Origin of the sequence: Agrobacterium sp. Ap1 (assembly GCF_017313375.1) — a bacterium.
In the GTDB taxonomy this organism is placed as follows: domain Bacteria; phylum Pseudomonadota; class Alphaproteobacteria; order Rhizobiales; family Rhizobiaceae; genus Neorhizobium; species Neorhizobium cellulosilyticum.
In genome coordinates this window covers 1-57,671 of sequence record NZ_JAFLMY010000018.1, presented here as the reverse complement: position 1 = coordinate 57,671, position 57,671 = coordinate 1, and the positions used below count along the sequence as shown (strand labels likewise).

Annotated in this window: 49 protein-coding genes (1 of these 49 running past the window's edge); 22 read left to right on the top strand and 27 right to left on the bottom strand. The window is 60.8% G+C overall.

The window, feature by feature from the left end; genetic code table 11:
• The 4 genes from JZX87_RS24615 to JZX87_RS24600 all read left to right on the top strand — a co-directional run.
• Positions 1 to 1,044: the 3' portion of a dipeptide ABC transporter ATP-binding protein gene (locus JZX87_RS24615; RefSeq protein WP_286195031.1), read on the top strand. It extends 639 nt beyond the left edge of the window; the window shows 1,044 of its 1,683 coding nt (coding positions 640-1,683); its start codon lies off the left edge, out of view; its stop codon occupies positions 1,042 to 1,044.
• Positions 1,041 to 2,255 carry a M24 family metallopeptidase gene (locus JZX87_RS24610; RefSeq protein WP_148146709.1) on the top strand — a complete coding sequence of 405 codons (1,215 nt, stop codon included), beginning with the start codon at positions 1,041 to 1,043 and terminating at the stop codon, positions 2,253 to 2,255. The genes JZX87_RS24615 and JZX87_RS24610 overlap by 4 nt, the downstream gene beginning before the upstream one ends.
• Before the next feature lie 97 nt (positions 2,256 to 2,352).
• A complete protein-coding gene (locus JZX87_RS24605) occupies positions 2,353 to 3,138 on the top strand; it encodes an SDR family oxidoreductase (RefSeq protein WP_148146708.1) in 786 nt (261 codons plus the stop codon).
• Positions 3,139 to 3,195: 57 nt separating this feature from the next.
• Positions 3,196 to 4,122 carry a dihydrodipicolinate synthase family protein gene (locus JZX87_RS24600; protein WP_148146706.1) on the top strand — a complete coding sequence of 309 codons (927 nt, stop codon included), beginning with the start codon at positions 3,196 to 3,198 and terminating at the stop codon, positions 4,120 to 4,122.
• Between the two features lie 242 nt (positions 4,123 to 4,364).
• On the opposite strand, the gene JZX87_RS24595 is transcribed toward JZX87_RS24600, so the two are convergent.
• The 7 genes from JZX87_RS24595 to JZX87_RS24565 all read right to left on the bottom strand — a co-directional run bounded on the left by JZX87_RS24595 (position 4,365) and on the right by JZX87_RS24565 (position 13,206).
• A complete protein-coding gene (locus JZX87_RS24595) occupies positions 4,365 to 4,760 on the bottom strand; it encodes a RidA family protein (RefSeq protein ID WP_112456178.1) in 396 nt (131 codons plus the stop codon).
• A gap of 90 nt (positions 4,761 to 4,850) precedes the next feature.
• Positions 4,851 to 6,656 carry an ABC transporter ATP-binding protein gene (locus JZX87_RS24590; protein ID WP_206828568.1) on the bottom strand — a complete coding sequence of 602 codons (1,806 nt, stop codon included), beginning with the start codon at positions 6,654 to 6,656 and terminating at the stop codon, positions 4,851 to 4,853.
• 2 nt (positions 6,657 to 6,658) lie between these two features.
• The gene (locus tag JZX87_RS24585) at positions 6,659 to 7,522 is read right to left on the bottom strand and encodes an ABC transporter permease (RefSeq protein ID WP_148146703.1); all 864 of its coding nucleotides are present in this window, start codon (positions 7,520 to 7,522) and stop codon (positions 6,659 to 6,661) included.
• Positions 7,519 to 8,460, bottom strand: a complete 942-nt coding sequence (locus tag JZX87_RS24580; protein ID WP_183685812.1) for an ABC transporter permease — start codon at positions 8,458 to 8,460, stop codon at positions 7,519 to 7,521. Before JZX87_RS24580 ends, JZX87_RS24585 begins: the two co-directional genes overlap by 4 nt.
• Positions 8,461 to 8,538: 78 nt before the next feature.
• Complete coding sequence (locus JZX87_RS24575; protein WP_148146699.1) at positions 8,539 to 10,056, bottom strand: ABC transporter substrate-binding protein; 1,518 nt, start codon at positions 10,054 to 10,056, stop codon at positions 8,539 to 8,541.
• Between the two features lie 56 nt (positions 10,057 to 10,112).
• On the bottom strand, positions 10,113 to 11,594 hold the full coding sequence (locus JZX87_RS24570) for a M81 family metallopeptidase (protein ID WP_148146697.1): 1,482 nt from the start codon (positions 11,592 to 11,594) through the stop codon (positions 10,113 to 10,115).
• Positions 11,595 to 12,117: 523 nt separating this feature from the next.
• A complete protein-coding gene (locus tag JZX87_RS24565; RefSeq protein ID WP_206828566.1) occupies positions 12,118 to 13,206 on the bottom strand; it encodes a D-TA family PLP-dependent enzyme in 1,089 nt (362 codons plus the stop codon).
• 192 nt (positions 13,207 to 13,398) lie between these two features.
• On the opposite strand from JZX87_RS24565, the gene JZX87_RS24560 reads away from it, so the two are divergent.
• The gene (locus JZX87_RS24560) at positions 13,399 to 14,262 is read left to right on the top strand and encodes a MurR/RpiR family transcriptional regulator (protein WP_206828564.1); all 864 of its coding nucleotides are present in this window, start codon (positions 13,399 to 13,401) and stop codon (positions 14,260 to 14,262) included.
• Between the two features lie 307 nt (positions 14,263 to 14,569).
• A complete protein-coding gene (locus JZX87_RS24555) occupies positions 14,570 to 15,862 on the top strand; it encodes an MFS transporter (protein WP_286195030.1) in 1,293 nt (430 codons plus the stop codon).
• 14 nt (positions 15,863 to 15,876) lie between these two features.
• On the opposite strand, the gene JZX87_RS24550 is transcribed toward JZX87_RS24555, so the two are convergent.
• The 10 genes from JZX87_RS24550 to JZX87_RS24505 all read right to left on the bottom strand — a co-directional run bounded on the left by JZX87_RS24550 (position 15,877) and on the right by JZX87_RS24505 (position 25,329).
• The gene (locus JZX87_RS24550) at positions 15,877 to 17,205 is read right to left on the bottom strand and encodes an MATE family efflux transporter (protein WP_353654253.1); all 1,329 of its coding nucleotides are present in this window, start codon (positions 17,203 to 17,205) and stop codon (positions 15,877 to 15,879) included.
• Entirely contained in the window at positions 17,206 to 17,784 is a 579-nt protein-coding gene (locus JZX87_RS24545; protein WP_148146691.1) for a peroxidase-related enzyme, read from the bottom strand. It abuts the gene before it with no gap.
• A 1-nt stretch (position 17,785) separates the two neighbouring features.
• Positions 17,786 to 18,292, bottom strand: coding sequence for a CMD domain protein (locus JZX87_RS24540; protein ID WP_148146689.1), 507 nt, complete (start codon positions 18,290 to 18,292; stop codon positions 17,786 to 17,788).
• 13 nt (positions 18,293 to 18,305) lie between these two features.
• Entirely contained in the window at positions 18,306 to 18,896 is a 591-nt protein-coding gene (locus tag JZX87_RS24535) for a 2-hydroxychromene-2-carboxylate isomerase (RefSeq protein WP_286195029.1), read from the bottom strand.
• Between the two features lie 8 nt (positions 18,897 to 18,904).
• Positions 18,905 to 20,386, bottom strand: coding sequence for a flavin-containing monooxygenase (locus JZX87_RS24530; protein ID WP_206828560.1), 1,482 nt, complete (start codon positions 20,384 to 20,386; stop codon positions 18,905 to 18,907).
• 87 nt (positions 20,387 to 20,473) lie between these two features.
• Positions 20,474 to 21,544 (bottom strand): ABC transporter ATP-binding protein, encoded by a 1,071-nt coding sequence (locus tag JZX87_RS24525; protein ID WP_183685533.1) that lies wholly within the window; start codon positions 21,542 to 21,544, stop codon positions 20,474 to 20,476.
• Positions 21,545 to 21,546: 2 nt separating this feature from the next.
• Complete coding sequence (locus tag JZX87_RS24520; protein ID WP_206828557.1) at positions 21,547 to 22,341, bottom strand: ABC transporter permease; 795 nt, start codon at positions 22,339 to 22,341, stop codon at positions 21,547 to 21,549.
• Between the two features lie 11 nt (positions 22,342 to 22,352).
• Positions 22,353 to 23,333 carry an ABC transporter permease gene (locus JZX87_RS24515; protein WP_183685529.1) on the bottom strand — a complete coding sequence of 327 codons (981 nt, stop codon included), beginning with the start codon at positions 23,331 to 23,333 and terminating at the stop codon, positions 22,353 to 22,355.
• Positions 23,334 to 23,427: 94 nt separating this feature from the next.
• Positions 23,428 to 24,528 carry an extracellular solute-binding protein gene (locus tag JZX87_RS24510; protein ID WP_183685528.1) on the bottom strand — a complete coding sequence of 367 codons (1,101 nt, stop codon included), beginning with the start codon at positions 24,526 to 24,528 and terminating at the stop codon, positions 23,428 to 23,430.
• Positions 24,529 to 24,588: 60 nt separating this feature from the next.
• Positions 24,589 to 25,329, bottom strand: a complete 741-nt coding sequence (locus JZX87_RS24505; protein ID WP_183685526.1) for an aspartate/glutamate racemase family protein — start codon at positions 25,327 to 25,329, stop codon at positions 24,589 to 24,591.
• A gap of 335 nt (positions 25,330 to 25,664) precedes the next feature.
• Between JZX87_RS24505 and JZX87_RS24500 the strand changes: the two genes are divergently transcribed.
• Entirely contained in the window at positions 25,665 to 26,126 is a 462-nt protein-coding gene (locus JZX87_RS24500) for an Lrp/AsnC family transcriptional regulator (protein WP_148146678.1), read from the top strand.
• Positions 26,127 to 26,173: 47 nt separating this feature from the next.
• A complete protein-coding gene (locus tag JZX87_RS24495; RefSeq protein WP_206828555.1) occupies positions 26,174 to 27,247 on the top strand; it encodes an NAD/NADP-dependent octopine/nopaline dehydrogenase family protein in 1,074 nt (357 codons plus the stop codon).
• A 45-nt stretch (positions 27,248 to 27,292) separates the two neighbouring features.
• On the opposite strand, the gene JZX87_RS24490 is transcribed toward JZX87_RS24495, so the two are convergent.
• Positions 27,293 to 28,057 carry a GntR family transcriptional regulator gene (locus JZX87_RS24490; RefSeq protein WP_183685522.1) on the bottom strand — a complete coding sequence of 255 codons (765 nt, stop codon included), beginning with the start codon at positions 28,055 to 28,057 and terminating at the stop codon, positions 27,293 to 27,295.
• A 114-nt stretch (positions 28,058 to 28,171) separates the two neighbouring features.
• Here JZX87_RS24490 and JZX87_RS24485 point away from each other — a divergent pair, with 114 nt between their 5' ends.
• From JZX87_RS24485 to JZX87_RS24425, 13 genes are all read left to right on the top strand, one after another.
• Complete coding sequence (locus JZX87_RS24485; protein WP_206828553.1) at positions 28,172 to 29,488, top strand: M20 family metallopeptidase; 1,317 nt, start codon at positions 28,172 to 28,174, stop codon at positions 29,486 to 29,488.
• 32 nt (positions 29,489 to 29,520) lie between these two features.
• Positions 29,521 to 31,068: an ABC transporter substrate-binding protein gene (locus tag JZX87_RS24480; RefSeq protein WP_206828551.1), complete on the top strand. Its 1,548-nt coding sequence runs from the start codon at positions 29,521 to 29,523 to the stop codon at positions 31,066 to 31,068.
• A gap of 68 nt (positions 31,069 to 31,136) precedes the next feature.
• Positions 31,137 to 32,084, top strand: a complete 948-nt coding sequence (locus JZX87_RS24475) for an ABC transporter permease (protein ID WP_148146671.1) — start codon at positions 31,137 to 31,139, stop codon at positions 32,082 to 32,084.
• Positions 32,077 to 32,901: an ABC transporter permease gene (locus tag JZX87_RS24470; protein ID WP_206828549.1), complete on the top strand. Its 825-nt coding sequence runs from the start codon at positions 32,077 to 32,079 to the stop codon at positions 32,899 to 32,901. The genes JZX87_RS24475 and JZX87_RS24470 overlap by 8 nt, the downstream gene beginning before the upstream one ends.
• 10 nt (positions 32,902 to 32,911) lie before the next feature.
• Positions 32,912 to 34,543, top strand: a complete 1,632-nt coding sequence (locus JZX87_RS24465; protein ID WP_206828547.1) for a dipeptide ABC transporter ATP-binding protein — start codon at positions 32,912 to 32,914, stop codon at positions 34,541 to 34,543.
• 35 nt (positions 34,544 to 34,578) lie between these two features.
• Positions 34,579 to 35,799 (top strand): M20 family metallopeptidase, encoded by a 1,221-nt coding sequence (locus JZX87_RS24460; protein ID WP_183685514.1) that lies wholly within the window; start codon positions 34,579 to 34,581, stop codon positions 35,797 to 35,799.
• A 1-nt stretch (position 35,800) separates the two neighbouring features.
• A complete protein-coding gene (locus JZX87_RS24455) occupies positions 35,801 to 36,925 on the top strand; it encodes a M24 family metallopeptidase (RefSeq protein ID WP_206828545.1) in 1,125 nt (374 codons plus the stop codon).
• Positions 36,926 to 37,157: 232 nt separating this feature from the next.
• Positions 37,158 to 37,931: a FadR/GntR family transcriptional regulator gene (locus tag JZX87_RS24450; protein ID WP_183685512.1), complete on the top strand. Its 774-nt coding sequence runs from the start codon at positions 37,158 to 37,160 to the stop codon at positions 37,929 to 37,931.
• An 83-nt stretch (positions 37,932 to 38,014) separates the two neighbouring features.
• Positions 38,015 to 39,523 carry an ABC transporter substrate-binding protein gene (locus JZX87_RS24445; protein WP_148146661.1) on the top strand — a complete coding sequence of 503 codons (1,509 nt, stop codon included), beginning with the start codon at positions 38,015 to 38,017 and terminating at the stop codon, positions 39,521 to 39,523.
• 93 nt (positions 39,524 to 39,616) lie between these two features.
• The gene (locus tag JZX87_RS24440) at positions 39,617 to 40,564 is read left to right on the top strand and encodes an ABC transporter permease (RefSeq protein WP_206828544.1); all 948 of its coding nucleotides are present in this window, start codon (positions 39,617 to 39,619) and stop codon (positions 40,562 to 40,564) included.
• 10 nt (positions 40,565 to 40,574) lie between these two features.
• On the top strand, positions 40,575 to 41,447 hold the full coding sequence (locus JZX87_RS24435; protein ID WP_183826700.1) for an ABC transporter permease: 873 nt from the start codon (positions 40,575 to 40,577) through the stop codon (positions 41,445 to 41,447).
• Positions 41,448 to 41,486: 39 nt separating this feature from the next.
• A complete protein-coding gene (locus JZX87_RS24430) occupies positions 41,487 to 43,271 on the top strand; it encodes a gamma-glutamyltransferase family protein (RefSeq protein WP_206828541.1) in 1,785 nt (594 codons plus the stop codon).
• 4 nt (positions 43,272 to 43,275) lie between these two features.
• Positions 43,276 to 45,090: an ABC transporter ATP-binding protein gene (locus JZX87_RS24425; RefSeq protein WP_206828539.1), complete on the top strand. Its 1,815-nt coding sequence runs from the start codon at positions 43,276 to 43,278 to the stop codon at positions 45,088 to 45,090.
• 76 nt (positions 45,091 to 45,166) lie between these two features.
• Here JZX87_RS24425 and JZX87_RS24420 read toward each other — a convergent pair whose 3' ends face one another.
• The 8 genes from JZX87_RS24420 to JZX87_RS24385 form a co-directional block, all read right to left on the bottom strand.
• Positions 45,167 to 46,900 carry a M14 family metallopeptidase gene (locus JZX87_RS24420; RefSeq protein WP_206828537.1) on the bottom strand — a complete coding sequence of 578 codons (1,734 nt, stop codon included), beginning with the start codon at positions 46,898 to 46,900 and terminating at the stop codon, positions 45,167 to 45,169.
• A 30-nt stretch (positions 46,901 to 46,930) separates the two neighbouring features.
• Positions 46,931 to 47,779: an ABC transporter permease gene (locus JZX87_RS24415; RefSeq protein ID WP_206828535.1), complete on the bottom strand. Its 849-nt coding sequence runs from the start codon at positions 47,777 to 47,779 to the stop codon at positions 46,931 to 46,933.
• A gap of 6 nt (positions 47,780 to 47,785) precedes the next feature.
• Positions 47,786 to 48,709, bottom strand: a complete 924-nt coding sequence (locus tag JZX87_RS24410) for an ABC transporter permease (RefSeq protein ID WP_206828533.1) — start codon at positions 48,707 to 48,709, stop codon at positions 47,786 to 47,788.
• A 78-nt stretch (positions 48,710 to 48,787) separates the two neighbouring features.
• Positions 48,788 to 50,323 (bottom strand): ABC transporter substrate-binding protein, encoded by a 1,536-nt coding sequence (locus tag JZX87_RS24405; protein WP_206828531.1) that lies wholly within the window; start codon positions 50,321 to 50,323, stop codon positions 48,788 to 48,790.
• 56 nt (positions 50,324 to 50,379) lie between these two features.
• Positions 50,380 to 52,203, bottom strand: a complete 1,824-nt coding sequence (locus tag JZX87_RS24400) for an ABC transporter ATP-binding protein (protein ID WP_206828529.1) — start codon at positions 52,201 to 52,203, stop codon at positions 50,380 to 50,382.
• On the bottom strand, positions 52,200 to 53,966 hold the full coding sequence (locus tag JZX87_RS24395; RefSeq protein ID WP_206828527.1) for an acetyl/propionyl/methylcrotonyl-CoA carboxylase subunit alpha: 1,767 nt from the start codon (positions 53,964 to 53,966) through the stop codon (positions 52,200 to 52,202). Before JZX87_RS24395 ends, JZX87_RS24400 begins: the two co-directional genes overlap by 4 nt.
• Positions 53,963 to 55,564 carry a 5-oxoprolinase subunit PxpB gene (pxpB, locus tag JZX87_RS24390; protein WP_206828592.1) on the bottom strand — a complete coding sequence of 534 codons (1,602 nt, stop codon included), beginning with the start codon at positions 55,562 to 55,564 and terminating at the stop codon, positions 53,963 to 53,965. Before pxpB ends, JZX87_RS24395 begins: the two co-directional genes overlap by 4 nt.
• Before the next feature lie 45 nt (positions 55,565 to 55,609).
• A complete protein-coding gene (locus JZX87_RS24385; RefSeq protein WP_206828525.1) occupies positions 55,610 to 56,377 on the bottom strand; it encodes a LamB/YcsF family protein in 768 nt (255 codons plus the stop codon).
• 338 nt (positions 56,378 to 56,715) lie between these two features.
• Between JZX87_RS24385 and JZX87_RS24380 the strand changes: the two genes are divergently transcribed.
• Positions 56,716 to 57,351 carry a GntR family transcriptional regulator gene (locus JZX87_RS24380; protein ID WP_246436277.1) on the top strand — a complete coding sequence of 212 codons (636 nt, stop codon included), beginning with the start codon at positions 56,716 to 56,718 and terminating at the stop codon, positions 57,349 to 57,351.
• Between the two features lie 45 nt (positions 57,352 to 57,396).
• Here JZX87_RS24380 and JZX87_RS24375 read toward each other — a convergent pair.
• Positions 57,397 to 57,671, bottom strand: a 275-nt coding sequence (locus tag JZX87_RS24375; protein WP_502711338.1) for a gluconokinase, incomplete at its 5' end; no start/stop codon positions are given.

Sequence of the window (57,671 nt, the reverse complement as noted above, 5' to 3'; positions counted from 1 at the left end):
CTGCGCGACGAGACGAATGTTTCCGCACTCTACATCTCGCACGATCTCGGGCTGGTTTCCCGCGTGGTGGACGAGGTGTCGGTGCTGCACAAGGGTGTGATCGTCGAGCGTGGGCTTGTCGGCGAGGTGTTCGCCAGGCCTTCCGCGCCCTATACGAAACAGCTGATCGGTGCGGTTCCGAACCCGGATCGCTGGATCGGTGTCGATGCGCCGGCCGAGCCGAAGACGCTGATCAAGCTCGACGGGATCGGCGTGCATTACGGAGCGCCATCGAAGATCCAGAAAATGTTCTGGCCGGAAGATGCCGAAAAGGTCGGCTTCTGGGGGGCGAAGGACGTCAATTTCGAGGTTCGCAAGGGTGAGCTTCTCGGCGTCGTCGGCGAAAGCGGATCGGGTAAGTCGACCATCGCCAAGGTCTTGGCCGGCCTGCAGGATTTTCAGGGCAATCTGGAAATCGAGGGTAAGACGGTGGGCAGCCGCAAGGCGATCGACCGGGCCTATCGTCGCCGGGTGCAGATCGTTTTCCAGCATCCGGACGCCTCGCTCAACCCGCGCCAGAAGATCGGCACGATCATCGCCCGGCCGCTGAAACTCTACGGCGTTGTCCCGCGTGAAAAAATCAAGGCGCGGATTGCCGAACTGCTGGAGATGGTGCGGCTGCCGGCCGAGTATGCCGACCGTTATCCGCACCAGCTTTCCGGCGGTGAAAAGCAGCGCGTGGCGATTGCCCGCGCTTTTGCCGCTGAGCCTGAACTGGTGATCTGCGACGAGGTGACGGCGGCGCTCGACGTGTCGGTTCAAGCGGCGGTGGCCGAACTGCTGGTCAAGCTGCAGAAGGATACCGGTGCGGCCTGCTTGTTCATTACCCACGACCTGAACCTGATCCGCCAGCTCGCCCATCGCATCGCGGTGATGCATCACGGCAAGCTGGTCGATTTCTTCGACAGGCCGGATGCGCGCTCGGAAGACCGCGATCCCTATACCAAGGCGCTGCTCGATGCGGTGCCGGTTCATACGCCCGTGGAGGCTTTTGAAATCGCATGAGCATGTATGTTCCCCAGGAGTTTGCCGGTTCCACGCGCGGTGGCCGGCAAGTCTTGTTGAAGTTCAAGCAGGCCGAGTTCGAAACCCGTCTGGCCGCAACCCGTCGCCGGATGCGGGAGCGCGGACTCGATGCGCTGATCGTGTTTTCGCAGGAAAGCCATTACTGGCTGACGAGCTATGACACGGCCGGTTACGTCTTCTTCCAGGCCGGTCTGGTGCTGGCCGATGATGGCAGCGACACGGTGCTTCTGACCCGAACGCCGGATCTCAGACAGGCGAATGTCGCGTCGCTTTATGACGACGTTCTGGTCTGGCTGAATGCCGAGGATGCCAACCCGGCCAACGATCTGCGCGCGATCATGGCCGAGAAGGGGCTTTCCGGCAAAAAAGTCGGCGTCGAATATGCGACCTATGGCCTGACCGGGGCCAATGCCCGGATGGTCGATACGGCGCTCGATGGTTTCTGCGTGACCGAGGATGCGTCCGACATCATCCGCACCGGGCGACTGGTGAAATCCGCAGCCGAGCTAGAGCATGTGCGCATGGCGGGCAAGCTGGCGGATGCCGCCGTGCGTGCGGCGATCGGTGTGACGAAGCCCGGCATTCCCGACACCGTGCTCTCGGGTGCGGCGCTTACCTCGATGCTTTCCGGCGGTGGTGACATTCCCTCCGGCGGGCCGCTGGTCAATTCCGGGCCGCGCGCGCTTTACGGCCGCGGCATCGGCGGGCCGCGACTGATCGAGGAACAGGACCAGATTCTCGTTGAACTCGCCGGCTCGCATTGCCGCTATCATGTCGTGGTCGAGCATACGCTGGTGACCGGCAAGCCGGATCCGCGGCAGTTCGACATGCTGAAGGTGGCGAAGGAAGCGCTCGACGGCATCAAGGATGCGGCAAGGGCAGGGGCGGCGCTCGGCACGCTCGACGATATCCATCGCCGCGTGCTCGACAATGCCGGTTTTGCCAAGGCGCGGTACGCCGCCTGCGGTTATGCGCTGGGCTGCACCTTCAAGCCGACCTGGATGGACGTGCCGCCGATGATCTATTCCGGCAATCCGTTGATCATGACGCCGGGCATGGTGTTCTTCGTCCACATCATGATCCCCGACGCGGAAACCGGGCTGGTTGCCGGTGTCGGCCAGACCTTCGCGATCACCGAGGGCGCGCCTGAAGTGTTCAGCGACCTTCCGGTGGAACTCTACTGCTGCTGAGCGCGGCAGACACCAAAATCAAGAGCAATTCCAGCAGAAGTGGCAACCGGTTTTGCGTCCGGAATTGCATCGAAACAAAAGACAAGAGCAGGCATTCATGGATCTTCAATTAAGCGGAAAGACCGCGCTGGTATTCGGCGCAGGCGGTGGACTTGGTGGTGCGATTGCCCGGTCGCTGGCAGCGGAAAAGGCCAATGTCATCGTTGCCGATATCGATCTCGCCGCTGCCGAAAAGACGGCGCAGGCAATCGAGGCTGAAGGCCACAAGGCTTTCGCGTTGCAATGGGATATTGGTGATCTCTCGGTGATCGGGGAGCGGCTGGCGCTGATCGCTTCGACCTTCGGGCCGGTGGACGTGCTGGTCAACAACACAGGTGGTCCGCCGCCGACGCCAGCTACTGGTCAGGCGCCGGAAATCTGGTCGAAATATTTCGACAGCATGGTGCGCTCGGTGATCGCGGTAACCGACGCGATCCTGCCGTCGATGCGCGAGCGCGGCTTTGGCCGTATCATCAGCTCGACCTCTTCAGGTGTGGTTGCGCCGATCGCCAATCTGGGCATTTCCAACAGCCTGCGGCTGGCGCTGGTCGGCTGGTCGAAGACGCTGGCGCGCGAAGTCGGACGTGACGGGATCACCGCCAATGTCGTGCTGCCGGGCCGCATCGCCACGGGTCGTATCGTCTTTCTCGACGAGCAGAAGGCCAAGCGAGAGGACCGGCCGGTGGCGGATGTGACGAAGGAAAGCACCAATTCCATTCCGGTCGGCCGTTATGGCGATCCGCAGGAATATGGCGATGCCGTCACCTTCCTGGCCAGCCCGCGCGCATCCTACATCACCGGTTCGGTGATCCGCATCGACGGTGGCCTTCTCGCCAACATCTGATTAGAAATTAGGATCAAAAGCTGCGGCTTTGATCGATATCGCATCCGGGAGAAAGACATGACATTCAGCACTCAGTCCAAGGGCGTCTATGCGATTGCCGCCACGCCGTTTCACGACGATGGCGCGATCGACTTCAACTCGGTCGACCGCCTGACGGATTTTTACGAGGAAAGCGGCTGCACCGGCATCACCATCCTCGGTATCATGGGCGAGGCGCCGAAGCTGGAAGCGGATGAAAGCCGGGCGATCATCAAGCGCGTCGTCGAGCGCGCCAAGGTGCCGGTCATCGTCGGCGTTTCGGCGCCGGGTTTTGCCGCGATGCGTTCGCTGGCCCGCAGCTCGATGGACATGGGTGCTGCCGGCGTGATGATCGCGCCGGGGCAGGGTGCAAAGACCGACGAGCAGACCATCAACTATTTCGCCGGTGCCGTGGAAGCGGTCGGTGAAGACGTGCCGTGGGTGCTGCAGGACTATCCGCTGACGCTCAACACGGTGATCGCCACCAGCGTGGTTGCCAAGATCATCACCAACCACCCGTCATGCCTGATGCTGAAGCATGAGGACTGGCCGGGTCTGGAAAAGATCTCAAAACTGCGAGCCATGCAGAAATCCGGCGAGTTGCGCGAATTCTCCATCCTCTGCGGCAATGGCGGCATGTTCCTCGATTTCGAACCGGAACGCGGCGCAGACGGCGCGATGACCGGTTACGGTTTCCCCGACATGCTGAGCGAGCTTGTGTCGCTGTTTGAGCAGGGCAAGCGCGACGAGGCGCATGACCTGTTCGACGCACATCTGCCGCTGATCCGCTACGAGCAGCAGCTCGGCGTGGGCCTGGCGGTGCGCAAGCACATCCTCAAACGCCGCGGCGTGATTGCATCGGACGCACAGCGCAAGCCGGGCCAGATGCTGACGGCGACGGCGAAGGCCGAGGTGGATTACCTGCTGGCGCGGGTGGCAAGGCACGACAAGCGGGCGGCGCTGTAAGCGCTCGCATTAGGGAGGACGCCTTCCTCTCAGCTGTCATCCTCGGGCTTGACCCGAGGATCCAGACGCAGGCCGCTTTTCGTTGTGTTGCTTTCAAGACGACAACGATCGGCTTTGGTCGGTCGTTGTCAGCTCGTACTTGGATCCTCGGGTCAAGCCCGAGGATGACGGCCGTGGTGGGGATGCACTTGAGGTAACCGGCGAACTTTCGAAACAGAATGTCTCCCGCCGGTCTTTCCCGATCAATCCAGCGGCTTATACGCGATCACGTCCATCTCGACCTTGACGTCGACCATCATCGGGGATTCGACGGTGGAGCGGGCCGGGGGGTGGTCGATGAAGTGCTTCTGGAAGACGGCGTTGAAGCTGGAGAAATCGCGGGCGTCGTCGAGCCAGACATTGACCTTGACGACATGTTCCAGCGTGCAATCGGCAAGCGCCAGAACCGACTTGATGTTGGCGATCACCTGTTCGGTCTGGGCGACGATATTGCCGACGATGACTTCGCCATCGACGGTCGGCACCTGGCCCGAAACATAGACGAAATCACCGGCGCGGACGGCCTTGGCGAAGGGGCGGCGCTGGCCGCCGGCCTGGGCGTCGGCGACATCGTAACGGATGAGTTTCTTGCTGGTCATGGGGTGGTCTTTCTATTCCAGTGGGGTAGGGGCCGGGCTTGCCTGTTTTCGCAATGCCGGCAACTGCTTTACGCTTCTGCCGGCATTGTTTCAGTGGGCATCCTGCACGAAATGGCCGGGGGAAACCTCGCGATAGGTCCGCTTCGGCACGACGTAATCGAAGGGGCGCAGGGGGCTCTTGATCTCTTCGGAAAGCGGTGCTGGGGTCTGGCCGCGGCGTGACGGATCAGGGATCGGCACGGCCGAGATCAGGCGCTGCGTATAGGCATGCTGCGGGTTGTCGAAGATCGCCACCCGCGGGCCGATTTCGACGATTTCGCCTAGGAACATCACCGCCACGCGGTGGCTCATCCGCTCCACGACCGCCATGTCGTGGCTGATGAACAGATAGGCGAGGCCTCTCTTTTCCTGCAGGTCGAGCAGAAGGTTGGAGACCTGCGCCTTGACCGACACATCGAGTGCGGAGACCGCTTCGTCGGCGACGATGAATTTCGGGTCGAGGGCGAGCGCGCGGGCAATCGAGATTCGCTGGCGCTGGCCGCCGGAGAATTCGTGCGGGTGGCGATCGGCCATGGCGGCGGAAAGGCCGACCTGTTCCAACAGTTCGGAGACGCGGGCCTTGGCATCTTTCCGACCCATCAGGCCGTGGGCGAGGATGGGTTCGGCGATCGCGGAGCCGACGGTGATGCGCGGGTTGAGTGAGGCGAACGGGTCCTGAAAGATCATCTGCGAGGTGCGGCGCATGGTCCGCAATTCCCGCGTGCCGGCCTTGGTGACATCCTGACCGCCGATGACGATCGAACCGGCGGAGGGATTGAGCAGGCGGATGATGGCGCGGCCGGTCGTGGATTTGCCGCAGCCGCTCTCTCCGACCAGCGACAGGGTTTCGCCTGGACGCAGGTCGAAGGAGACATCTTCCACCGCATGGACGCGCCCATTGGGCAGGTCGAAACGGACGGCGAGATTATCGACCTTGAGGATCGGCTCGACGCTCAAGGCGACCGGGTTCATCTCGCGGCCATCGACGGCAATACCGGTCGAGGCATCGACCTCGGGGAAACGTTTTGGTGCGGCGGCGGCACCCATCGTGCCGAGACGCGGGATCGAGGCGAGCAGGGATTTTGTGTAGATCGCTTTCGGCGTGGCGAAAATTTCGTCGGTCTTACCGGTTTCGATCATGTCGCCGCGGAACATCACAACGGTGCGGTCTGCGATTTCTGCGACCACGCCCATGTCGTGGGTGATGAACAGAACGCCCATGTTTTCCTCCCGCTGCAACTCGCGCAGCAGGTGGAGGATTTCGGCCTGGATCGTCACGTCGAGGGCGGTGGTCGGCTCGTCGGCGATCAGCAGTTTTGGACGGCAGGCGAGCGCCATGGCGATCATCACGCGCTGGCGCATGCCGCCGGAGAATTTGTGCGGATATTCGTGAAGACGGGCTTTGGCCGCGGGAATACGGACGCGCTCCATCAGGCGCACAGTCTCAGTCTCGGCTTCGCTCCATGACAGGCCGCGATGCAGAACGAGAGCTTCCGCAATCTGGTTGCCGATGGTGAAGACCGGGTTGAGCGAGGTCATCGGCTCCTGAAAGATCATGCCGATCGAGCCGCCGCGCACCTTGCGCATCTCGGCTTCGCTGGCGGCAAGCAGGTCCTTGCCGTCGAGCAGGATCCGGCCTTCGGTGCGCGCGCGGCCGGCCGGCAGAAGCCGCATGGTCGACAGAGCGGTGACGCTCTTGCCCGAGCCGGATTCTCCGACGATCGCAACCGTTTCGCCGGCATCGACATGCAGGCTGATATTGCGGATGACGGCTTTCCAGCCACCTTCAGTCTTGAACGAGGTGGTCAGGTTCTCGACCGCAAGCACCGGCCGTTTGGTGGTCGTTATATCGGTCATGATCAGCTTTCCTTGGCGAGACGCGGATCGACGAGATCGCGCAGGCCGTCGCCCAGCAATTGCAGGGAGAGAACCGAGAAGACGATGGCAAGGCCCGGAAACACCATCAGCCACGGAGCGTTGTTCATGTATTCGCGGCCGGATGCCAGCATCGTGCCCCAGGTCGGCATATCGGTGGAAACGCCGACGCCGAGGAAGGAGAGGCTCGCCTCCGCCAGCATCGCCGAGGCGAAGACGAATGTGGCCTGCACGAGGATGGGAGATGCGAGGTTGAGCAGCACGTGGCGGGCAAGGATCTGCCAGGTCGGCAAGCCCATGGCGACGGCCGCCTCGATATAGGGCAGTTCGCGCAGGACCAGCGTCGAGCCGCGGACGATACGGGCAAGCCGCGGGGCGTAGGTGATGCCGAGGGCCAGGATGACCGTCGTCAGCGATGGGCCGAGGGCCGCAACCAGTGCGATGGCGAGCAGGATGTCGGGGAAGGACATCATCGCATCGAGCAGGCGTGAGATCGGCGCATCGAGGCTGCGGAAGAAGCCGGCGGCGACGCCGAGGATGACGCCGAGCACCGTCGAGATGACGACGACACCGAGGCTGACGAGCAGCGAGATACGGCCGGCGAAAATGGCGCGGGAGAAGATATCGCGGCCGAATTCATCGGTGCCGAAGAAATTCGTCATCGACGGCGGCTTCAGCTTGTTGATGATCGACAGCTTGTTCGGCGCGTAAGGCGCGACCCAGGGAGCGAGCAGCGCAGCCAGAATGACGATCGCCAGGATGATGGCGCCGAACAGCATGGCACGGTTGCCGAACAGGCGACGCAGGCCGGCTGCGAAAGGCATGGAGAGGGAGGCCATCGTGTTCATAGGCGCACCCGCGGATCAACGAGAATATAAAGCATGTCGACGATGAAGTTGATGAGGACATAGATGGCGGCCACGACGAGCAGCGCGCCCTGAATGACCGGATAATCGCGGCGCAGGACGGCCGAGACGACGAGATTGCCGACGCCCGGAAGACCGAAGACGGTTTCGGTGACGACGGCACCGGCGACCAACATGGCGACCGACAGGCCGATGACGGTGATGATCGGGATCATCGCGTTCTTCAGGGCGTGCTTGAGGATGACGCGGCCCTCGCCGGCACCCTTGGCGCGGGCAGTGCGGACGTAATCATCGCCCAGGACATCAAGCATGGCGGCGCGGGTGAAGCGGGTGATGAGAGCCGAATTGACGACGCCGAGTGCGACTGCCGGCAGCACGAGATGGTGCAGGCGTTCGAAGAAAGGCGTTTCGGGCCCGCCGTAACCGGAGGCCGGGAACCAGCCCTGGCCGACGGCAAAAACCTGGATCAGGATCAGGCCGAGCCAGAAGCTCGGGACACTGGCGGCGACCATGGTGAGCGTCACGACGATCTGGTCGAAGATCGTGCCGCGTTTGACGGCAGACAGGATGCCGACCGGCAACGCAATACCGACTGCGATCAGGATCGAGAAGAGGGTGAGGAAGAAGGTCGGCTCGGCACGGGCGGCAAGTGCTGTCGTGACCGGCTGATTGAGGAAGATCGACTGGCCGAGATCGCCCTGCAATATGCCCAGAACGAACTGGCCGTATTGCAGGAGAAGCGGCGCATCGAGCCCCATCTTCTCGCGCAATTGCGCGATATCGGCCGGGGTCGCATCCGACCCCAGCATGACGGCGGCAGGATCGCCGGGCGTGACGCGAACGATGATGAAGACCACCGTCACGACGAGGGCAAGCACGATTGCCATGCCCCCCAGCCGTTTCAGCAGCGCTTGTGCGATCCTTGCCATTGTCAGTCCTCAGTTTCTACGCAATTCCAGCAAAACCGGTTGCCGCTTCTGCTGGAATTGCTTTCAGCCTTACTTCTTCGGGGCTACGTTCCAGAAATGCGGCCAGTAGGTTGGCTCGTAACCGGAAACGCCGTTGGCGACGCCGGAAACGGCATTGAAGTTGCCGACCTTGTAGAGCGGTGCATCATCATAGATGACCGTCTGGATGCCGTCCCATGCCGCCTTCTTGGCATCGTCGGTGGTGGCGTCCATGTAGGTGGCGACAGCCTTTGCCTTCTGATCGGACACATACCAGCCCGGATAGGTGTCGGTGATCGTGTTGATCGTCGTCGGGTCACCCGGGAAGTTGGAATGGGTGATGAAGATATCCCATGCCTTCGAATCCGCGCGGCGGGTCGTCAGCGTTGCCCAGTCGACCACCTGCAGATCGACCTTGAAGCCCGCGGCTTCGAGATAGGCCTTGGCGACTTCGCCGATCTTGTAGTGGAATTCGTACTGGCGGCTGGTCAGAAGGCGGATCGGGGTTCCGTCGTAACCACCATCCTTCAAGAGCTTGGCGGCTTCTTCCGGATTGCCATCGCCATAACGGGCGACACCGGCTTCGGTGTGCCAGAATGAACCTTCCGGGAAAATCGAGGCATCGACGCTGAAGAAGCGGTCGTCAGAGAAGGCGGCCATCATCATGTCGTTCGGGTTGAGCGCAACCTGAACCGCCTGACGCAGCTCTTTCTTAACGAGAAGACCTTCCTTCATGTTCATGTTCATCGACGCCCAGCCGGCATCGCGGAAGATGACGGGCTTGGCATTGCCGCTCTTTTCGACGCGCTCGAATGCGCTGACCGGAAGGGAGTCCGCATAATCGAACTGGCCAGAGATCAGGCCTTCAACGCGGGTGTTGGCATCCGGCACCGGAACGAAACGGATTTCCTTGGCGATCGCCTCGCGCTTACCGGCATAGTTGCTCGGCGCACCTTCAGGCGACTTGTAGCCGTCGAAACGGACGAGCTGGGTGTACTGGTCTGGCTTGCGCTCCTTCAGGGCGTAAGGGCCGGTGCCGACGAATTCGGTCAGCGTGTCGGCGATCTTTTCCGACGGCAGGATGACGGAAGCCTGCGACAGGGTGGCGAGCAGCGGCGCATAACGCGACTTCAGCTTGAAGACGACCGCATGATCGCCATCTTCCGTCAGGCTTTCGACGATCGCTGCGACCTGCTTGCCCTTGGAATTGACCGCCATCCAGCGCTTCAGCGAGGCGGTAACGTCCTTGGCATCGAAGGTGCTGCCGTCATGGAAGGTGACGCCTTCGCGCAGCGGGATCGTGTAGGTGAGGCCGTCCTCGGAAATCTTCGGCATGCCGGCTGCGAGCAGCGGTACGGACTTCCATTCGGCGTCATAGGTGTAGAGCGTTTCGAAAATGTGCTGGTCGATGGTCAGCACGATATCGGTCGCCGTCTGCATGACGTCGAGCGTCGGCGGCTCGCCGATCGTGGCAACGGTCAATACGCCGTCGCTCGCCTGCGCCATTGCGAGGCTGCTGGTGCCGGCCAAGGCCGCCAGCGTCATCAGAACAAGTGCACTCTTTTTCATGGTCATCCCCTTGTTGCGTTTAATATAGCGGCCGGCTTTCCTGTCCGGCCGGGATTTCAGGCATCCAGTCCCAGCGGATCGGCCACGCGCGGCCAGAGCTTCAGGCTCGCCTTGCGATAGGGCGTTGTCGCCGGGTTGGTCGGATAGGAGGTCGGCGCGGCGATATAGACGATCTCTGACGAGACCGGCTGGAAGCCTGCGTAGAAATGGTTGGTCGACTTGATCAGCATGTAGGACTTGCGCGCGAAATCGATGCCCTGATTGGCGAAGATATCCGGCTCATAAGTCTGGGTGCGGCTGGTGATCAGCACGATATCGATATTGGTGCCGACCGGGCGAATGACGGCGGCGCTTCCGAGCGTGACACGCGAATTGCGAAAGCTCTGCCAGCCGGCATCGAAAACTTGTCTGACGGTGACGCGCAGATCCAGCGGATCGCCGCCTTCCGGGCTCGACTTGCCGCCGACGCGCAGTGCCAGTTCCGCGCCTTCACCCGCCGCATGGCAGAAGGTGACGGCGATCGGGTCCCAGATGGTGGCCACGGCGAAATCGTCCATACCGCGTTCCATCATCCGGCGCAGGATATAGGTGGCGTCGCCCGCCACGCCGCCGCCGGGATTGTCCCAGACATCGGCGATGGTGACCGGTTTTTCCGGATGCGCGGCGCGAATGGCGATGGCCTTGTCGAGGCCGGCCTCCGTATCGAACATCGGCATCGCGGTCGTCTTGCGCAGGCTGTAGAGTTCGCGGCCGAGTTTTGCGGCCAGTGCGTCGCCCTTCTCCTTGTCATTGTCGGTGACGACGACGATGCGGGTGCCCATGTCGGGCAGGTCACCAGCCATGAAGCCGTGGATGACGGAGGCGGACAGGATGCCGTCCTTGCCTTCCATCGCCTGCATGCGATCGACGAAAGAGCGCATCGGCTCGCGGCTGGTGGGGAAGATGGTGATCATCCGGCAGTCGAAGGTGGAAATGACCGGCTTGATCTTTCCACGCAGCGCCTGGAGCGCGAGTTCCACCACATGCTCGCCACGCTGTTCGAAATCCGTATGGGGGAATTCGAGGAAGGCGGCCATGATGTCGAGGTTGGCAACGCGCAGGGCGGTGAGGTGGCTGTGCGGATCGAATTCGGCGGCGATCAGCACATCGGGGCCGACGATTTCGCGGACGCGTGAAAGAAGATCGCCCTCGGGATCGTCATAGCCTTGGGCTGCCATCGCACCGTGCAGGCCGAGAACGACGCCCTCGACGGGCAGGGCGGCTTGCAACTCTGCCAAAATCAGGTCGCGCAGCGTCTCGTAGGTCTGGCGCTGGATGAGGCCGGCGGGTTCGGCCCAGCAGGATGTGCCCTCGATGACGGTGAAACCCTCGGCCTTGCCGCGGCGGCGCAAGATCGGGACGACGGAGGAGCACAGGGTCGGCGTATCGGGATGTTCGCCCGGTCCGGCATAAAACGCCGCCTTGAAGGCGTTCATATCCGTCGGCACGGGAGAAAAAGTGTTCGTTTCGGTCGCCAGCGAGGCGGTGAAGATGCGCATGTCTTGTTATCCGAATACACTTCGGCCTCAGGGCGACGCTGCCGTGCCCGAATGCCGTTGCCATGTTGTGCTGATTTGAAGTCTGCCGGAGCTACCGCCTGGATGTCGCTTAGCGACAGTCGTGATGCTCTCGGATCATTCGATTTCCCGTTTTCCTCAAGTTCGCCCGCTCACCGTTTCGGTGTAATTTATTTTCTTCATAATGCGCCAAATCAAAGCCAAGTCAATGGATTTTCAGATTTCGCACTATTTTGTGTAATTTATTTTCTTGAACGGGAATTTCGCGGAAAATTTTCATGCCGGCTGGAGATGCCGGACTCCGCTGCGTGCGTTGTCGCAACCGCAATCCGTTTTGAATCAATGATTTCCCTAGCCGTGAACATGGGGCACTAGCTGCGGAGAGAAAATCCGCCATGAAAAAGGGCGCCCTCGACAGGCGCCCGATTTTCATCATGTCGCTTGAACCGTGGCAGCGGGGTCGCTGCCTATCGGGTCGGCGCGAGAAAAATTTTCAAGACGGGCCTTACCAGACCGTTCCGCGGGCATCGATATTTTCAACCCGCGTGACCAAGCCGTCCTTGTGGAAGACCATGCGGTCGAAGAGATTGGTGACGACGCAGGTATGGTTCGGCACGACCTTCACCTGGGCGCCGATCTCCGGGAAGGGCGTGGTGCAGCCGGAAATATCGACCACGGCGTGTTCTTCCGAAAGCGAAACGATTTTTGCACCTTCGTAGCCGGCGATCGAACCGTAATCCGAAAAGCCGAGAAGATCGGATGTCAGCGCCTTGGAACCGCTGTCGAGAACCGCGCGGTCCGGGGCCGGGCGGGAAACGACGGTGGCGAGGATGTGCATGGCGAGATCGTCATCGGTGCAATGGCCGGCGCGGACCATGCTGCGATCGTTATAGACATAGGTGCCGGCGCGATGTTCGGTGGCAGACGGCACGAGATGGGCGAAGAACAGGTCCGGCGAACCGCCGCTGGAGCGGACAGGGCAATCGATGCCTTTTTCGGCAAGCAGCGCCATGGTCTTCGACATGAAAGCCTCGACCTGCTCGGCACCACCGGTGGCCGGGTAGGTCATGATGCCGCCGAAACGGAGGCCCGGTGCAGCCGCGATATTTTCGGCGAGTGCCACGGCTGCTTCCGGTGTCTGCACGCCGCAGCGTTTTGCGCCGGTGTCGCATTCGATCAGCACGGTCAGCGGCTTGTCGGCATCGAACGTTGCCGTAAGGCCTGTGACCGTCGTCTCGCTATCGGCAACGACGGCGAGTTTCGCGACGCGGGCATTGAGCGCTTTGAGGCGGGCGAGCTTTGCTGCGCCGAGAATGTTATAGGTGATCAGGATGTCGTTAAAACCGGCATCGGCAAACACTTCCGCCTCGGTTACCTTCTGGCAGTTGAGGCCGACGGCCCCGGCTTCCACCTGCTGGCGGGCGACGGCTGCGATCTTGTGGGTTTTGATATGCGGGCGGAACGCCTTGCCATGGCTTTCGCAATAGGCCTGAACGCGGGCGATGTTGGCGGCAAGCCGCGCCTCGTCGATGACCGGCATCGGGGTTGCAACCTCATTGAGCGGCGTGCCGGGTTCGGGCCAGGGATAGTTCATGGAGAGACCTCATCGGGATGAAGCGACCGTGCCTGAAGCGGCATCGGCGCGGGAAGGTTGTTTTTATTTTCTTGAAACAGCCGAGTTTCGTTGATGCTGGCGGGCATTATGCTATCAAATTACCAGACAGTGAAATTCATTTTCACAGGCGCATGCATTTTTCTAGTGCTGCCAATCTGAAGGGAAGACCGAATGGATCTGTTTCATGCCCTTTCCGATCAGGATGGCCGGCTTTCCGGGCTGGAGGCGAAGCTTGCCCAGTTCGCGCTGGAAAATGTCGATTTCGTCGTCAATGCGTCGATCATCGAGGTGGCGGAAAAGGCCGGCGTTTCGCCGCCGACGGTGACGCGTTTCTGCCGGCGGCTGGGTTGCCAGGGATATTCCGATTTCAAGGTGCAGCTTGCAAAACTCGCCTATGTCGGCCTGCGTTACCTGACGCCGGAAGCACCCACCGCGACGGCCGAGGAAGTAGCGCAGGATATCGTGTCGAAGGCGCAGAACGCGCTGTTCGAGGTCCACCGCCAGCTCGATTTGGAAGTGATCGAAAAGGCGGCACAGTTGCTCAGGGCTGCCGAGTTCATCCAGGCTTTCGGTGCCAGCGGCAATTCGGCAATGATCGTCAACGAGCTGCATAACCGGCTGTTTCGTCTCAGCTGCCGGGTCAATGCATCCAGCGACCATGGGATGAACCTGATGATTTCGGCAGCGGCTCAGCCGGGCACTGTCGTTTTCGGCTCGTCCTTTACCGGCCGCGACATGGGGCTTGTCCATTGCCTCAACCTACTGCGCGAGCGCTCGATCCCGACTATCGTGATGACGCAGGGCGGTTCGCCGGTCGCCAGCGCTGCGGATCTGGTGATCGCCATTGAGATGCCCGAGGGCAAGAACATCTTTCGGCCGACCTCGACACGTTATGCCTATCTGGCGGCGGTCGACATTCTCGCCAACATGGTCGCCTATGCCGATCGCACCAGAGCGCTGAAATCGCTGCGCGCGATCAAGGAAGAACTGGTGCGCAACCGCGATGGCGATGACCGCCAGCTTCTCGGCGACTGATCCGACCTCAAATTCAAGCAATTGCGGATTGATGCATTTGCGACATGATGATGCCGTTTTCAGGCAAGAAGTATTGTCGCAATCAGACGACACAGACGTCGAATTTTGAACATTCGGGACGGGCACCACCATTCGCCGTCTCAAGCATCCATGGGTTGATTTCCGTGTAAGAAGCCAGGCACCAAGGCGCTGACGATCTCGTGTCGATCACGCTGCACAATATTCGCGGTCGTAGTTACCGCCACGGCGAGGCGAGATGCCGGGATCAGGCATCGCCATTTTTAAAAATCATAAAAACGAGACCTTCATGTCGAGGCAAACCCTGACGACGGTGATGGCGCCGCTTCTCGGCCTTTTCATCCTGAGCGTTGGCAACAGTTTTCTGTCGTCGCTGACCACTCTGCGACTCGATGCTGCGGGCGCCTCGCCGGCAATGATCGGTGTGGTGTCCTCGGCGTATTTTGTCGGGCTGACGCTCGGGGCGATGTTTCATGACCGGCTGATCGTGCGGATCGGGCACATTCGCGCCTATGCCAGTTTTGCCTCGCTCGGCGTCGTCAGCATTCTCATGCAGGTTCTGTCTGCCGACTGGATGCTGTGGATCCTCGTCAGGCTGATCTATGGCTGGACGACGGTCGGCGTTTTTCTCGTGATCGAAAGCTGGCTGCTGCTGGTTGCGGACCAGACCGTGCGCGGCCGGTTTCTGGCCCTCTACATGATCGCGTTCTACGGCGCGGGTGCAGTCGGGCAGGCGCTGCTGGGAACGGTCGACGGGCTGGGCGAGTTCGCACCCTTCATCGCGGCCGCGATGCTGGCCTCGCTGTCGGTTCTGCCGATCGTGATCCTGCCGCGCGAAATGCCGCTGATGGAACGGGTGGAGGCGCTGAAACCCCTGCAGCTGTTTCAGATGTCGCCGAGCGGCGTGATCGGCTGCTTCGGATCGGGTGTAGCGATCGCGGCCGTCTATACGCTCTTTCCGCTCTATCTGCAGACGAATGGCATGCCGGTGGATGAGGTCGGGATGATGATGGCTTGTGTCATTCTCGGCGCGATGGTGCTGCAATATCCCGTCGGGCGCTGGTCGGACAACCAGGACCGGCGCGTGGTGCTGATCACGCTCGCCTTTGCCTGCCTGCTGCTCTGCGCCGCGATCCTGTTTCTGCCGCATAGCCCAACGACCCTGATGATTACCCTTTTCCTGTTGGGTGGCGGCATCTTTGCGATCTATCCCGTATCGATCAGCTTTTCGGCGGACAGGGCCTCGGCGGCATCGCTGGTGCCGATGATACAGGGCATGTTGCTGGTCAATTCGCTTGGTTCGGCGATCAGCCCGATTTCGATCTCCGCTGTGATGAGCGCGTTTGGGGCATCGGGTTTGTTCTGGTCGCTGGCGGTGCTGAACATCCTGATGGTGGTGTTCTTCATCTGGCGGCGTGGCGCGCGGCCGGATGCCACGCAGGTTGCGCCTTTCGCGCCGGCTACGGCGATGTCGCCGATCGGAGCAGAGATCCGCGTGACCGACGAGATGATACAGGGCGTGAAGGAGCACGACGCCGAGGGGGAGGAGCCTCCCTTCAGGCACGCATCATCGCTGGGGTGAGGATGAGATAGGCCCTATCCGAGCGTTCTCGCCGTCAGTTTCGGCAGCATCAGGCGGAAGGCGATGCTGCGGGCGCTCTGGAAGAGAAGCAGCGCGATCCACAGGCCGTGATTGCCGAAGAGCGGCTGCAGAACGGCCCAGGCGGCAAAATAGGTGGCGAGCGACAAGAGCATGAGATTGCGCATCTCGCGTGACCATGTCGCGCCAATATAAACCCCGTCCATCTGGAAGGCGATGGCGCCGACCAAGGGCATGATCGCGGCATAGGGCAGAAAACCTTGGGCCAGCTGTTCGACCGTCGCATTGGGGGATGCCAGATCGATGACCCACCAGCCGCCGGCGAGGAAGGACAGCGCAACAAGCGCACCGAAAACCAGCGCCCAGAGAGTGGTGAGTTTTATCATCCGGTCGAAGGCGGCTCGGTTTCTGGCTCCGACGGCACGGCCGGCCAATTGTTCGGCCGCAGTCGCGATGCCGTCGAGGAAGGCGACGCCGAAAAAGTAGAAGCGCAGGAGGATCGTATTGGCGGCGAGGATATCGATGCCGAGTTCGCCGCTCTGGCGGGTGAAGAAGGAAAGCCCGATCAGCAGCGCAAACGAGCGGATCATCATGTCGCCATTGACCGAGAAGAGTCGTCGCAGGCTTTTCAGATCCGGCCAGTTCCAGCTGGCCCTGTCGGTGCGACAGAGGATGATGATTGCACCGGCAAGTGCTGTGACGATTTCCGAGACGAGGCTGGCGATGGCAAGGCCGGCAACGCCGCCATCGAGACCGAGTACCCACCAGATGCTCAAGCCCAGATTGAGGCCGTTAAGCAGGCCCTGCAGCAGCATGGCCGTGAGCGCATCACCCCGGCCGATGATCCAGCCGAAGGCGACGAAATTGAACAGCACGAAAGGGGCCGACCAGACGCGCCAGGAGAAATAGACTTTTGCGGCGTCTGCGACCGCACCATCGGCGCCGAGCACGGTGAGGCCGAGATTGCCGATCGGGACGTGGAGGAGGAGGATGGCGAGGCCGGCGACCATGGAAATGGTCAGGCCGCCGAGAAGCATGCGCTGCTCATAACGGCGGTCGCCGGCGCCAAAAGCCTGGGCGGTAAAGCCGGTCGTCGCGCCGCGTAAGAAGTTAAAAGTGACGAACAGCACGTCGAAAATGACGGCGGCGAGCGCCACGCCGCCGATCAGCGCCTCCTGCCCTAATTGCCCGATCACGCCCGTCGCCACGAGGCTGACGAGCGGGGTCGAGAAATGGGCGATCATCATCGGGATCGCGATGCGCAGCACTTCGCGATGGGTAACCTCGAAGGAGGGTGCGGTGTCTGCGCTCGTCGCGGTTGCCACTTAGTCTTTCCGATGCGGTTCTCCGAGCGTGTGCATCAGCCGGTTGGCCCAGCCGAAGATCGCCACGGAATGGATAAGGTCGAGGATTTCAAGATCACTCAGGCCGGTCTCGCGCAAGTGGTAGAACTGGTAGACCCCGACATTATCCGGATGGGCGGTCAGATCGACGCCGAAATTGAACAGCGCCTGATCGTATTCGCCGAGATCGGCTTCGAGACCGTTCTGGTAGATTTCCTCCACCACTTCCGGCCGCTTTTCCAGCTGGATGAAACGGTTGGCGTGAACCTGGGCGCAATAGATGCAGTGGTTGACGAAGGAGGCGGCAAGCGCGCCGAGTTCGCGGCCGCCGCGCGACAGGCCGCCATCGCTATACATGATATCGTTGAAAAGCGGCGAGCGCTCGGCCAGCATCTCGGTTTCCTGCGCCAGCACCAGCACATAGGCGGACACCTTGGTATTGGACGGCGTGACCTTCAGCGCATCCAGCTGTTCGGGCGTCGCCGTCTGCAGGTCGACCGGCTTGACGTAAGGCTGCCATTCGAGCGCATCGAGGGTGAATTCATGAACCGCGTCAGACATGTCAGTTGTCCCTCAGCATCTTCAGGCCGGCGACGACCAGGACCTGGTAATTGACGAAAGCGATGATGCCGGCGAGCGTGACGATATCGCGATCGTCGAGGCCTGCGGCATAGAGCTTTTCGATGTTTTCGCGGGTGGCAGCCTTCGGGTTCTTCGTCACCAGATCGACATGGCGCAGGATGACGGCGAGGCGGCTTGCCTCGTCTTCCGGCTTCCATGCGGGATCAGCAATCGAGAGGACATCGCCGCTCGCGCCTTCCGTCGCGGCGAGGTCGCGGTAATGGGCCTGAAGTTCCTGCGAGGTCCAGAGTGCGGCCATGCGGGCGGCAAAAGCTGCACGCTCCGCATAGGAGAAATTGCGCGGATCGGTGGGGTGGAGTGCCGCGACATAGCTCGTCTGGGTGAGGTGCCTCAGCTTGGCGCGCTGTTCACGCAGGGCAAGCAGCGGCGAGGCGGGGGCAAGGCCCAGCACCTTATCGATCACATCGACAGTCGTTTCGGTGGTCATATGATTTTATTCCTCAATCTTGCGAAAGGGCTTCGTCGAGAAAGTCCAGGCGGTCCTGCCCCCAATAGAGCACGTCCTTGTAGATCCAGGTCGGGGTGCCGAAGACACCGCGCTTGCCGGCTTCTTCGTGGCTGTCGAGCCAGGCCTGCATGATTTCCGGCTGGTCTTCCATCGCCTGCAGCTTGACGCCGTCAAGGCCGAGCCGGTTGGCGACGTCGATACGGACATCCGGCTGGGTCACGTCCAGCTCTTCGCTCCAGAGAGCGTGAAGAAGGGCGTGGCTGAGTTCCAGCGACGGCAGGCCGAGCCTGTCGGCGGCGATTACCATGCGCGCGGAAAATTCGTTATTGGTCGGGTAATATTTGGGCTTGAGCACCAGTGGCATGTTGAGACGCTTGCGCCAGCGATCGAGTTCGACCGCGTGATAATCCTGACGCGGCTGCGGGCGGGAGCGCAAGGGTACGCCACCGTTTTCCGTGACGATGCGCGTCGGGCGCACCACAACGTCGAGATCGTGTTTTTCGATCAGCGCCTTGAACTGCGGCCAGCCGAGATAGGCCCACGGAGAACTGAGGGCGTGGTAATAATAGACTGTCTTGCGCATGATTATCCTCAAGCTGTCTTCTGTTCGGGGAGATCGGCGTCGGCATCGACCCATTCGGAACCGTCGAGTTCCGGCTTTTCGTAAGCCAGCAGGGCTTCCCAGTGGTAGTCGATATCGTCGATGAACAGGCCGGCAGCCACACCGCGGGCAAGCCATTGCGCACCTTCGCTGATTGCCGGGATATCGCCGCTGACCTTGCCGAGGCTCATCGTCGCACCGTAGTTGAAGCAGTGGATGTTTTTCAGCCAGGGCGCCTTGCCCGGCGTCTTTTCGGTGAAGGAGAAATCGTCCTCCAGCCAGGGGAAACGGCCAAGGCTCGGGTGTTTCTCGTCAGCCGGCGGCGTGATGCGGTCTTCCCAGCAGGCGATCTGATCCTTGTAGGGTTCGAGTTCGCTGCGGGCCAGCGGATCGACGGTGAAGCCGGTGCCGAGGATGACGAAATCGGTGCGGAAGATGCGGCCGTTCGTCGTGGTGATGACCACTTCGCTGCCTTCCTCCTTCATCGAAGCAATGCCGCAATCGAAATGGAAGAAGGCATTGGCGTGACGGCTGACGCGCAGCGTCGAACCGTGCGGGGCGGGGGTCTGCTGCCGTGTCGAATAATCCATCAGGCGCCATCGCCATTTCGGATCGATCTTCGGGAACCCGGCGGTGACGCCGTAGGAGCCGATGCCCATCAGCTTGTTGACCGTCGGCATCTTCTTGCGGCGGGCGAGAAGGCGGACCTCGCCGGCACCGGCTTCGAGTGCTTCCGCTGCGTTATCGACGGCGGATGCGCCGACGCCGATGACGACGACGCGCTTGCCCTTGAGGGTGGTGAAATCAACCTCGTCGGCCGAATGCGCCCAGCTTTTGCCGCGCTGCATGCCTTCGACGAAGCCGGGGATTTCAGCGGCACCGAGGCCATCGCGTCCGGTCGCCAGAACGAGCTTGCGGGTAAGGATCGGCTTCTCAGCGCCGCCGGCGATTTCAAGCTCCAGAAGCCCGTCTTCACGCGGGACGATGCGGGTGACGTTGATGCCGTTTTCGACCGGAATGGAGAGGACGTCGCGGTACCAGTCGAGGTAATCCATCCACATTGGGCGGGGGATCCGGTACAGTTCTTCCCACTTGGCGATGCCGAAAAGCGCCGTATACCAGGCGCGGAAAGTCAATGACGCCATGCCGGCTGCCGGGCCGAGCAGCGTTTTCGGCGAGCGCAGGGTTTCCATGCGGGCGAAGGTTTTCCACGGACCTTCGCGACCCTTCGGCGCCTTGTCGATGATCCTGATATTGCGGATGCCGACGCGGGAAAGCGCGAACCAGCCGACGAGACCGCACATGCCGCCACCGATGATGACAACGTCGCTGACCGGTCTGCCATCAACCTTGGCCGAAGCAGGCGACCAGTTGGCGGGCGGATAGTTCAGATATTCGAGGTCCTGCGCAACGCGGGCGTTCAGTTCGGCAAGCTTTGGATCGTTGAAACTGCGGATCGGTTCGGGACTCATTTGTCAGGTCCTGTTCGGTTCAAATATTCGGTGTTGCCGGCCGCGTGACACGGCCGGGCAAGATGCCGGGGATGCCGGCTGTCATGGTCAGTCGGCCAGCACCACGGCGTCGTTCTCGCGCCATGTCAGCCAGACATCGTCGCCGGTTATGGCCGAAAGCGCCACCGGATCGAGCTGGGCGACAACCGACTGGCCATTCGCCAGGCTGACGGTCAGCGATGTATGATCGCCCTTGAAGATGCTCTGCGTGATGCGGCCGGAAACGGCAATCGTGTTGGCCGGCTTTTGCGACAGGATGGAAATTGCTTCCGGGCGCAGCGCTGCTGCAACCGTGTTGCCGACCGCCGGGCTTTGACCGTTGAGGTTCGCATGGACAACGCTGCCGTTCCATTCGATGGCGGCCAGACCGCCATCGATGGCCTTCAGCCTGCCTTCGATGAAGTTCGTCTCGCCGATGAAGTTGGCGACGAAGCGGCTGCGCGGCTTGGCGTAAAGCGTATGGGGGTCGCCCATCTGCTCGATGCGGCCGGCATTCATGACGACGACGACATCCGACATGGTGAGCGCTTCTTCCTGGTCGTGGGTGACGAAGATGAAGGTCTTGCCGGTGGTTTTCTGGATCGACTTGAGTTCGATCTGCATCTGCTGGCGCAGTTTTGCATCGAGCGCGGACAGCGGCTCGTCGAGCAGCAGGACATTCGGGTTGGGTGCAAGTGCGCGCATCAGCGCGACACGCTGGCGCTGGCCGCCGGAAAGCTGACCCGGCATGCGCTCGGCGAAATCGGTGAGCTTGACCAGCGACAGAAGCTCCATCGTGCGTTTGTGGATGGCGTCGGATGCCATGCCCTTCAGTTCCAGACCGAAGGCGACGTTGCGGCGGACGTTGAGATGCGGAAAGAGCGCATAGTCCTGGAAGACGATGTTGACGTTGCGCTTGTTGGGCGGGAGCTTGCTGATCTCCTGGCCGTCGAGAAAGATCTCGCCGGACGTCGGCGTCTCGAAGCCGCCGAGCATGCGCAGCGTCGTCGACTTGCCGCAGCCGGAGGGGCCGAGCAGGGTGACGAACTGGCCGGGTTCGATGGCGAGATCGAGATTGTCGACCGCGAGCGAGGAGCCGTAAGATTTGTTGACGTTACGGAAATGAACGACTGGCTGCATGGCTATCGGGTCCTCGAACGGCGGGTGAGATGTTCGGCATAAAGCCCGACGGCTGCGGTTACGATCAGCACGAGGGTCGCTATGGCGTTGATTTCAGGTGACATGCCGCCCTGCACCTTGGCGAAGATCAGCATGGGAAGGGTGGTCTGGTAACCGCCCAGGAAGAAGGTACGAACGAAATCGTCGATACTGGTAAGCACGCAGAAGACCATGCCGCCGGCGAGCGCCGGTGCCAGATAAGGCAGCGTGACGCGCATGAAGGCAACAAAACTGTCGGCACCGAGATCACGGGCCGCATCGAGGAGATTGTTCGGCATCGAACGCAGCCGGGTCAGCACCATGATGACGACGAAGGGCACGGCGTGAACGGTATGCCCGAGAATGATCGCCCCGGTGCCGGTCGGGATGTCCAGAACGCGTATGAAGATACGCATCGAGATGGCATTGATCAGGCCCGGCACAACCGCCGGAAGACAGGCGAGTGCGAAGATCACGGAGCGGGCGATCATGCCCTCGGTGGTGATCAGCAGCGCAATCCACACACCGACGATCGTCGCAAACAGCGTCGTCATCAGGGCGATGAAGATCGAATAGGCACAGGCTTCGAGGAACTGCTTGTCCTGCAGCACCTGCGCATACCATTTGAGCGTCCACTTATCGATCGGGAAGGCGACGAAATTGGCATCCTTGAAGGAGATCGCCATCATCAGCGCCAGCGGCAGGAGCAGGTAGATGACGAACAGCCAGTAGGAGGCCTGAAGCGCGGTTTTGGGGAAGTCGGAAAAATACGTGCGCATCGGTCAGATCCTCACATCAGCTTGACGGTACGGCCGCCGACGACACGCATGAACAGACCGACGGTCGATAGCGAGACGGCAAGCATCAGGATGGAGAAGGCGGCACCTTCCGGCCATTTGTCGCTGGAGCCATGGAACAGGCTGGCGATGATTTCCGGGAAGATCGTCGAGTTCGGCCCGCCGAGAAGGAGTGGGGCGGCGAAGACGCCGATCGAGGTGAGATAGACGAGGCTGCAGCCCGAGATGATGCCGTCCCTCGACAAGGGCAGGATAACCCGGCGGAAACGCTGCCATGGTCCCGCGCCGAGATCCGCTGCTGCGTCGACCAGCGAGGTGGGGATCTTTTCGATCGCGGAATAGAGCGGCAGGAGCATGAACAGCGAGATCAGGTAGATGACGCCGAAGCTCAACGAGAAATAGTTGTAGAGCAGGATGATCGGGCGATCGATGAAGCCGATCTCGCGCAGGAAGACGTTCACGGCGCCACGGTTTGCCAGAAACATGATGACCGAGAAAGTGCGGATCAGCTCACCGGCCCAGAAGGGCGTCAGGAGCAGCAGCAGGGCACGGGTGCGGTTTTCCGGCTTGACCACTTTGGCAACGTAATAGGCGACGGGATAGACAACGACCAGCGTCGTGGCGGTGACGCAGACGGCAAATACGATGCTGCGCAGGAACGGCATGAAATAGAGCGGTTCCTGGAAGAACAGTCGGTAGTTGTCGAGCGTGTAGATCGCGCCGCCCGGTGCCGGCGGATAGTTGTCCATTATGCTGATACGGGCCATCTGGTAGATCGGGCCGATATGGAGCGTGATGATCCAGACCAGCGGGATTACCAGAAGCAGCGCGAGGCGGGCCATGCGACTGTTGGCGATGAGGCCGATCGTTGCGGCGTAAATCGGCGAATTCGCCAGCTTGCCGATCCATCCGGCATAGGAGGGGCCGGCCCTTGGAGACACTTTCGCGGTGTCGCTCATACTACTGTCGACCATCATTACGTTCCCATTCGTCTTTTTGCTTTTGACTGCAGTTCCGAGCGGCCGGTCCCTGTTGTGGGACCGGCCGTCGGTGTCACGGATGGGCGGCTCAGCCGGCCTTAACTTCGGCCGAAGCCTTGTCGATCATGTCGTTCTTCATCTTGCGGTTCTTCGAGCTGAAGAACTGGATGCGCTGCATCTGTTCGTCCGGCAGTGTCATGGCAGCGCGTTCCTTGTCGGTCAGGACCGTGTCGACACCGGCAAAGGCCGACGCGAAACCGGACTGGCGGGTCATCGCCGCACCGATTTCCGGCGAGGCCAGCATGGCGTTGAGGAACTGATAGGCCGCTTCCGCATTCGGCGCGTTGTTGACGACGTTGAACGAGTACAGGAAGCCGTAGGTACCTTCCTTCGGGATGGAAAGTTCGATCGGGTGGCCGTCCATGATCAGCTTGGCGGCCGGGCCGGACCATGCCTGCGCGACATAGATGTCCTCGTTGACGAACATCTGCTGCACTTCGGAACCGGCATCGTAATATTTGCGGACCTGCCCCTTGTTCTTGATCAGGTAGTCGCGGGCCTTGTTGGTGGCTGCAAGCGCTTCGGCTTCCTTGCCCTCATAGGTGACGTAATCGCCGTCGGTGCCCTGATACTTCATGGTGATCGAAAGGAAGTCGGAGACGATGTAGGACGTCAGTTCCTTGTACTGCTCGTCGAACATGATGTCCCAGCTGTCGGAAGCCTTGGTGTAATCGGTGTTGCGCACGAGACCTTCGAACCCGGCGAGAAGCGGCACGCCATAGGTCTTGCCGTCGATGGTCAGCTGCGGCGCGCCGGCATAGGCAGGCGCGAGCTTGTTCCAGTTTCCGATCCGGCCGGTGTCGAGCGGGGACAGGAGGTTGGAGGTGATGAACTGCGACAGGCGATGGCCGGTGACGGTGACGATATCGGTGGACGGCGCGTTGCCTTCAGCAGCAAGCAGATTGTACTGCTTGCCCTGGTCGTCGGTCAGGCGGATGCGGACTTCGATGCCGGTATCTTTCTGGAACTGGTCGATGAAGGATTGGGGAACGAATTTGTCATAGGTGGTGATGTTGACCACCTTGCTCTGCGCCATGGCAGGGCGGATGATCGACGGTGCAGCCAGGATGCCGGTCCCAGCGGCCAGCATCTTGAGCGTCGAACGGCGTGTCTGTGTGAAGTCTCGCATGTCAGTCTCCTTACTTTCCTGTCCGGGTTCCCCTAGGCATTGCAGACTTCACACCCCCAGTTAGTGTATCGGCGCTGCCAGCCCTGTTTCCGCCTTGGCCGCTCGGGCCGCCGCAAGAGATATGTCGACCGCGGCATCGGCATGCAGCAGGGTCGAATCGAATGTCGGAATGTCGAAATCGTCGGCGCTCACCAGAAGGCCGATCTCGGTGCAGCCCAGGATGACGCTGTCGGCACCGGCCGCCTTGCCCTTGGCGACGATATCCAGATAGCGCTGATGCGAGGCGCTCTTGACGACGCCGCAGCACAATTCGCCGAAAATGATGTCGTGGACGTCCTGCCGGTCTTCCGCATCGGGGATCAGAACGTCCAGGCCGAACTTGTCTTCCACCCGGCGACGGTAGAAATCCTGTTCCATCGTGTAGCGTGTGGCGAGAAGCAGCGGCCGTTTGCAGCCGGCGGCCGTCACGGCCTCGCCGGTCACGTCGGCAATATGCAGCAGCGGCACGTCGACGGAGTTCTGCACGTCGTCCGCCAGAAGATGCATCGTGTTGGTGCAGATCAGGATCATGTCCGCGCCAGCCTGTTCCAGATCTCTCGCCACCTTGCTCAATTCGCCTGCCGCCTGTTCCCAGGCCCCCAGTTTTTGAAGGGTTACGATATCCTGAAAATTGACAGAACGCATTACCACGTCCGCAGAATTTAACCCTCCGAGCCGCTCGCGCACCTGCTCGTTGACGCGACGGTAATAGACAGCAGTGCTTTCCCAGCTCATGCCACCGATCAGACCAATCCTTTTCATCTTTCCACCCATCAGGTTGTTGTGTTTGGAAAGAGGGTAGACAAACAGGCATGGAGACGGATTGCTTTTTTTGACAATGATCAGATTGATATTGCAATGTCATCCTAGCAAATCACGAATTTGATAGGATGATTTGACAGAATTGTTGGATCGTTTAAATTTTGATCATCGCTGCATGGATTTTGGGCGGATGTCCGTCCGCCGGGAGGGTGGAGTGCGCGCAAAATATCGCTCGATACGCTCCTGTGCGAACAATCATCCCCTATTGCTGCGGCGACGAATGGAAAAAATTCCCACGCAAACTTGTCAAAGCGCAATTTTATCCCGGAGCTGTCATGTTTGACCAAATCGACCGGAAGATCATCGAAATCCTTCAACAGAATGCCGAAAAATCGGTTGTCGAGATCGCTGAAGAGGTGGGCCTGTCGCATACGCCCTGCTGGCGCCGGATCAAGCGGATGGAGGATATTGGGCTGATCCGCTCCAAGGTGGCACTGATCGACCGACGCATGGCAAATGTGCCGATGACGATCTTCATCTCGGTGAAGGTGCCGCGACACACCACGACCTGGCTCGACGATTTCCGCAAGGAGATCAAGGAAATCCCCGAAATTCTCGAGGCCTATCGGCTGACCGGCGATGCCGACTATCTGCTGCGCGTCGTGGTGCCAGATATCGATGTCTACGACCAGGTTTACAAGAACCTGATCAGCCGGCTGGAATTCTCCGACCTGAGTTCTTCCATCGCCATGGAGGAAATGAAGTTTACAACGGCGCTGCCGACCAAATACATGTAGCGCCCACCCCTACGTTTATAAATCGTCTCAATCATCAAGGAGAAACCATGCGCGTCAGTATCCTCGGAGCCGGATCGATCGCATTCGGAATGGCCGCCTATCTTGCAAAGGAAGGCCATGACCCCATGCTGTGGTCACCATCCGGAAAGAGCGCGCAGGCGCTGGCCGACGGTGCCGAACTGACCGCGAATGGTGCCTTCGACTTCTCCGGCCGGGTGCGCATTGCCAAGGATTGCGAAGAGGCGGTGACCTCTGCCGATGTCATCGTCGTCGCGTTGCCGGGTTACGGCCACAAGGCCGCGTTCGATGCCGCAATTCCGTATCTCAAATCCGGTCAGCCGGTGATCATCTCCTCGCATTGCTCTTTTGGCGCGCTTTATCTCTCGAAGGGACTTGCCGCGCGTGGCGTAAAACTGCCGATCAGCGTCTGGGGTACGACGCTTCTGACCGGCCGGGTGCAGCCGGATATGACGACGGTGAAGGTCAATACGGTTCGCCAGAAGGTGGATATCGCCACCCTGCCGAAATCCGACATCGATGCAGGGCATGCGCTTTGCACCGAGCTTTTCGGCGATCGTTTCGTCAAGCGCGATGGCGTGATGGCGATTTCGCTCAGCAACCTCAACCCGCAGAACCACCTTGGCATTGCGCTGCTCAACCTTACCCGCATGGAAAAGGGCGAGACCTGGGGACAGGGCGACAACATTACCTCGACCGTCGGTCGCGTCATCGAGACACTCGACGAGGAGCGGCTTGCGATTGCCGGGACGCTCGGCCTGTCTGTGCGCACCGTGCGCGAGCACTTCTCGCTGTCCTTCCATGTGCCGATGGGCAGCGTGTCGGAGATGAACCAGCAGATGCATGCGGAAGGTCGCGGCGGCTTTGGCCCGACGACGGTCGACAGTCGCTACATCTACGAGGACGTGCCCTTCGGCCTCGTGCCGACCTCGTTGCTCGGTCGTCTCGCCGGCAAGCCGACGATGCTGCATGATGCGGGAATTGCGATGATGTCGGCCGCGACCGGCCACGACCTGCCGGGACAGAATGATCTTCTGCCGGCGCTCGGTATCGATGCGCTGACGATCGATGAGGTCGCAAGGCTTTGTGACGAGGGTTATTGAACAGGGTGGTATCAGCCGGACCGAGATATCGGTCCGGCGTCGAGATCATTGGACTTCGTTGACATAACGATGGTTGGCGGTCGTTGCCCGGTGCGCCGAAATCAGCACGGGCACTGCCATCTGGTCATAGGCTATTTCATCGATGGTGAGCACGGCTGCCGGCAGTTTCAGATCCAGCCAGCGGGCATCATCCTCGTTGGCAAGATCAGCGCCGATCTGTTCGCGCACCGCAGATATGCGAAGGCCGTGATGTTCCAGAAGATGCAGGTAAAACAGCGACGGAATATCCTCTTTCCTCTCCGGAAAATTCGGCACCTTTTCGCGTGAGAGGGTGAGTGTCTCGTGCATGATCGGTCGGTCATCGATGCTTCTGAAACGATGGAAACGGACGATTGGCGCGTCTTTTTCGATCTGCAGCTTTCCAGCCTCATCTGCGGATGCCGTCGCATGATCAAGTGAGGTCACCGTTGTTACCGACTTGCTCAGCGAGCCATCGAGACCGTGAAGGCGAAAATACTGGAAAAACAAGCGAAGGCTGTGCTGCGGCTTGCGGCCGGTGACGACCGTGCCGGTCTTGCGGCGGCGGCTGAGGATGCCGTCATTGGTGAGATCCATGAGGGCACGACGGATGGTGCCGACGGCGACCCCGTAGGTTTGCGACAATGCCACTTCACTAGGCAGAACCGACCCTGGCTCAAGTTTGCCGATCATGATCGCTTCCGTGATCTGCCGCTTAACCACTTCATAAAGCGGTAATGAAAGCTCGCCGAGCTTTCCGGCATCTGATGATATATTGGGCAATTCCGGCAATTATTTGCCTCTTCTTTGGAGTTGACTCGCTATCCCGATCTACGCAGTATTACTATATAGTTTATATTAAAGCGCAAGCTGAGGAGGCGAGCGCCGGAGGCCGAGGATACCACAATGACCGTGCCGCAGCCCGATCTTCATCATGACCCTCTTACGTCTGCCATGACAGCGATTGAGCGCGATGTCGAGATCGCGGTTCGGGATTTGTCACGCATGGTTGCGGTCGATACGTCCTTTCCGCCAGGCGAAGGCTATGGGCCATTTGCCGATCTGATGAGCGAATTGCTGACGCCGCTCGGCTTTGATTTTGAGCGTGTGACGGTACCGCGCGACCTCTGGCATGTTGCCGGTGGTCCGGCATCCGGCGAGCGTACGAACTTGGTTGCGACACGCGAGACCGGCAAGCCGGTCTGTGGTCTTTATTATCATGTCGATACGGTTCCGGTCGCGCCCGGATGGACGCGCGACCCGCTCTCTCTGACGATCGAGGGCGACAATCTCTATGGTTTGGGCGCTGCCGACATGAAGGGCACGATCGCCGCAACGCTTCTAGCGCTGCACGCCGCCAAATCATGCGGCGTGCCGCTTGCCTACGATCCGATGCTGCTGCTTTGCACCGATGAGGAAGGCGGCCTTTATCCGGGCATCCGCTATCTCGCTGAACAGGGCATGTTGAAGGGCCATATCCTGAATTTCAACGGCTCGGCTGCGCCGCGTGTCTGGGCCGGCTGTTTCGGTATCTTCAATCTGCAGGTGACCATCACCGGCCATGCAGTGCATGCAGGCGAGGGCAACAGGACTGGCGCAGGCCTCAACGCCATCGAAGGCGCATTGCCGGTGCTGAACGCGCTTGCAGCGCTGAAGCCCATCGTCGCTGAGCGGGAATCGAAGCTCGCGCCGCCGCCGCATGCGACCGGCCCGCTTCGGCCATCGCTGACGATTGCGGCGGTCAATGGCGGGACGGCGGGCGGGCAGGTGCCGGCAGAAATCAAGATCCTTGTTTCGCGTCGTTATGCGCCGGAAGAAAATTATGAAGCGGCGCGCGCCGAGATCGAGGCCACGATCCGCACCTGCCTTGCCGGAACGGATCTCAAGCTCGCCGTCGATCTCGTCGGCCACCTGATCCCGACCGATGATCCGGACGGCCCGCACTGGCCGCGCTGGCAAAAGGCGCTGTCGGAAGGTTTCGGCTACGGCGAAGAAGACTTTGCCAAATGGGGCGCGGCCTCGTGTTCGGACTTCGGTTACGTGCAGAAGGCTGGCTTCGGCCCCGAAGTGCTGCTCGGCGGCCTCGGCCGGCCGGAAAGCTGCATCCACAGCCCGGAAGAACACACGACTCGGCAGGACATTATCGCGCTCGCCAAAAGCATTCTCGCCTATCTCGCGGCGGATTTTGCCGCCGATTCGATCCCAGAAATACGCCATTCCTGAAAACCGCAGCAAATAACCAAGGGAACTGAAACATGCTGGAAATGAAACGCCGCTTCTTCCTCGCGGGCACCGCCGCCATCCTTGCAGCACCTTCGATGAGCTTTGCCCAAGCGACGCCGGCCAAGGGCGGCACGCTGAAGATCTCTGTCGACCAGGCGGCAAGCGTCATTCATCCGCTGCTTACTCGCGTCAACCCAGAATATCTCGTCACTGAGCTGCTCTACAGCAACCTGACGCGCCTACGCGTCGACATGTCTGTCGAGCCGGATCTGGCCGAGAGCTGGAGCGCCAACGATGCGCTGACCGAATGGACCTTCAAGCTGCGCACAGGCGTTACCTTCCATGACGGTTCCGCCTTCACCGCCAAGGATGTCGTCGCGACCTTCAAGGCGATCCTCGATCCGGCAACGGCTTCGCCGGGCCGCAACAATGTCGGCCCGATCGCCGATATCGTCGCCGTCGACGATGCGACCGTGCTGTTCAAGCTTTCCGGCGGCTATGCCGACTTGCCCGTCTCTATGGCTTATACGAATGCCCGTATCATTCCGGCCGCCATTGCCACCGGCGACCTGAAAAGCCTGTCGACCAAGGCCATCGGCACCGGCCCGTTCAAGCTCGTTTCCTACGAGCCGGACCGCCTGATCGTCGTCGAGCGCAACGAAAAGTATTACGACCCGGCACGCCCTTATCTCGACCGCGTCGAAGTGCATGTCTTCCCGGACACGTCGGCTGAAAGCTCTGCATTGTTGTCCGGCGATATCGACATCATCTCCACCATCCAGCCGCCGGAATTCATGCGCGTCGATGGCAATGACGGCATTACCACGCTGCGCACGCCGTCTGGCCAGTTCTGCAACATCAACTTCGGTTGCGACACGGCACCGTTTAACGATCCGCGCGTCCGCCGTGCCATCGCGCTGACCGTCGACCGCGAAGCCATGGTCGGTTTCGTCACCGAAGGTTTCGGCACGATCGGAAACGACACGCCGCTCAACCCGTCCTACCGGTTCTTCAAACAGGTCAAACAGCGTGAGGCCAATATCGCCGAAGCCAAGAAGCTTCTCACTGAGGCCGGTTTCCCGAATGGTCTCGAAGCAACCCTGATCGCCTCCGACCGCCCGGCGGTGCGCACCCAGCTTGCCGTCGCACTGCGTGAAATGGCCAAGGAAGCCGGCATCAACATCAATGTCCAGACCATGCCGCATGCGACCTATCTGGAGCAGGTATGGAAGAAGGGTTCGTTCTACGTCGGCTTCTACAACATGCAGCCGACCCCGGATGGCATCTTCAAGCTGCTCTACACCTCGGATGCGGCCTGGAACGAGACGCGCTGGAACAACAAGGCATTCGATAAGCTGGTCGGCGAAGCCCGCGGCACGACCGACGAGGCAAAGCGCACCGAGCTTTACACCAAGGCACAGGAAATCATGAACGAGGAAGTTCCCTCGATCATCCCGTCCTTCTTCGACGTTCTGGCCGCCAAGCGCAGCTGGGTCGAAGGTTTCGAAGCCCATCCGCGCGCATCCGTCTATCGCCTCGACTACGCTTCGCTTTCCGATAAGGCACCGAAGCGCGGCTGATCCATCCGACCGCCAATATCGCCGGGCGCCTTGATGGCGTCCGGCCCTCTTGACCAAGGAATACGCCCCTGTCTCCGAACTATATAGCCAAGCGGCTGGTGATGATCGTCTACACGCTTCTTGTCGTGTCGCTGATCGTCTTTGCCATTACCCAGATCCTGCCCGCCGACGCGGCGGTGATGATGCTGGGCGAAAACGCCACCCCGGAAGCGCTCGATGCGCTGCGCCAGACGATGGGTCTCGATGCGCCGATCTGGCAGCAATATGCGACCTGGCTCTGGCATGTCGTGCAGGGTGACCTCGGCACCTCGCTGCGCACCGGCCAACCGGTTGGCCCCGCCATGTTCGAAGCGCTTGGTCGATCCCTCATTCTAGCCTTCTTCTCGATCGGCCTGATGCTTATCCTCGCCATTCCGCTCGGCATCATCGCCGCCATCCGTCGCGGCAAGATCGCCGACATGGTGGTGAGCCTGATTTCCTATGCCGGCGTAGCACTTCCCGAATTCGTTACGGCAACGATCGCCGTTCTTCTCTTTGCCGACTGGATGAAGTGGCTGCCGCCGACCGGTTACGTGCCGCTGACGGAGGATTTCTTCGGCGGTATCGCGCATCTGGTGCTACCGGTCTGCGTCATCTCGATCATCCTGATCGCCCACGTGTCCCGCATGGTGCGCTCCGAACTCGTCGATGTGCTGCATACGGACTATATCCGCGCCGCAAGGCTTAAAGGCTTGTCGCGCGGTCACGTGCTGCGCCACCACGCGTTGCGCAATGCGCTGCTGCCGACCATCACCATCGTCGCGCTCGATGTCGGTTATCTTCTCGGCGGCGTTATTGTCGTCGAGGAAATCTTCGCCATTCCCGGTATCGGACGCCAGCTGATCGTCGCCATCCAGGCGCGTGACCTGCCTGCCATCCAGGCCGGTGTGCTGATCATGGCTGCCACCTATTCGATCGTCAATTTCATTGCCGACATCCTCTATGCCTGGCTCGACAAGAGGATCCAGTATGACTGAGTTCATGAAACGCCTGCTGAAGACGCCGCAAGGCGCGATCGGCACCTTCCTCGTGGTGCTGGTCCTCGCGATCGTTGTGTTCGGCCCGTTGGTCGCGCCGTATGATCCGGAAAAATTGTCGCCGCTCGCCCGCTACAAGGGGCCCAGTGCCGCCTACTGGCTCGGCACCGATCAGTATGGCCGTGATATCTTCAGCCGGCTATTGATCGGCGCCCGCGCCACCGTCGTCATGGCGGTTCTGGCGACCATCACCGGGACGCTGATCGGCGCGTTGATCGGCACCGCTTCCGCCTTCCTCGGCGGCCGCGCCGACGAGCTGATCATGCGTACCATCGATGCGGTCATGTCGATCCCGAGCTTGTTGTTTGCGCTACTGGTGGTCAACCTGCTCGGCTCCAGCACGGTCAACGCGCTGGTCGCTGTTGCTATCGCATTCGCGCCCGGCATGGCCCGGATCACCCGAAGCGTGGCGCTGTCGGTGCGCAAGCAGGATTATGTGAATGCGGCAATCGCCCGCGGCGAAAGCTCCGGCTACATCATCCGCCGCGAAATGCTGCCGAACGTGATCGCGCCGATCATCGTCGAGATGACCATTCGTGTGTCCTTTGCCGTGATGTTGTTTGCGACGCTCTCCTTCCTCGGTCTCGGCGCACAGCCGCCGGCTGCTGAATGGGGCCTGATGGTCTCGGAAGCCCGCCGCTACATGCATATGTCGGCTGGCATCCTGATCTGGCCGAGCGTGGCGATCGCCATCGTCGCCGTCGGCTTCAACCTTCTGGGCGACGGTCTCCGCGATGCCCTCAATCCGCGGACCTGAGGTGACACCCATGACAAATACCGAGAACAAGCCGGTGCTCTCCATCGAGAACTATTCGCTGGATTACGAGACCGCTAACGGCACGTTTCACGCGCTGAAAAACATCGATCTCGCCATCAACCGCGGCGAAATCCTCGGCCTCGTCGGCGAAAGCGGCTCAGGCAAGACCTCGCTCGCATGGTCGATCATGCGCTACCTGCCGAAAAATGCCCGTGAACCGGGCGGGCAAATCCTGCTCGGCGGCGACAACCTGCTGGATAAATCCGAACGGCAGATGGAGGCCATCCGCGGCCGGCGCATCAGCATGGTGTTTCAGGACCCGAGCACGTCACTCAACCCGACGCTGTCGCTCGGCACGCAGTTGGCCGAAGTTCTCATTCGCCACCGCGGCCTCACCCGCCAGCAGGCGTGGAAGGAAGGCGAGGAACGGCTGGCCCATGTGGGGCTGAAGACGCCGGCGCAGATGATGCACCGCATGCCGCATGAGGTTTCCGGTGGTGAAAAGCAGCGTGTCGTCATCGCGTCGGCCTTCGCCTGCAACCCGGAATGCATCATTTTCGACGAGCCGACCACGGCGCTCGACGTGATCACCTCACGGCAGATCCTCGATCTGTTCGTCGAGTTGCAGGCCGAGACGGGTGTCGCTTCGCTCTATATCTCGCATGATTTGGCGCTGGTTGCCCGCACGGCAAGCCGCGTGGCCGTGATCAAGCGTGGCGATATCGTCGAGCAGGGCACGGTCCGCGACATCTTCACCAATCCGCAGCAGGACTATACCCGCGAGCTGATCGACGCCGTTCCCGACCCGGCTCATCGTCTGGTGAAGGAGGATGTGGTCGTGGCCGAAAAGCCGCTGGTGAAGGTCGAGAATGTCAGCGTGCATTTCGGCCGCAAGTCGTTCCTCGCGGCACTGATCGGCAAGAAGACCGATCGTGTTACCGGCAATAACGCGATCAGCCTCAGCGTCAATCCGGGTGAGATTCTCGGCATCGTCGGCGAGAGCGGGTCGGGCAAGTCGACGCTTGCCAAGGCCATGACAGGCCTCAACCGGTTCGAAGGCAAGATCTGGTTCGACGGGCGTGAGATCAGGCATCTCGGCGATATGGACAATGCCTATCGCAAGGACGTGCAGATCATCTTCCAGCATCCGGATGCCTCGCTCAATCCGCGCCAGAAGATCTTTGAGATCCTCTCGCGGCCGCTGAAACTGTTCGGTGATGGGAGCGATCTCGAAAAGCAGGTCGGCGACATGCTGGAACAGGTGCGCCTGCCACGCACCCATGCCAACCGTTATCCGCACCAGCTTTCCGGTGGCGAGAAACAGCGTGTGGCAATTGCCCGTGCCTTTGCCTCGAAGCCGAAGCTGGTCATCTGCGACGAGATCACCTCGGCGCTCGACGTTTCGGTTCAGGCTTCCGTGGTGGAGCTTCTGCTCGAACTGCAGAAGGCGAGCGGCACGGCCTATCTGTTCATCACCCATGATCTCAACCTGATCCGCCAGATCGCCCACCGGATCGCCGTCATGTATCGCGGCGATCTGATCGAGGTGGTGAAGGCCGACGAGATCGATAGCCCTGACCGGGCCGACTATACCCGCCGGCTGATCGAAGCGGCGCCGCGCGCGGCGGCCCAATTTCAATGACCAATACAAGTGATACTGCATCAAGGAGCATGACAATGGACCCGAAGTCCCTCGTGGATCGGATCGACGAAAAGGCCTGCCTCGATTTCCTGTCGAAAATGGTCCAGCACAAGAGCCATTCGGAGACCGAAGGCGAGAAGGATCTCGCCCGCTGGATGGCCAAGGAACTCGAAAAGATCGGCGTCGAGGCCGAGCTTCAGGCGTTTGACGAAGGCCGCCGTTTCAACACGATCGGTCGCCTGAAAGGTGAGGGCGGCGGCAAGAGCCTGCTGTTCAACGGCCATCTCGACACCAACCCGGTGACCGAAGGCTGGACGGTCGATCCTTATGCCGGCCTGGTCGACGACAAGTTCATCTACGGCATCGGCGTGTCCAACATGAAGGCCGGTGATGCGGCCTATTTCTGCGCGGTAAAGACCCTGCTCGATGCCGGTGTCAAGCTGAAGGGCGATGTGGTCCTGACCTTCGTCGTCGGCGAATTGCAGGGCGGCGTAGGCACGCTGGCGGCGATCAGGAGCGGCGTGAAGGCCGACTATTTCATCAACAGCGAGCCGAGCGATCTCGTTGCCGTGACCATGCATGCGGCGGCACTCAGCTATGTGATCGAACTGACCGGCGACACGCGTCATTTGTCGAAGCGCGAGGAATCCGTCGATGCGATTGCAGCCGCCTGCGATATCATTCCGCGCATCAATGCGATGACCTTCAGCGGCGCCAAGAGCGATGAACATCGCTCGATCAATCGTGGCCATGTCGGCGTCGTTCATGGCGCGCTCGGCCGCGATTTTGCCGAATGGCGTCCGCCGCAGGTGGCCGATTTCGTCCGCCTGCGCGGTTCGCTGCGTTATGCGCCGGGCCAGACGCAGGAGAGCGTGCTGGCAGACGTCGAAGCTGAACTGCGCCTGCTCGAAGGCCGTTTCCCCGGGCTTCGGGCCAAGCTCGTTCCGGACATGATCGAAGGCCGCCCGCTGATGCCGCCTTTCGAGGTTTCGCCGGATAGCCGCATCGTCAAGTCGATCAATGCCGCTTACGAAGCCGTGCGCGGCGAAAAGCAGCCAACCGGTGCTATCACCCCCACGCGTTTCTACGGCACCGATGCTGGCCATCTCTATCATGAACTTGGCATGGAAGGCATCGTCTGCGGTCCGGGTGGCCGGTACAACACCATGCCGGACGAGCGCGTCGATATCATCGACTTCCTCGACATGATCCGCGTCTACATGCTGACCATCCTCGATATCTGCGAGGTGGCATAAGATGTTCTCCCGGGCGGAATATGATCGTCGTATCGCTCTCGCCCGGGACGCCATGGCGTCTTCTGGCGCCGATCTGCTTCTCGTCGACAGCGGCGAACTTCTCGCATGGCTGACGGGCTATACTGTCTCCGAAACCATGTATCGCGCGGCGTTCCTGCCGCGCGAAGGTGAAGCCTGGTTTTGTTTGCGTGCGCTCGATGAAGCCCCATGCCGGGAGAAGAGCTGGATTACCGATGTCGTCGGCTTTGCCGATACCGATGAAGCGCATTCGGCCGTTACCGCAAGCATCCGCGACCACGGTTTTGGCAGAGCGCGGATTGCTCTCGATACAAATTCCTACAGCATGAGTGCCGCCACTTTCATGCGGCTGCAGGCGCTTCTGCCCGAAGCCACTTTCGTGCCGATGCCCGGCCTGAGCGACAGCCTGCGCTGGGTGAAATCCGAGGAAGAGATTGCCGTTCTTGCCCAGGCATCCGAAATTGCCGATAAGGCGATGGCGGAGATCGCAAGACAGGCAAAGCCCGGCATGACGACGCGCGATGCAGCCGCCATTGCATCAGGTGTGTTCCTGCGCGAGGGCGCCGATACCGGTGAGGTCGGTCCGGTGGTCAAGGCCTCCGGCAGCCATGAGTTTCTTCACGGCGTGTTCAAGACCGAGGCGATCGAGGAGGGCGACGTGCTGCATGTCGAGCTCATTCCACGCGTCGGCAATTACGGCGCGCGGATGATGCGGCCGATCGTGGTGGGCAAGCCATCGGATGCGCTTACAGCCGCTGCCGGGAAGCTGATCGAGCTACAGGATCTGCAGATCGCTGCGATGAAACCCGGCGCTATCGCCAGCGATGTCGACGCGATCATGCGCAACGGCGCGCTCGATGCCGGCCTGCGGCCGGTCTACGACAATGTCACTGCCTATACGCTCGGTCTCTACACCCGGACCCCGCGTACCAGTGACTTTTCCGGCACCTTCCTGCCGACATCCGACTGGCCGCTGGAGGAAGGCATGGTCTTCCATCTCTATGCCACAGCGCAGGGCCTCGGCTTTAGTGAAACCGTGGTGGTCGCCAAGCAGGGCGGTATTCGCCTCACAAAGTCCCCACGCGTCATCATGCGCGCAACGGTCTGAAACACCGTCTCCGGCACCAGTTCCGATGTCTGCAACCTTGCCGGCGCCTCACCCGAGATGCTGGCGTTTTGCTGTGCAGATGTGGCGGCAGGTTGAAGACTGCCGGACCAACTAACTTTGTTTGCTTACATTTTGAGCGATGGTCGGCGAAGCCTAAAAAATGGCTTGACGGGCGTGAGAAAAATCCTCCAAGATGAACCAATAGACAATTGGTTCGACCAAATGGTGCGAGTTGACTGCAAACCCTAACGACAATTCCAACTTTGCGCTGGCGAGGCTTCGCGAGTTCATCCGCAATGAAGAGCTGGCGAAAGATGGCCGCCTGCCGACGGAAAGGGCGTTTGCGGAGACCTTGAATGTCGGCCGTCGGGCAGTCCGCCGTGCGCTGGAAGTCCTGGAGGCGGAGGGGCTGGTCTGGCGGCGTCAGGGAGCCGGAACCTTTCTGGGTGAAAAGCCGGATGGCTGGTCTGCTCAGGTCGATGAACTGGTTGCCGGTACCGACTTCATGGAAATCATGGAGGTTCGCCTTCGCATCGAGCCGCAGCTTGCGCAACTTGCGGCAATGCGTGCCAAGCCTTCCGAGATCGAGCGGATGCGCGCTCTCGCTGAAAAGACCGGCCAGAGCACGGATGCCGATTCCAAGGAGCTTTGGGACGGTTCGCTGCATCGCCAGATCGCCCAGAGCGCTGGCAACGGCCTGTTCTTGTCGATTTTCGACGTGGTCAACCGCGTTCGTCAGGACGAGGCATGGCAGTCCATCCGCGAACGCGCCCGGCGCACCGGAACCAATGGGCGAACCTCTTACGAACAGCACATGGCGATCGTCGATGCGATTGCCGCCCGGGATCCCGGGCGGGCGGGCGAAGCCATGCGCCAGCACCTTCTGATGCACCAGGAGCGCCTGATCCGCGCCACCTCACTTGAGTTTCTCGACGACACTGCTTCGGCGGTGTCGTCGTCCGATACGGAGGAAACCGACGGAGGCGACATCAGCGCCGCCTCGTGATCCGCCGACTGAAGACCGCCTGGCCCGTCGGGCCGGCCAACAAGAAAAATAACGTCAAAGATAGTCAGACCAGAGGATAGAACATGAAGAGAATTACCGCTTTGAGTGCGGCGCTGCTCGCCAGTGCCTTGATGGCCATGCCGGCCATGTCGTCTGAACTACGCATCGGTCTCAACGACGACGCGGACGTGCTGGATCCTGCCCAGTCGCGCACCTTTGTCGGCCGCATCGTCTATACCGCGATGTGCGACAAGCTTGTCGATATCGACCAGGACATGAAGGTCGTCCCGCAGCTCGCCACCGAATGGGCCTGGTCCGAAGAGGGCAAGGTTTTGACGATGAAGATCCGTGATGGCGTCAAGTTCCATGACGGCGAAGTGCTCGATGCTGCAGCCGTTGTCGCCACCATCGAACGCAACATGACGCTGCCGGAATCGCGCCGCAAGAGCGAGCTTTCCTCGGTCGCCAAGGTCGAGGCAACCGGTCCGCTGGAAGTCAAGTTCACCTTGAAATCCGCTGACGTGACGCTGCTTGCCCAGCTCTCCGATCGCGCCGGCATGATCGTTGCGCCGAAGGCTGCCAAGGAACTCGGCGCCAATTTCGGCTCCAAGCCGGTTTGCGCCGGCCCGTTCAAGTTCGTCGAGCGTATCCAGCAGGATCGTATTGTGCTGGAAAAATTCGCCGACTACTGGGACAAGGATAAGGTTCTGGTCGACAAGGTGACCTACCTGCCGATCCCCGACACGACCGTGAAGCTCGCCAACCTGCGTTCGGGCGATCTCGACATGGCCGAGCGTATTTCCGCTTCCGACGCGGAATCGGTGAAGAACGACGCGAACCTCACCTATGCCGACGTCATCGGTCCGGGTTACATGGCGATGTATGTCAACATCGGCAACGGCCCGCGTGCGGACAATCCGCTGGGCAAGGACAAGCGCCTGCGCCAGGCATTTTCGCTGGCGATCGATCGCGAAGCAATCGGCCAGATCGTTTTCGAAGGCACGTCCAAGGCCGGCAACCAGCCGTTCCCGCCGTCGAGTCCCTGGTTCGACAAGGATATCCCGGTTCCGGCCCGCGATATAGAAAAGGCCAAGCAGCTGATGAAGGAAGCGGGCTATGAGAAGCTCGATATCGAACTGCAGCACGCCAACAATACCACCCAGACGCAGATGATGCAGGTCATCCAGTCGATGGTGGCAGAAGCCGGCTTCAATGTCACGCTGAAGGCAACCGAATTCGCCACGCTTCTTTCCGAACAGACCGCCGGCAACTATCAGCTGTCGCGTTCGGACTGGTCCGGCCGTATCGATCCGGATGGCAATATTCACCAGTTCGTCACCTGCAAGGGCGGCATTAACGACGTGAAATATTGCAACCCGAAGGTCGACGAGCTGCTCAACGCGGCCCGCGCCTCAACCGATGACGCTGTCCGCAAGGAAAAGTATGATGCGGCCATGACGATCCTCGATGAGGACATGCCGATCATCTACCTCGGCCACCAGCCTTATGCCTACGCCCTTTCCAAGAAGGTCAAGGGCTGGGCTCCGTCGCCGGACGGCATGATCCGTCTGCTCGGCGTCAGCAAGGACTGATCGCCGATTTCAGAAAGGCAGCCGCACGGGGACATTCCTCGTGCGGCGCCCACACTGACCATACCGAGACCTAGCCTGAACGAGGGCGATGCCATGCCTGTTTACATCGGCAAGCGACTGCTGGTCGCGATCCCGACGCTGCTGATCATTTCGATCTTCGTCTTTTCATTGCAGAAGCTTTTGCCCGGTGACCCGGTTCTGGCCATGGCCGGTGAAGAGCGCGATCCGGCTACGATCGAATTCCTGCGCGAGAAATATCGTCTCAACGATCCGATGCCGATTCAGTACCTGAACTGGCTGGGCGGCGTTGTGACAGGCGATTTCGGCATTTCGCTCAGAACCAACCAGCCGGTGCTGGAACTGATCGGACAGAAACTGCCGGTCACCATTCAGCTTGCCGTCATGGCGATGTTCTTCGCGATGATCTTCGGCATCCCGATCGGTATTCTGGCTGCGGTGAAGAAGAATACCTGGATCGACTACACCGCCAATATCGTGGCGCTTTCCGGCCTCTCCATCCCGAATTTCTGGCTCGGTATCATGCTGATCCTGCTCGTCTCGGTGCAGCTCGGATGGCTTCCGGCTTCCGGTTACGAGTCGATCTTCGTCGATCCGGTCCGTTCCATCCAGACGATGATCATGCCGGCCTTCGTCCTCGGAAATGCGCTAGCCGCGACGCTGATGCGCCATACCCGCTCGGCCATGGTCGCGGTTTTGAGCTCCGACTATATCCGCACCGCCCGCGCCAAAGGGCTGTCGCCACGCGAGATCATCCTGTCGCACAGTTTCCGCAATGCACTTCTGCCGGTCATCACACTTCTGGCGCTGCTCTTCGGCGAGCTGCTTGCGGGTGCCGTCCTGACCGAACAGATTTTCACCATTCCGGGCTTTGGCAAGATGACCGTCGATGCCGTGTTCACCCGCGATTATGCCGTCGTCCAGGGTATCGTGCTCTGCACCGCCGTCGGCTTCATCCTGATGAACCTTCTCGCCGACATTGCCTATGTCCTGCTCAATCCGCGCCTCAGGGCGACTATCTGAGGACGACGATATGACCTCCATCAACTCCACCATCTCCATCCCTGCCAAGCGACAAGAGAGCCGCGCCTGGAAGAAGATGAAGCGCAACAGGTCGGCCCTTGCCGGCCTGATCATCGTGCTTTTCTTCGCCATTCTTGCCATCGCTGCTCCGATCCTGCCGATCGCCGATCCAATTGCCACAAGCTGGGGCGCGATCCGCAAGGCACCATCCGCCGCCCACTGGCTCGGCACCGACGATCTCGGACGCGACATTCTCTCGCGGATGATCTACGGCGCGCAGGCCTCGCTGATGGCTGGTGTCGTCTCGGTTTTGATCGCCGTAGTGATCGGTGTGCCCTTTGGCCTGATCGCCGGATATTTCGGCGGCTGGGTCGACATGGTGATCTCGCGTGTCACCGAGGCTCTGCTTGCCATGCCCTTTCTCATCATGGCGATCGCGCTTGCCGCCTTTCTCGGCCCGAGCCTGACCAATGCGATGATCGCCATCGGTCTTTCGGCCATGCCGATCTTCGTGCGGCTGACCCGCGGCCAGGTGCTTGCGGTCAAGACGGAGGACTATGTCGAGGGCGCTCGTTCGATCGGCCTGAACCATTTCGACATCATGACCCGCTATATCCTGCCCAATGTCTTTGCCCCGATCATCGTTCAGGCAACGCTTACGGTGGCGACCGCGATCATCGCGGAAGCAAGCCTTTCTTTCCTCGGGCTGGGCCAGCAGGCGCCAGCACCAAGCTGGGGTTCGATGCTCAACACCGCCAAGAACTTTCTGAGCCAGGCACCGTGGATGACCATGTGGCCTGGTATCGCAATCTTCCTCGTCGTCATCGGGTTCAATCTGCTGGGCGACGGCCTGCGCGACGCACTCGATCCTCGCGAAGCCTAAGACTGGGCGAAGCCTGAAATCTCATAGGGAATTCCAAGAATGTCCGATTTTACCACTCGCCCCGAAATCCTCGGCACCTTCGGCGTCGTTACCTCCACGCATTGGATCGCATCCGCCGTCGGCATGGCCATACTCGAAAAGGGCGGCAATGCCTTTGACGCCGCTGTTGCCACCGGCTTCGTTCTGCAGATCGTCGAGCCGCATCTCTGCGGCCCGGGCGGCGATATGCCGGCTGTCTTTTATTCCAAGAAGACCGGCAGGGTCGAAGTCATCTGCGCACAGGGCCCGGCTCCGGCCGGCGCTACGATCGAGCATTACACGTCGGAAGGTCTCAAACTGATTCCGGGCGATGGTCTGCTGGCCACCGTCATCCCCGGCGCCTTCGATGGCTGGATGCTGATGCTGCGCGACTACGGCACGATGAGCGTGCGCGAGGTGCTGGAGCCGGCGATCTATTACGCCGAATACGGCCACCCGACGCTGCCGCGCGTGTCGAATACGATCAAGGGCCTTGCCGATTTCTTCAAGAAGGAATGGCCGACCTCCTACGAAACCTGGCTACCGGGTGGTTCGGCACCGGAAGCACATGCCAATTTCAAGAACCCGGTCTTGGCCGAGACCTACAAGCGCATCATCGCGGAATCGGAAGCCAGGACCGGCCGCGAAAATCAGGTCGAGGCGGCGCGTGACGCCTTCTATCGCGGCTTCGTGGCGAAAGCGATCGATAGCTACCTCAAGACCGCCGAAGTCATGGATGCGAGCGGTTCCAAGCACAAGGGTGTCTTGACGGCTGAAGACATGGCGAACTGGAGCGCCACCGTCGAAGCACCGCAGACGCTGGATTACCAGGACTGGACGATCGCCAAGACGCCGGCCTGGGGGCAGGGGCCGGTGCTTCTTCAGTCGCTCGCGCTCTTGAAGGGTTTTGATCTTGCCGCCATGGACCCGTCTGGCCCGGATTTCGTCCATACGGTGGTCGAGGCGATGAAACTCGCCTTCGCCGACCGAGAGGTCTATTACGGCGATCCGGAATTTGGTCAGATCCCGACCGAATATCTTCTCTCGGAAGGCTATAATGCCGAGCGACGCAAGCTGATCGGCTCGACGGCTTCGCTCGACCTTCGCCCGGGTACAGTGCCGGGTTACGAGCATCAGGTCGACGCGACCATGGCGATGCTGGCCGAGATGAGCGGCACGGGCACAGTTTACGAGCCGACCATGTCGCACCTGACCGAAAAGCGTGGCGATACCGTCCATATCGACGTCATCGACCGCTGGGGCAACATGGTCTCGACCACGCCGTCGGGCGGCTGGCTGCAGTCCTCGCCGATCGTGCCGGGGCTCGGTTTCGCGCTGAATTCCCGCGCCCAGATGTTCTGGTTGAAGGACGGCCTGCCGACTTCGCTTGCACCGGGCAAGCGTCCGCGCACGACGCTGACCCCGTCGCTGGCGCTGCATCAGGGCAAGCCCTCTATGGTTTTCGGCACGCCGGGCGGCGACCAGCAGGACCAATGGCAGCTGCCTTTCTTCCTGCGGTATGCCCATCACGGCAAGAACCTGCAGGCGGCGATCGACATGCCGCTCTTCCACACGTCCCATTTCCCGGGCTCTTTCTATCCGCGCACCAGCTCGCCGGGCGAGATCATGGTGGAAAGCACAATCGGCGAAGCAACGCTCGAAGAACTCCGCCGCCGCGGCCACAAGGTCAAGGTTGCCGACGCGTGGTCGGTCGGTCGCCTGACAGCCGCCCGCCGCGATGCCGATGGCCTGCTGCGGGCTGCCGCAACTCCGCGCCTGATGCAGGCCTATGCGATAGGACGCTGACACCATGACCACAACCACCCCCGTCCTCTCGGTCAAAAACCTCTCGACCTCTTTCCTCGTCGATGGAGAATGGAAGAGCGTTGTCCGCAACATGTCCTTCGATGTTGCGCCGGGTGAAACCGTTGCCATCGTCGGCGAGAGCGGTTCCGGCAAGTCCGTCACTTCGCTGTCGCTGATGCGTCTTCTGGCTCCGGCAACCAGCCGCATAGAAGGTGAGGTCATGCTGAATGGCCGCAACCTGCTTGGACTGTCCGAAAAGGAGATGCGGGCGGTGCGCGGCAATGAGGTCTCGATGATCTTTCAGGAGCCGATGACCTCGCTCAACCCGATCTTTACCATCGGAAGGCAGATCTCTGAGGTGCTGGTCAGACACAAGGCGATGTCGAAGACCGAAGCCCGTGCCGAGACGATCCGGCTGCTCGAGAAGGTTCGCATCCCCAATGCTGCCGGCCGTTTCGATGAATATCCGCACCAGTTTTCCGGCGGCATGCGCCAGCGTGTGATGATCGCCATGGCGCTCGCCTCGCGGCCGAAGCTGCTGATCGCAGACGAGCCGACGACCGCACTCGACGTGACCATTCAGGGGCAGATCCTCGACCTGTTTAAGGTGCTGCAGGAAGAGGAGGGCATGTCCGTCTTGTTCATAACCCATGACATGGGTGTCGTTGCAGAAATCGCCGACCGCACCATCGTCATGTTCCGCGGCGACGAGGTCGAGACCGGCCCGACCGAGGAGATTTTCCACCGCGGCAAGCACCCGTACACGCGGGCACTTCTCTCTGCTGTTCCGAAGCTCGGCTCGATGCAGGGGCACGACTGGCCGACACGGTTCCCGGTTCTTGACGCCGAGACGGGTAAACCGGCCGAACCGGTAGAGGTGGCCGATACCGTCGTCCTGTCGAAGCGTCCGGTTCTGGAGGTGAAGAACCTCGTCACCCGTTTCCCGATCCGTTCCGGCCTCTGGTCGCGTCAGACGGGTGCCGTCCATGCGGTCGAAAACGTCTCCTTCGATCTCTTCCAGGGCGAAACCCTGTCACTGGTCGGCGAATCCGGCTGCGGCAAGTCGACGACGGGTCGTTCTATCATGCGTCTCGTCGAACCGACCGGAGGTGATGTTGCGCTCGACGGTTATGACGTCATGCGGCTCGACACGATGGGTCTGCGGCAGATGCGCAAGTCGGTACAGATGATCTTCCAGGATCCGTTCTCCTCGCTCAATCCGCGCATGACGGTGGGCACGGCGATCTCCGAACCCTTCATCAAACATCGTCTGGGCACGGCAAAACAGGCGAAGGAAAAGACGGCGGATCTACTCGAAAAAGTCGGTCTCTCCGCCGATATGGCGAGCCGTTATCCGCATGAGTTCTCCGGTGGCCAGCGCCAGCGTATCGCGATCGCCCGCGCGCTGGCTCTCGACCCGAAGGTGATCGTCGCCGACGAAAGCGTCTCGGCGCTCGACGTTTCGATCAAGGCACAGGTCTGTAACCTGCTTCTCGATCTGCAGCAGAGCCTCAGCCTCGCCTTCCTTTTCATCAGCCACGACATGGCCGTGGTCGAGCGGGTCAGCCATCGCGTTGCGGTAATGTATCTGGGCGAGATTGTCGAAATCGGGCCGCGTGCGGCCGTCTTCGACAACCCGCAGCATCCCTACACGAAAAAGCTGATGTCCGCAGTTCCTGTGCCTGACCCAGCACGACGGGGCATCCGTCGCGGCATTTCCAACGACGAGCTGAAAAGCCCGGTGCGGGCAATGGGTTATGAGCCGCCGAAGCGGGAATACAAGGAAGTGTCACCCGGACATGTGGTACAGATCGGCTGATCCAGCCGATCTGATTATGGCAGACGATGCGGATCAGGAGGCCGCGAGCCTCCATCCGTCCCGTCTGGTCTCGCTGTCAGACCGATGCCTTTGATTGCAGCATTTGCCAGGATTCGTAGGCCGAAATGACGGTTTCCATCTGTGCCGTGTGGCCGGTGATGAAATCGTTGCCGTAGATCGTCTCGTCCGGATATTCGGTGATCAAAGTCAGCGGCACGGTGTGGCGGTCGTCGATCGATGACAGGCAGGGGAAACCGTTAATGATGCGGAACCCGGTTTCGCCGGCATGGGTCTCATAAAGCGCGATCTGGCGGTTGTTGTAGTCGAGAATGCCGGGGATCGCGCCGAGATGGCGGGTGACGTGGTCGAGCATCGCTTCGGCTTGTTCCGTCCAGCCGGCGTGATGGCGCATCACGAGGAAAAAGCCTTTCGGCAACGTCCACATGGCGAAATTGCGTGGCACGTAACCGGAAAGCGGCCGGGTCCATTCATGTGACGGGTAACCGTGCAGGTTCACGTGCAGCTTTGCGCCGCTGAGGTCCTGTGCCGTGAAGCGGATCGCCTTCTCGTTCAGGTGTTCGCCGGAATTTTCGCGGGTGCGGTATTCCAGATCGTCACCCAGAGCCGTGTAACGGGCGGCATGGTGCATGTGGCGCGGATTATCGACGCGCAGACGCTGGTGCAGCGCGTAGCCATCCGGATTTTCCAGCGGCGAAATGGTGAAATGCGCGTTGGCGCGTTCTTTCAGCACGCGTGCGGCGCGGATGGCGCCGACGATGCCGGTCGTTTCGTTCGGATGCTGGCCGCCGCTGATCATGACGGCCGCTTCGCTGCCCTTGATGTAACGGGCGACAAGAACGCGGCCGGAACGGGAATTGGCCGAAAACTCTTCGCCACCGATTTCGGCCAGCAGCTTGGCCATCTGAGCCGCTGCCGGCGGTTCAATCGCGTTATCGATCGCCTGTTCCTTGCCGTCGAGGAAACCGGTCGTCAGAGACCGGGTTTCGACGCGGATGCCGATCTCGCCAGCACTCTGAATGATTTCCGGCACGATCTGACCGGGCTTCAAGCCACGGTCGCCGAGCGGGCGGCCGGATTTCTTCTGGAAAAATTCCAGCAGCGAGAAGTAGAAATCCTCGTGAAGGGCTTCGCGCAGGCTGACGACTTCGTCGCCGACCGGCAGGTCCATGTCTTCGGCTGGGTGCGCGACGCGAATGTTCAGCTCTTCGAAATAGGGTTCGGTGGCACCCCAGTCGTAACCGGCAACCGCTTCGATGGCGCCGTGGAAGAGGCGCTCGTAATCGGTTTCCAGACGCTCGCCGGTCGTATCGCCTTCGGCGCGATACCAGCCGGTTGGCGAGACATTGGTTTCGCCTACGACATCTTCGTGGACGCGGTTCGGCACGAGAATTTTCAGCGTTTCGCTCTGGCCATTGCGGGTCAGCGTCACGTCGTAAAAGAACTCACCGTCCTCGCGGGCAATGAATTCGATCTTCGCGTCACCAACGAGCGATGCAAGCGGATAAGCTTCGAGGCGGAAACGGTTTGCCGGGGCATTGGCATGTACCGGATAACGCACCTCGATTTCCGTCACGCCGGTAAGGTCGATCTCTTCCAGAAAGGTGAAGAGAAGCGGCTTGTAGGCGCTGCGGATGCGGGCGGTGATGCCGTTGTCCTTCAGCGCCTGCTCGGTGGCACGGCGGCTTTTTGTATCGTCAAATGTCCAGGCTTCGAAAGCGAGGCCCGGCTTGGCACCGGTGACCAGAGTTTCAAGAGTACGCTCGATTGAAGTCTCGAATATCGTGGTCATGGTGTCATGCCTTGCTGTGTATCGAAGTGTTTATCTTGAGGTGCGACCGGTCGGGTCGAGGCTGTCGCGCAGCCAGTCGCCGAGCAGGTTGAGGCCAAGCACGGTGAGCAAGATGGCGAGGCCCGGGAAGACGCTGACCCACCATGCGGTCTGCAGATAGGTGCGGCCGTCGGCCAGCATGCCGCCCCAGCTCGGAATGGTCGGATCAACGCCGAGGCCGAGGAAGGTCAGGCTGCTTTCAAGCAGGATGTTGTTGGCGACGTTGAGCGTCATCAGCACGATTACCGGGCCGATCAGGTTCGGCAGAAGATGCTGGAAGATGATGCGCCAGTCCTTCACGCCGATGGCACGCGCCGAAAGGATGAATTCACGCTCGCGCAGCGTCAGGACGGAGCCGCGCACGAGGCGGGCATATTGCACCCATTGCGACACGATCAGCAGGATGATCGTGTTCGTCAGGCTGCCGCCGACGATGGCGATGAAGGTGATTGCGAGAAGGATGAACGGCATGGCGAGCTGCAGGTCGGCAAAACGCATGACCAGCATGTCCCAGAAGCCGCGATAGTAACCGGCGATCAGGCCGACCACCACGCCGAGGATGACGGCGCCGATGACGGAGGTGAAACCGACCAGAAGCGAGATCTTGCCGCCGGCAACGACACGGGCCAGCACGTCACGCCCAAGCGGATCGGTGCCGAACGGATGCGCCGCTGACGCAAAGGGCTTTGCCAGACGTGCCATCAGGTCGATCTTGTCTGCGCCACCGGGAAACAGCAGGTCGGAGAACAGCACGGCGAGGCAGATGATGATGGTCAGTGCTGCACCGAGAATAAATTCCAGGTTCGCGAAGCGCGACAGGCGGGAGGTTTTGGAAGCCATGGTCGGTTACTCCGTGCGGATGCGCGGGTCGACGAGGCCATAGGCGATGTCGACCAAAAGGTTGATGCCGACGATCATCAGCGACAGAACGGTGATGACGGCCTGGAGCACCGGGAAATCGCGTGCGCCAACGGCATCGAAGGCTAGCGTACCCATGCCCGGCCAGTTGAAGACGCGCTCGATGACGACGATGCCGCCAAGCAGGCCCCCGAATTGCAGGCCGAAATAGGTGATCAGCGGAATGGCGCAGTTGCGCAGCGCGTGCTTGTAGAGAACCTTGCTTTCGGAAAGCCCCTTGGCACGGGCCACCATGATATATTGTGATTGCAGGGTTTCCAGCATCGACGTGCGCACGAGGCGGACATTGGTCGCTGTCAGGATGACGCCCATGGTGACAGCCGGCATGACATAGCTTGCCCAGCCAGACATGCCGCTTGGCGGTAGCCAGCCGAGCGTGATGGCGAAAAGTAGGACCAGCATGGTTGCCAGCCAGAAATTCGGGAAGGACAGGCCAATTAGCGAGAAGATACGGATCGCCTGGTCAGCGGCCTTGCCGCGCGAGGTGGCGGCCTTGATGCCGAGTGGGATAGACAGCGCGATCGACACGAACATCGAGATGAAGGCGAGCAGCAGCGTGGCGGGCAGGGCGTGGCCGATCAGCAGTGAGACAGAGGTGCCGCCGGAGAAGCTGCGACCGAAATCGAGCGTGACCAGACCGTTGAGGAAGTTGAGATATTGCACGAAGAACGGCTGGTCGGTGCCGAGCGCTGCACGAATGCGCGCAAGATCGTCCTCCGTCATGCTGCCACCGCCCTGAAACATCGTCACTGCCGGATCACCGGTCAGGCGAATGGCGAAGGAGACAACGAGAGTGATGGCGATAACGACGAAGATCGCCTGTAGCAGTCGCTTAATGAGGAAACCGGCCAAGTTCTAGTTCCTAAAAGAGAAGTTCAGCTTCGCCCGCAACGCGGGCGAAGCGATTTGACAGAAAAATCGCCGCGAAGATTATTCGACGGTGACGTCGGTCAGCTTCATGCGGTTGTCCGGAGGCGCGATGAAGCCCTTGACCCGCTTATTGATGCCGAAGATCGCGTTGGTGTTGTAGAGCGGCAGCTCAAGGGCGCGTTCGGATGCATAGGCACCGACTTCCTTGAGGATCTTTTCGCGCTCGGCACGGTCGGTCAGCGGGCGCTGCGATTCCAGCAGCTTGTCCAGCTTTTCGTCCTTGTCGTAGGGGTTCCACTTTTCGCCCGAGTGGTACATCGAATACGCCGTGTTGTCGTAATCGAAGGTCCAGCCGCCCCATTTCTGCTGGAACATCGCGCCGGTCTTGCCCTGCGGGATGATGTCGTTCAGCAGAACGTTGGTTTCGTAAGGTTTGATCGTGGCGGTGATGCCAACCATCGACAGATAGCTGGAAATAACCTGCGCAACTTCGTTCATCGTCGCGTCATTGCCGCGGATGTCGATCTGCAGCGTCGCACCAGCCTTTACGCCGGCTTCCGCCAGTAGCTTCTTCGCACCTGCCGGATCATACGGGATCGCCTTCAGGTCCGGATCGAAACCGAAGGAAAGCGCGCTCTGGAAGCTGGTGATCTCGGAGGCCTGGCCGGCGAGGATCGACTTAACGATCGTGCCGCGATCGACGGCCATGATGATCGCTTTGCGCACCTTCGGATCGGCGGTGATGCCGTCACGGGTGTTGAAACGCAGCGCATCGACGGACGGGCCGGGAACGGAAACGATCTCAAGCTTGTCGTCGCCCTGGATGACCGGCAGCATGCCGATCGGAATGGTCGGCGGGATGACGAGATCGACGCGGCCGGCCTGCAGTTCGGCAACCGCGGTCGCTGGCTCTGAGATGAAGCGGTATTCGAGTTCCGACAGCTTCGGCGCCCCGCCCCAGTAATCCGGGTTGGCCTGAAGCTTGATGTCGACCTTCGGCTGATAGGAGACAAACTTGAATGGGCCTGTTCCAACCGGGTTAAGGTTGAAATTGTCCTCACCCTTTTCGGTGATGTATTTCGGCGGAACGATCATCGCGCCGTAACCGGCGAGCTTGGTCAAGAGGACCGGATCCGGCGCCTTCAGCTTCAGGTCGACCGTGTAATCGTCGATGATGTCAACGCTTTCGATGGCGATATAGTTGGAACGCTGCGGGCCCTTGGCACCCTGTTCGCCGAGAAGGCGCTCGAAGGTGAACTTGACCGCGGCGGCGTTAAAGTCTTCGCCGTTATGGAATTTCACGCCCTGGCGCAGCTTGAAGCGTATGCGCTTGCCTTCGTCCAGTTCTTCCCAGCTCTCGGCAAGACCGGGAACGAGCTTGAGGTCGGGACCGCGATAGGTCAGGCCGTCAAAGATATTTGTGGCAACCGCCGCCCACTGAACAAGGAACGTGTCGATCGGATCCCAACTGCCCGGATCCTGCGGCGACGAGATGGTCATCTTGCCTGCGGCAAAGGCCGGGGCGGCGGAAAGTGCGGTGCCGGCGAGAGCGAAAGCTACGAACGCCGACGCCAGTCCCCTTTTGAACGTTGTCATTACCTGTTCCTCTTCAGATGCTTGCGATTGTGTCGCGGTTTGTGATCCGGGTTTCTTCAGGCGCTTTTGGCGATGAAATGACCCGGATTGATTTCCTCGTGGGAAAGAATGGCCGGCTCGTCTCCGACGCGACGGACGGGATTTGGAATTTCGCCCTCAATCAGCGCCGTGTTTCGCGACGCCGTCGGATCGGCAACCGGAACGGCGGAGAGAAGGCGGCGCGTATAATCGTGGCTCGGGTTTTCGAACACCTGACGGCGCGAACCCATTTCCATGATCTGGCCGAGATAAAGCACGGCGACGCGATGGCTCATCTTTTCGACAACGGCCATGTCATGACTGATGAACAGATAGGCGAGGCCACGCTCTGCCTGAAGGTCCATGAACAGGTTGATGATCTGCGCCTGGATCGACACGTCGAGTGCCGACAGTGCTTCGTCGGCGATGATCAGCTTGGGATCGGACGCAAGCGCACGGGCGATGCAGACACGCTGGCGCTGGCCGCCGGAGAATTCGTGCGGGTAACGCGAGGCGACATTCGAAGGTAGGCCGACCCGCTCCAGCAGTTCATCGACGCGGCGTTTGACTGCCTTGCTATCGTTGATCAGGCCATGGGTGTTGATCGGTTCGGCGATCGAGAAGCCGACCGTCTTGCGCGGATCGAGCGAGGCGAACGGGTCCTGGAAGATATACTGCACTTCCTGACGCATGCGAAAACGCTCGGCGGCGGACATGGACGAATAGGTGCGGCCATTGAAGGCGATCTCGCCGCCCATGGACGACTGCAGCTGCTGGATCGTGCGGCCGATCGTCGACTTGCCGGACCCGCTCTCGCCCACCAGTGCCAGCGTTTCGCCCGGATGGATGTCGAAGGAAACCTTCTGCACGGCGCTGCAGCGATGGGTGGCCTTGCCGAACAGGTTCTTCTTGATGTCGAAACGAACGAACAGGTCCTTGACCGACAGAAGCGGCTTTTCGTTGTATTTCGCGGTGTCCTGCACGCGCTCTACACCGACCACGGTCGGTTCGCCATCCTGAAGAACGGTGAGCGGCATGCGCTTCGGGAAATCTTCGCCGGACATGCTGCCGAGGCGAGGCACGGCGGAGAGAAGCGTGCGGGTATAGGGATGCTGCGGGTTGGCGAAAATCTCGTTGACCGGACCTTCCTCGACCTTCTGGCCCTTCCACATGACGACGACATGGTCGGCCATTTCTGCAACCACGCCCATGTCATGGGTGATGAAGACCATGCCCATGCCGAGTGTCTTCTGCAGGTCGCGCATGATGTTGAGGATTTGCGCCTGAATGGTCACGTCGAGCGCGGTGGTCGGCTCGTCGGCGATTAGCAGCTTTGGGCGGCAGGCAAGCGCCATGGCGATCATCACGCGCTGGCGCATGCCGCCCGAAAGCTGGTGCGGGAAACGGTGAAGAAGCTGGGCTGAATCCGGCAGGCGCACCATGTCGAGCAGGCGCTGGGCCTCCGTCATGGCGGCTGATTTGCCGAGCTTTTCATGCAGCATCAGCACTTCGCAGATCTGGTCGCCGATGGTGAAGACCGGGTTGAGCGAGGTCATCGGCTCCTGGAAGATCATGGCGATCTCCTTGCCGCGGATCGACCGCATCTCCTTCTGGGACGCCTTCAGCAGATCCTTGTCGTTGAACATGATGCGGCCGCTCGCGTATTTCGCGCCCATCATGTCGGCAAGTCGCATGGTCGACAGCGAGGTGACCGACTTGCCCGAACCGGATTCTCCGACGACGGCAACGGTCTGGCCGGCCTCGACCGTAAACGACAGATCGTCGACGACACGGCTGGAGCCGAATTCGACGCTCAGATTTTCGACCGACAGAAGCGGTTTGATGGTTTCGCTCGTGGTCATGTCCGTGTCTCCGGCTTGGCCTGTTCGGTCGTTGAAGGTTTGCCGCTATCAATGCGGGCGATGACGGCGCCTGCCGTCTGTGATGAACCTGCTTCAGCAAGGATGGTGATGGTGCCGGAAACCGATGCGGTGACCGCCGTTTCCATCTTCATCACGTCCATCATTGCCAGAACTTCACCTTTTTCTACAAGTGCGCCATCGGAAACATTCCAGTGAACGAGAAGGCCGGGCACGGGTGCAATCACCGCACCCGCATCGTTCTCTTGGTTCTTCTTGTCGCTGTTCGAGGTTGCCGAAAGTGGTCCGAGCAAGCGCAGGAAGGCATCCGGAATACCGATTTCCACACGCTTGCCGTCGATTTCGACATGGCCGCGCAGAAGGCTGGCGCTCGATGCCGGGGCAGGGCGGCTGGCGGCCTCTAGCGTTTCGGCAAAGTCGGTTTCGATCCAGCGCGTGTGAACGCGGAAATTTTTGGCGAAATCGTCATGCGCGATGACGGCGCGGTGGAAGGGCAGCACGGACGGCACGCCCTCAATGGTGAATTCGCTTAAGGCACGGCGCGAGCGGGCGATCGCCTGCTCGCGGGTCGCGCCCCATACGATCAGCTTGGCCGAAAGGGAATCGAACATCGGCGGAATGGCCGAGCCGGAAACGACGCCGGAATCCAGACGCACGCCGGGGCCGGAAGGTGCGGCAAATCTGGAAATCTCGCCGGCAGACGGCAAAAAGCCACGGCCGGGATCTTCCATGTTGATACGGAACTCGATGGCATGGCCGCGGGGTTCCGGCATCGTCGTTACGCTGAGCGGCAGACCTTCTGCGATGCGGAACTGCTCGATGACGAGGTCGAGGCCGGTCGTTTCTTCCGTCACCGGATGTTCCACCTGCAGGCGGGTGTTGACCTCGAGGAAGGAAATCACGCCATCGGCGCTGAGCAGGAATTCCACCGTTCCGGCGCCGGTGTAACCGGCTTCAGCGCAGATATCGCGCGCAGCCGAATGGATTTTTTGGCGCTGTTCATCGGAGAGGAAAGGCGCAGGTGCTTCCTCGACAAGTTTCTGGTTGCGCCGCTGCAACGAGCAATCGCGGGTCCCCACCACCAGAACATTGCCGAGACGGTCCGCCAGAACCTGCGCCTCGATATGCCGCGGGCGGTCGAGAAACTGCTCGACATAACATTCACCGCGACCGAAGGCGGCCACCGCTTCACGCGTGGCCGATGAAAACAGCTCCTCGACCTCGCCGAGTTCGCGGGCGATCTTCAAGCCGCGACCACCACCGCCATGGGCTGCCTTGATGGCGATCGGCAGGCCGAATTTCTTTGCGAAGGCCAGAGCCTCGGCGGGCGAGGAAATCGCGCCATCGGAACCGGCAACCAGAGGCGCGCCGACCTTCTGGGCAATCGCACGCGCCTTCAGCTTGTCGCCGAGTGCCTCGATCACCTTCGGATCGGGGCCGATCCAGATGAGGCCGGCATCGATGACAGCTTGCGCAAACTCGCTGCGTTCCGAGAGAAAACCGTAACCGGGATGCACGGCATCGGCGCCCGAGCGCTTCGCAATGGCGATCAGCTTGTCGATATCGAGATAGCTGTCCTTGGCGGTCACGCCGTTCAGCGCATAGGCCTCATCGGCCAAGTCTGTGAACAGCGCGTCCGCATCGGCATCGGCGTAAACGGCGACCGAGGTCAGGCCGTAATCCTTGCAGGCCCGGATGATCCGCACCGCGATCTCGCCGCGGTTTGCTATCAGAACCTTTTTCATGGGCATTTTCCTGGAATGAAACGGGGCGCGAAGCGGCTCACCGCGTTGAAGCGGATCTTTGCGCCGACAGGTATCTGGCCGGCGAGATCGAGATGATGGCCGGCGACATTGGCGATGACCGGATAACCGCCGGTCAGCGGATGATCGGCAAGGAACAGCACGGGCTGGCCGCTGGCCGGAACCTGAAGCGCGCCGCGTACGGTGGCCTCGCTCGGTAGCTCGCTGTGGTTGGACCGTTCGAGAGCATCGCCCGACAGCCGGATACCGACGCGGCTGGACTGCGGCGTGACCGACCATTCCTGGGTGAGGAAGCTTTCGACGGCGGAGTCGCTAAACCAGTCGGTGCGTGGGCCCATCACGACGTCGAGCACAATGGTTTCGGTGGCGGACGGCAGGGCAAAGGCAGGCTCTTCCAATGAAACGAATGTGTTTGCCGGTGCGGTCCGAATGTTGACGATATCACCGACAGCCGGGGCGGCAGGGCCGATCTGCGCCAGCGTGTCTGTCGCCGTGCTGGAAAGCACCGGCGCAACATCAAATCCGTCGCACAACGCCAGATAGGAGCGCATGCCGCTTTCCGGCGTGCCAAGCGAAACGACGTCGCCGTCATCGAGCGCGATGGCTGTGTGGTGCAGGCCCGAGATTTTGCTGCCGTCAGCGCCGGTGATCGAGATCGGCATCGTAGCGCCGGTCAGTGCCATGACGCTCTGGCCACGCATGCGGAAGCTGAGGCCACCGAGGGTAATTTCCAGTGCGGTTGTGTTTGCCGGATTGCCGACGAGGCGATTGGCGGCCTTGAAGCTTGCCCGGTCGGCGGCGCCCGAAACGCTGATGCCCTGCCCGGCCTGACCCGCACGGCCAAGATCCTGAAACAGGATCGGCAGGCCGATGGAGAGAATTTCGATCGATGCCGTATCGGCTTCTGGCGATACAATCGCCTTGGCTGCGGCAGATCTGGCCGATGTCTGGATCTCGTAGGCCGCATCCTTCGCCATGTCGCGAAACTTGATGCGACTGCCCGGCTGCAGCAGCGAGGCGGGCGTGCGGTCGATATCGAACATCGCGAGCGGCGTGGTGCCGATCAGCTGCCAGCCGCCGGGGCTGGTTTTCGGGTAGATGCCGCTGAATTCGCCGGCCAAACCAACAGCTCCAGCCGGAACCTGCGTGCGCGGCGACTTGCGACGCGGCACGGCAAGGCGCGGATCGCCGCCGGACAGATAGGCAAAGCCGGGCGCAAAGCCGGTAAAGGCGGCGACATAATCGCTTTCGCCATGCAGCCGGATGACATCTGCAGCGCTCATGCCGAGAATGCCGGCAACCTCGGCCAGATCCTCGCCGTTATAACGCACTGGAATTTCGACCAGCGCACCGGTTGCCGCCCTGCGCTCACCACCGGCTAGGGCCGTGATGGCATCAACCAGTGCTTCATCGGAAACCGTGTAGGGATCGAACGAGACGAGCAGCGTGCGTGCAGCCGGAATGATTTCGGTGATGCCCTTGATTGGTCTGGTCTTCAGCGCATCGAACAGCGCCAGCGCCTCACCGAGGTCGGCGAGTTCTACGAGAATGCAATCGCCGCGCACCGGCAGGATGCGCATCGACGTGTCTCGGGTCGTGTTCGGCATGACGGGCTGCATGATCGTTCAGGCAATTCCGCTGAAGGCTCGGATGCTGAGGCCCGCCTGCTCGAAAACCTCGCGCAAGCGCTTGGCCATGGCAACGGCACCCGGGCTGTCGCCATGCACGCAGATCGACTGGGCATCGACCTTGGTGAACGTCCCGTCGATCGCCTCGATCACGCCTTCCCTGACCATGCGCACCATGCGCGTGGCAATGAGGTCTGGATCGTGCAGAACAGAACCTTTTTCGCGGCGCGAGACGAGATTGCCTTCCGGTGTATAGGCGCGGTCGGCAAAGGCTTCGGCAACGACAGTCAGGCCGGCTGTGCGAGCCTGAGCGACAAGCGGAGAGCCGGCGAGCGCCATCAGCACCAATGAGGGATCGACAGCGAGGATCGCGTCGATGACGTCTTTGCCCTGGCGGGCATCAATGGCGATCGTGTTGTAGAGCGCGCCATGCGGCTTGACATAGGTGACGCGCGTGCCCGCGGCCTTTGCGAGACCCTGCAGCGCGCCGATCTGGTAGATCACGTCGCCGATCAGTTCCTCGCTGGATGGGTCCATGTTGCGGCGGCCGAAACCGGCGAGGTCGCGGTAGCCTACATGCGCACCGATGGCGACGCCGCGCTCGGCAGCTGCCTTCAAGGTCTTGAGGATACCGGCCGGGTCGCCCGCATGAAAGCCACAGGCCACATTGGCGCTGCTGACGATATCGAGCATGGCGGAATCATCGCCCATCGTCCAGGCTCCGAAGCTCTCGCCCAAGTCACTGTTGATGTCGATGGTCGGCATGAAATTCCATCCGTCTTGATAAGTTGACTAAACGCTAACAAAGGCGAACAATACTGTCCAGAGTGTTGAACAATTTTTGTGTATTGCCCTACAAATGATCAATTGCTCAATATTTGCGCAAAAGATGAATTCTGCACGGATAAGTTCGCTTTCTGCCTCTGCCTTCAGTTCATTTTGCTTGTGAGCGGCTTGGAAGCGCATTACCGAAAATGAAAAGCTCGTCCGAAGCGAAAGGGTAAGGCTTGGCTGCACGTAAACCGCAAGGTGATGAAACAGGATACTCAAACCTTGGCGGCAGCAACGCGACAGGATCGCGAGCGGCGGAGCCTGTACAGACGCTGGCCGAAACGGTCGCCGAGCGCGTTCGCGAAAAGGTCATATCGGGCACGCTCACGCCTGGAAGTCACCTTTCTGAAATGGTGCTGTGTGAAGAGCTGCAGGTTTCGCGAAACACGCTGCGTGAAGTTTTCCGTATCCTGACGAAGGAAGGATTGCTGCGCTACGAAGCAAACCGAGGCGTGTTCGTTTCCACGCCGAGCATGTCGACCATCATAGACATCTATCGTGTGCGGCGCTTCATCGAATGTTCTGCACTGGCGCAGGCGCATCCGCGCCATCCGGGTACGCAGCGCATGCGGCTGGCGGTGGATGATGCGCATCGTTGCCGCGAGGCAGGAAACTGGCTCGGCGTCGGGAGCGCCGACATCTCGTTCCACTCGGCGATCGTCGAACTTGCAGACAGCCCGCGCCTATCAAGTTTTTATGCACATATTTCGCTGGAACTGCGCCTCGTCTTCGGCCTGCTTCAGGATCCCGAGTTTCTGCACGGCCCGTTCATCGACCAGAATGGCGAAATACTGCTGGAACTTGAAGCTGGCCGCTCGGGGGCCGCAGCTGAAAAGCTGGAAGCTTATCTGCTGCGTGCCGAGCGCTTTATTCTAGGCGCTTATGCTCGCGTGGCGCCGTCGGCCTAAAATGACGGCTCAGCCGTACCGGTGAGCCAGCTTTGTTGTCTTAGGCTAGACAAGCCCCTTCAGCCCCTCGATTGCCAGCTCGGCAATCATCTCCGGCGTGTTGTCGATATTGACGACAACAACGCCGGCTTCGCTATCAGGTCGCTCCAGTGTCGCGAGCTGGCTTTCCAGAAGACTGGTCGGCATGAAGTGGCCTTCGCGGCTGCCCATGCGCTGGGTCAGCAGCGCCTTGCTGCCATCCAAAAACACGAAGGCCAGCTTTCCGCCCGCCGCCGCACGCAATCTGTCGCGATACGCTTTCTTCAGTGACGAGCATGTCA

Excerpts from the sequence above, each read along its gene's own strand:
- JZX87_RS24495 (WP_206828555.1), top strand. The coding sequence starts at position 26,174 with ATGCGCGTCAGTATCCTCGGAGCCGGATCGATCGCATTCGGAATGGCC.
- JZX87_RS24535 (WP_286195029.1), bottom strand. The coding sequence starts at position 18,896 with ATGCGCAAGACAGTCTATTATTACCACGCCCTCAGTTCTCCGTGGGCC.
- JZX87_RS24515 (WP_183685529.1), bottom strand. The coding sequence starts at position 23,333 with ATGGTCGACAGTAGTATGAGCGACACCGCGAAAGTGTCTCCAAGGGCC.
- JZX87_RS24415 (WP_206828535.1), bottom strand. The coding sequence starts at position 47,779 with ATGGCTTCCAAAACCTCCCGCCTGTCGCGCTTCGCGAACCTGGAATTT.
- JZX87_RS24445 (WP_148146661.1), top strand. The coding sequence starts at position 38,015 with ATGAAGAGAATTACCGCTTTGAGTGCGGCGCTGCTCGCCAGTGCCTTG.
- JZX87_RS24400 (WP_206828529.1), bottom strand. The coding sequence starts at position 52,203 with ATGACCACGAGCGAAACCATCAAACCGCTTCTGTCGGTCGAAAATCTG.
- JZX87_RS24455 (WP_206828545.1), top strand. The coding sequence starts at position 35,801 with ATGTTCTCCCGGGCGGAATATGATCGTCGTATCGCTCTCGCCCGGGAC.
- JZX87_RS24570 (WP_148146697.1), bottom strand. The coding sequence starts at position 11,594 with ATGCGCATCTTCACCGCCTCGCTGGCGACCGAAACGAACACTTTTTCT.
- JZX87_RS24395 (WP_206828527.1), bottom strand. The coding sequence starts at position 53,966 with ATGAAAAAGGTTCTGATAGCAAACCGCGGCGAGATCGCGGTGCGGATC.
- JZX87_RS24545 (WP_148146691.1), bottom strand. The coding sequence starts at position 17,784 with ATGTCTGACGCGGTTCATGAATTCACCCTCGATGCGCTCGAATGGCAG.
- JZX87_RS24595 (WP_112456178.1), bottom strand. The coding sequence starts at position 4,760 with ATGACCAGCAAGAAACTCATCCGTTACGATGTCGCCGACGCCCAGGCC.
- JZX87_RS24385 (WP_206828525.1), bottom strand. The coding sequence starts at position 56,377 with ATGCCGACCATCGACATCAACAGTGACTTGGGCGAGAGCTTCGGAGCC.
- JZX87_RS24510 (WP_183685528.1), bottom strand. The coding sequence starts at position 24,528 with ATGCGAGACTTCACACAGACACGCCGTTCGACGCTCAAGATGCTGGCC.
- JZX87_RS24525 (WP_183685533.1), bottom strand. The coding sequence starts at position 21,544 with ATGCAGCCAGTCGTTCATTTCCGTAACGTCAACAAATCTTACGGCTCC.
- JZX87_RS24470 (WP_206828549.1), top strand. The coding sequence starts at position 32,077 with ATGACTGAGTTCATGAAACGCCTGCTGAAGACGCCGCAAGGCGCGATC.
- JZX87_RS24610 (WP_148146709.1), top strand. The coding sequence starts at position 1,041 with ATGAGCATGTATGTTCCCCAGGAGTTTGCCGGTTCCACGCGCGGTGGC.
- JZX87_RS24605 (WP_148146708.1), top strand. The coding sequence starts at position 2,353 with ATGGATCTTCAATTAAGCGGAAAGACCGCGCTGGTATTCGGCGCAGGC.
- JZX87_RS24425 (WP_206828539.1), top strand. The coding sequence starts at position 43,276 with ATGACCACAACCACCCCCGTCCTCTCGGTCAAAAACCTCTCGACCTCT.
- JZX87_RS24465 (WP_206828547.1), top strand. The coding sequence starts at position 32,912 with ATGACAAATACCGAGAACAAGCCGGTGCTCTCCATCGAGAACTATTCG.
- JZX87_RS24430 (WP_206828541.1), top strand. The coding sequence starts at position 41,487 with ATGTCCGATTTTACCACTCGCCCCGAAATCCTCGGCACCTTCGGCGTC.
- JZX87_RS24435 (WP_183826700.1), top strand. The coding sequence starts at position 40,575 with ATGACCTCCATCAACTCCACCATCTCCATCCCTGCCAAGCGACAAGAG.
- JZX87_RS24420 (WP_206828537.1), bottom strand. The coding sequence starts at position 46,900 with ATGACCACGATATTCGAGACTTCAATCGAGCGTACTCTTGAAACTCTG.
- JZX87_RS24590 (WP_206828568.1), bottom strand. The coding sequence starts at position 6,656 with ATGACCGATATAACGACCACCAAACGGCCGGTGCTTGCGGTCGAGAAC.
- JZX87_RS24540 (WP_148146689.1), bottom strand. The coding sequence starts at position 18,292 with ATGACCACCGAAACGACTGTCGATGTGATCGATAAGGTGCTGGGCCTT.
- JZX87_RS24440 (WP_206828544.1), top strand. The coding sequence starts at position 39,617 with ATGCCTGTTTACATCGGCAAGCGACTGCTGGTCGCGATCCCGACGCTG.
- JZX87_RS24480 (WP_206828551.1), top strand. The coding sequence starts at position 29,521 with ATGCTGGAAATGAAACGCCGCTTCTTCCTCGCGGGCACCGCCGCCATC.
- JZX87_RS24575 (WP_148146699.1), bottom strand. The coding sequence starts at position 10,056 with ATGAAAAAGAGTGCACTTGTTCTGATGACGCTGGCGGCCTTGGCCGGC.
- JZX87_RS24520 (WP_206828557.1), bottom strand. The coding sequence starts at position 22,341 with ATGCGCACGTATTTTTCCGACTTCCCCAAAACCGCGCTTCAGGCCTCC.
- pxpB (WP_206828592.1), bottom strand. The coding sequence starts at position 55,564 with ATGCGCATCCTGCCGGTGCGCGGCGATTGCATTCTCGTAGAACTCGCC.
- JZX87_RS24600 (WP_148146706.1), top strand. The coding sequence starts at position 3,196 with ATGACATTCAGCACTCAGTCCAAGGGCGTCTATGCGATTGCCGCCACG.
- JZX87_RS24565 (WP_206828566.1), bottom strand. The coding sequence starts at position 13,206 with ATGAACTATCCCTGGCCCGAACCCGGCACGCCGCTCAATGAGGTTGCA.
- JZX87_RS24405 (WP_206828531.1), bottom strand. The coding sequence starts at position 50,323 with ATGACAACGTTCAAAAGGGGACTGGCGTCGGCGTTCGTAGCTTTCGCT.
- JZX87_RS24505 (WP_183685526.1), bottom strand. The coding sequence starts at position 25,329 with ATGAAAAGGATTGGTCTGATCGGTGGCATGAGCTGGGAAAGCACTGCT.
- JZX87_RS24585 (WP_148146703.1), bottom strand. The coding sequence starts at position 7,522 with ATGAACACGATGGCCTCCCTCTCCATGCCTTTCGCAGCCGGCCTGCGT.
- JZX87_RS24560 (WP_206828564.1), top strand. The coding sequence starts at position 13,399 with ATGGATCTGTTTCATGCCCTTTCCGATCAGGATGGCCGGCTTTCCGGG.
- JZX87_RS24500 (WP_148146678.1), top strand. The coding sequence starts at position 25,665 with ATGTTTGACCAAATCGACCGGAAGATCATCGAAATCCTTCAACAGAAT.
- JZX87_RS24485 (WP_206828553.1), top strand. The coding sequence starts at position 28,172 with ATGACCGTGCCGCAGCCCGATCTTCATCATGACCCTCTTACGTCTGCC.
- JZX87_RS24530 (WP_206828560.1), bottom strand. The coding sequence starts at position 20,386 with ATGAGTCCCGAACCGATCCGCAGTTTCAACGATCCAAAGCTTGCCGAA.
- JZX87_RS24555 (WP_286195030.1), top strand. The coding sequence starts at position 14,570 with ATGTCGAGGCAAACCCTGACGACGGTGATGGCGCCGCTTCTCGGCCTT.
- JZX87_RS24460 (WP_183685514.1), top strand. The coding sequence starts at position 34,579 with ATGGACCCGAAGTCCCTCGTGGATCGGATCGACGAAAAGGCCTGCCTC.